Raw genomic sequence first — 41,302 nt, 5'->3', positions numbered from 1 at the left:
GCAGCGCGGGCGCCGAGCCCTTGTAGGGCACATGCAGCAGGTTGCTGCCGGTGCGCTGCTTGAACAGCTCCAGCGCCACATGCAGCGGCGAGCCCGGGCCCGACGAGCCCGACGTCACTTCACCCGGATGACTGCGCACATGGGCCAGGAACTCGCGCATGTTCTTCGCCGGGAAATCGGGGTGCACGGCCAGCACCAGCGGCATGCGGCCCAGGCCGCCGATGAAGCTGAAGTCCTTTTGCGCGTCGTAGCTCAGGCTGCGGTACATCGCCGGGTTGAACGCCAGCGTGCCCGAATCGGCCGTGCCCACGGTGTAGCCGTCGGCGGGCGAGCGCACGATCTGCGTGGCGCCGATGATGGTCGCCGCGCCGGGTTTGTTCTCGACCACCACGGTCTGGCCCAGCTCCTTGGACATGCCGATCGCGAGGTTGCGCGCGATCACGTCCGTCGTGCCTCCGGGTGCGTAGGGCACGACCCATTTCACCGCCTGCTGCGCGGGAAATGCCGTCTGGGCCTGTGCCAGACCCGCGCCGCACAGCGCTGCGCCCAGCAGCGCAATCAATTGCCGCTTTTTCATGTCTTTGTCTCCTGGTTTTTTGATTTTTTTGCCCCGTTCCGGGGCGCTTTCACACTTGCGGCGACTCAGGTCGTTGCGAGCATCCATTCATGCGCCGGATCGTTGCGGAAAGCCCAGCGGCGCTCCGGTCCGGCCATGGTGTTGAGGTAGTACAGGTCGTAGCCATGCGGCGCGACGCAGGGGTGGTAGCCACGCGGCACCATCACCGTGTCGCGGTGCTCGACGGCCATGGTTTCGTCGAGCGAGCGGTCGTCGGTGTAGACGCGCTGGAAGGCGAAACCCTGCTGCGGATCGATCTGGTGGTAATAGGTTTCCTCGAGCACGGTCTCGGCATTCGGCTGGGCCGGATCGCTGCTGTCGTGCTTGTGCGGCGGATAGCTCGACGAGTTGCCCGCGGGCGTGATCACTTCGACCACCAGCAGGCTTTCGGCGGGCTCCGATTCGGGCAGGATGTCGCAGACAAAGCGCGTGTTGCTGCCCTTGCCGCGCACGCTGCGCTTCATCTGTTCCGGCGCGATCACGCGCTCGGGCAGCAGGCCCTTGGCGGGTGCCAGGCTGAGCGCGACTTCGGCTTCGGCCGAGGCGCTGATATGCACGCCGCGGCCCGGCGGCACATACAGCGCCGCGGGCGCGCGTTCCTCGAACACCGACGCGCGGTTGCCCAGCGCGCTGTAAAGCACGCCGCCCACGCGCACGTCGACGCTGCCCGCGAGCACCGTGAGGCACAGCTCGAGACCGCCGGTCTGCAGCGCCTCTTCCTCACCCGCACGCAGGCGCAGCACCTTGAAGCTGATGTGGCGCCAGCCCGCCGACGCGGGCGTGATGTCGGTGACGATGCGGCCCGGCTGGGCCTTGACGAGAAGACTCATACGTTAGCTCCTGCGCGCAGCGCGCTGTGTTGTTCCACGCCGGCCGCAGCGCGGCTCGCGCGCCAGCCCGCGATCAGCTGGCGGAAATTGGCCGCGACCTGGGCCTGCAGGCCCGCGTCGTCGATCTCGCCGCGCAGCCAGGCCAGGGCCGGCGCCGACCAGACGCTGCGGCCTATCATGAAGCCCTTGACCAGCGAGGCCGGTGCCTGGGCGAAGGCCGCGATCAGCTGGTCCACGGGCTGCGACAGCCCCAGGATCACCGCGCCGCGGCAGTAGGGGTCGCGTGCCTGCACCAGCGCCTCGAGCGCCAGCCACTGGGCGCGCGACATCGCGCCGACCTTCCACCACTCGGGCTTGAAGCCCAGGTCGTAGAAGCGTTCAATCGTCTGCACCACGCATTCGCCGCTGTCGTCGGCGGCGATCTGCTCCTTGGGCGGAATCACTTCGAGCAGCAGTTCGTGGCCGCTGGCGCGCGTCGCTTCCCACACCTGCTGCAGCCACTCTTCCTGCTCGGCGCGCAGCGCGGCCGCGTCCTGCGGGTGGTAGAACACCAGGCATTTGACGGTCTGCTCGCGCGGCCAGTGCTGCAGCTGCGAGGCCAGCGAATGCGTGCCGTCGAAACGCAGCGGGCGCGAGCCCGGGCGCTCAATTGGGCGGCCCACCCACCAGCCGCGGCCGGTGGCGTCGTGCAGCGCGGCTTCGCCTATGCGGCCGTCGATCAGCACGCCCATGCGGCCCTTGCAGCCGGGGTCGTTCTCCACATCCTCGACCACGCGGTTGATCAGGCGCTTGAGGCCGGGCAGGCGCGCACGGTCGGCGCCGGCCTGGTCGGCCAGTTCCTCGAACTGCGAGCGATGGTCATAGGCCAGCACGCACAGCTCGGGCCAGGCCGGGCGCGCGGCCGTCACGCGGTGCAGATGAGCGAGCTGCGGGTCCTGATCGGGCCGCACCTGGCGCCGGCCCGAGAACCAGTGCGCGAGTTCGGCCGGCGTGGGCATGGCGGGCGCGCAGCCGTGGCGCGAGACCACGATGGCGCCGCAGGCGTTGGCCATGGCCGCAGCCTCGGCGAACGACTTGCCGCGCAGCAGACCGGCGAGCAGGCCCGACGCGAACGCGTCGCCCGCGCCCAGCACGTTGAGCACTTCTATGCGTTCGCCCAGCACCGTCAGTGCGTCGTCCATGGCCGCGGGAATCGCGCCGTCGATGATCGAGCAGCCCAGCGGGCCGCGCTTGACGACGAACACCGCGGCCGTGCATTCGCGTGCACGCCGCAGGCTGGCCATCAGGTCGCCCTCGGCGCCGCCCGCGATCATCCATTCCTCTTCGGTGCCTATGATCAGCTCGAACAGTCCCAGCTGCTGCTGCAGATGCGCGCTGACCTGGTCGTTGCCTATGTAGCGGGTCTCGCCGTCGCCCTTGCCCGTGAGGCCCCACAGCACGGGGCGGTAGTCGATGTCGAGCACGCGCACCAGGCCGTGGCGGCCGCCGATTTCGAGTGCCTTGCGGCTCGCGCCGAGCACGCCGGGCGTGCTCAGGTGGGTGCCGGTGATCACCAGGCTGCGACAGCGCGCCAGGAATTCCTCATTGATATCGTCCTCGCACAAGGCCATGTCGGCGCAGTTCTCGCGCGCAAACAGCAGCGGGAACGTATCCTGGTCCTTGATGCCCAGCAGCACCATGGCCGTGAGGCGCTCGGCGTCGACCTTCACCTGGCTCACATCGCAGCCTTCGCGCTGCAGCGTGCGGCACAGAAAGCGGCCGTTCTGCTCGTTGCCAACGCGCGAGATCATCGCCGAGCGCATGCCCAGTCGGGCCGTGCCGAAAGCGATGTTCGCGGACGAGCCGCCGAGGTACTTGGAAAAACTGCTGGCCTCCTCGAGACTGCAGCCGATCTGCTGGGCATAGAGATCGACGGCCAGGCGCCCGAGGCAGGCGACGTCATAGGGGCGGTCGGCGGGAAAAGGCAGCGTGCTCATGGTTTCCTTGTTGGTCACATCGGCAGCGCGCAGGCCCCGCCGGATAATCTTCGCCAACGGATGATAATCCGATATAGAAAATATTTTCTAAATTTATGAAAAATAGAACAACACCCGAGGAAACGCCGCAGCCATCCCAATCCCCTGCGGGGTTTGCGGATACCGCGGCCTTTCTGGCGGTCGTGCAGGCGCAGTTCGACAGCCTGAGCCGCCAGCTCAAGGCCATTGCGCGCCATGTGGAAATGCACCGCGACCGGCTGGTGCTCGACGGCGTGCAGGCCACGGCCGAGGCCTGCGGCGTGCAGCCGTCGGCCGTGGTGCGCTTCGCCAAGCACTTCGGCTTCAGCGGCTACTCAGAGCTGCAGGCACTGTTCCGCGCCGACGCCGAGCGCCAGCTCGCGCCCAACCGCGGCTACCAGGAGCGCATACGCGGACTGATCGTTCCGGGCGCGCAGACGCTGGCCGTGGGCCAGCTCGCGCGCGAAGTCATAGAGCGCAGCGTCGACAGCCTGCAGGCCTTGCAGCGCCAGCTGCCCGACGACCGCTTCGAGGCCGGCGTCGATCTGATGGTGCAGGCGCCCGCGATCTGGCTCGCGGCGTCCCGGCGCGCGTTCCCGGTCGGCGCCTACCTCGCCTATGCGCTGCAGCACACGGGCAAGGCCGTGCACTGGCTCAACGGCCTGGGCGCGATGCAGCAGCTCGAATTGCGCGCGCTGCGCCCCGGCGATGTGATGCTCGCGGTGTCATTTGCGCCCTATGCGCAGGAAACGCTGGAGATGGCGCAGGCGGCCGTGGCCCGGGGGGCGCAGCTGATCGCGATCACCGACAGCCAGCTGAGCCCGCTGGCCGCGCAGGCCAAGGTGGTGCTGATCGCCCAGGACGGCGCGACTTTCGGTTTCCGTTCGCTCACGAGCACGCTGGCGCTGGCGCAGTCGTTGTTCCTGGGATTGGCCTACAAGCTGGAGCTGGCTTACGAAGCCCCGGTGGCCACAGATTGAGGCAAGGCCTGGCCCTGCGCCGACGCCGGCAGACCGAACACGCGGTCGAACGCCCAGTTGAACGCGAAGGTGTAGACCAGGAAGAACAGCAGCAGGCCGAGGTCCATCAGGAAGGCCTGCCACAGGCTCACCTTGAACCACCAGGCGAACAGCGGCACCAGCATCACGACCAGGCCGCCTTCCATGCCCAGCGCATGCGCGACGCGGCGCGCGAAGCCGCGGCCGCGCCGCGCCTGGCGCGCTTCCCAGCGCTCGAACAGGCCGTTCCAGACCACGTTCCAGGCGACCGCAATCGCCGAGGTCATGACCGCGACGATGCTCGAGTGCGCGGCGCTTTCGCCGGTCAGGGCGGCGAGGCCGTAAGAGGTCGCGGCAATGGCAAACACTTCAAACAGGGTGACATACACGACGCGCCGCCAGGGGCCCTGCAGCTGGCGTTTCGGAGAAGAGATATTCAAAGACATGGGCTGAATTTAAAGGGTTTTCACTGATAACAAAAGTCAGGATCTTTCAGTTTTACTGATAGATTGCGGCCATGGCTTTCTCTTCCGACAACGTTCTGGTGTTTCTGGCCGTGCTCGACCACGGCTCGTTTTCGGCCGCGGCGCGCGCGCTGTCGCGCGTGCCTTCGGCCGTGAGCATGGCCATCGCCCACCTCGAAGCCGAGCTGCAGCTCAACCTGTTCGACCGCAGCGGCCGCGAGCCCCGGCCCACCGAAAGCGCACGCGCGCTCGAGCCGCAGGCGCGGCTGCTGGCCGCGCAGCTGCAGCAGCTCAACGGCCAGGCGCTGGCGCTGACCCAGGGGCTGGAGCAGCGGCTGAGCATTGCGATTGCGCCCGAACTGCTGGCTTCGCGCTGGACCACCGCGCTGGCCGCGCTGGCCCAGGCCCATCCGCTGCTCGAAGTCGAAGTGCTGGCCGCGCCGCAGGAAGACGCGCTGGCGCTGCTGCACACCGGCCGCGCCCAGCTCGCGCTGGTCTTCGAGCGCCCCAGCCTCGACGGGCGCGAAGGTTTCCAGGAAGTGGGCAGCGACACGCTGATCGCCGTCATGGCGCCCGACCACCCGGTGCTCGAAGCCGCGCGCCGCGAGGCCGCGGGGCGCGAAGGCATGCCCGCGGCGTCCCTGAGCGAAGAGCATCTGAAGACCACGCGCCAGATCGTGGTCGCGAGCCGCGACCTGGGCCAGACCGATGCGCGCTTCGTCTACGCGCGCCACATCTGGCGCACCGACAACCACCTCGCCGCGCTGGGCCTGATCGAAGCCGGCCTGGGCTGGGGCTGGCAGCCGCGCTCGCTGGTCGCGCCGCGCATCGAAGCCGGCCGGCTGGTCGAAATGCCGTTTTCCAATCTCAGCAACGGCCTGCGCCTGTGGGTCGACGTGGTCTGGTCCAAGCGGCGGCCCATGGGCCTGGGCGCGCAGCTGTTCGTGCAGGAGATGGGCAAGCAGATGGCTGCGGCCTGAGCTCGCCGCCCGCTCCTTACCGGACGCGGATCAAAGCTGCAGCCAGGCCTCGCCCACGCCATCGAACTGCACATGCACGCGGTCTCCGGCCTGGGCACGCGCCAGACCCACCCAGCTGCCCGTGGTGACCACCGTGCCCGCGCTGAGCGTGCCGTACTCCATGGTTGCATGGCGCAGCCAGTCGGCCAGCAGCCAGGCGGGATCGCCCAGCGAATGGGTGCCGGTGTGCACGCTGGTCTCGCCGTCGCCCAGGCGCAGCCGGCAGACCTGGCGCGACCAGTCGGGCGCGGCGCCCACCAGATCGCAAGCCTGCCACTCGCCTATGACCAGCGCGCCATGGCACAGTTGGTCGGCCATGAGCAGCAGCGGCGGCGCGGCGAACTGCTGCTGCCAGCGCGACTCGACGACTTCGATGCTCACGGCCATCGCATCTATCAGGCCCGCGCATTCGCCGGCCACCAGTTGCCAGGCCTGGGCGACCGAGACGTCCTGGCCCAGGCGCAGCGCGATTTCGGCTTCTATGCCGCGTGTATGCAAGGGCCAGTCTCCGGCCGTCGCCGGGCTGGGCCAGACGCCGGCCGGGGGCAGCGGCGCATGCGTCAGCTGCGCGCCGCGCGTGGGGCCGCCCGACTTCCAGGCATGCGGCGTGCCCTGGTCAAACCAGCCCAGCTCACGGGCCACGGCGCGCTGCACGGCATAGGCCTCTTCCTGGCTGGCCAGGTGGCCGGCCAAGGGCAGGGCATCGGCCAGGTGGGCATGCGCACGCGCCTGCAGCAAGGTGGAGCAAACGGCATCAACGGACATGGAACTCCCGGGCAAAGACAGTGACAGAACTAGGGTCGGAAATACCGCCCGCCAAAGCCTGCATTCTTGCGCAAAAACGCCGCGCCATGACGGCCTTTTCAGAGGACAAATCCATGGTTATGCATGAAATGCATAACAACCAAAACAAGCGGCGTTGGACAAGCCGCAGTCACAGGAATAAGCTGAAAAACAGGTCATCCATTTTTGTGACCGCCGCTTCAAACGCTTTGGAATATTCCATGCAAAACACCCCTGCCTCCCCGTCGACCAGCATCCTGCCGGCCCACCCCCTGCCCTCCTACCTGCAAGCCGACAAGCTCGGCCCCTGGGGCATCTACCTGCAGCAGATCGACCGTGTCACGCCCTATCTCGGCCATCTGGCACGCTGGGTCGAAACGCTCAAGCGCCCCAAGCGCGCGCTGATCGTCGACGTACCGATCGAACTCGACAACGGCACCATCGCCCACTTCGAGGGCTATCGCGTGCAGCACAACACCAGCCGCGGCCCGGGCAAGGGCGGCGTGCGCTTCCACCAGGACGTGACGCTGTCCGAAGTGATGGCCCTGTCGGCCTGGATGTCGATCAAGAACGCGGCCGTCAACGTTCCCTACGGCGGTGCCAAGGGCGGCATACGCGTCGATCCCAAGAAGCTGTCGAAGGGCGAACTCGAGCGCCTCACACGCCGCTACACCAGCGAAATCGGCATCATCATCGGCCCGAACAAGGACATCCCCGCGCCCGACGTCAACACCAATGAGCAAATCATGGCGTGGATGATGGACACCTACTCGATGAACACCGGCTCCACGGCCACGGGCGTGGTCACGGGCAAGCCTGTCGACCTGGGCGGTTCGCTGGGCCGGCGTGAAGCCACGGGCCGCGGCGTGTTCACCGTCGGCGTCGAGGCCATGCGCCGCACCGACATGCGCATCGAAGGCGCACGCGTCGCCGTGCAGGGCTTCGGCAATGTCGGCGGTACGGCCGCCAAGCTGTTCGTCGAAGCCGGCGCCAAGCTGGTCGCGGTGCAGGACCACAGCGGCAGCATCTACAACGACCTGGGCATCGACGTGCCCGCGCTGCTGAGCCATGTGCAGCAGACCGGCGGCGTGGGCGGTTTCCACGGCGCCGATGTGCTGGCCAAGGAAGAGTTCTGGGGCGTCAACTGCGACATCCTGATTCCCGCCGCGCTCGAAGGCCAGATCCACCTGGCCAACGCGGGCCAGATCAAGGCCAAGCTGGTGATCGAAGGCGCGAACGGCCCGACCACACCCGAAGCCGACGACATCCTGCACGAAAAGGGCGTGCTGGTACTGCCCGACGTGATCGCCAACGCCGGCGGCGTCACCGTGAGCTACTTCGAGTGGGTGCAGGATTTCTCGAGCTTCTTCTGGAGCGAGGACGAAATCAATGCCCGCCTGGTGCGCATCATGCAGGACGCCTTTGCGGGCGTCTGGCAGGTGGCCCAGGACCACAAGGTCAGCCTGCGCACCGCGACCTTCATCATCGCCTGCCAGCGCATCCTGCATGCGCGCGAAATGCGCGGCCTGTACCCCTGACGCCCGGGCCGGTGCGACCTGTCAGAAACGATAGGTCGCGGCCAGCCAGATACGCGGGTTCTTGTAGCCCAGGCGGGAACCGGGCCGGTGACCGCCCGTGCGCCAGGCCACCGCGGCCTGCGCGCTCCAGGACTTCTCCGTCCAGCGCAGGCCCGCCCCCGCGCCCGACAGCGAGCGCCAGTTGTCGGCGCGCCGCCACGGCCGGCGCCGCAGTTTCACCTGCCCCGCATCGACAAACACAAAGGGCTCGGCGCGGCCCATGCGGTGGCGCAGTTCCACCTGCAGCAGCCAGCCTTCATCGCCCTGGGCTTCGGCACTGGTCCAGGCGCGTATGCGTTGCGGCCCTGAAGCCGCAAACCACTTTTCGCTGTCGAGGTTGCGGCTGGCTTTCTGGCCGGAAAAACGGCCCCAAAGCGTCCAGTCCTTGTGCAAGGTCTGTTCATGGCGCAGGTCTGCGCTGAGCAGGCGGTAGCGACCTTCGGTGCGGGCACTGCTGCGGTCCTCGTCGCGCAGTCCATGGTCGAGCTTGAGCCGCCCCAGGCCCAGCATCAGTTCGCCCGACGTCTTGCTCTTTTCACCCCTGTACTCGCCATTGAGTTTCAACGGCAGCATGTTCAGCGTGCGGTGCTCTGCGACCGGCGCCTTGCCGCGCGGCATGGCATTGTCATCCGAATGCGTGCGCTCCACTCCCACGCTCGCCTGGAGGCTGCCGGCTTCGCCCAGCCACAGCGGATAGGACAGCTCCACCAGCAGGATGTCCGAAGTCCCCTGCGCATTCAATCCACGACGTTCGCGGTGCAGCTGGTAGTAGTTATGGTCCAGCTCCGCATGCAGGCTCCAGCCGTTGACGCCCAGCGGCACGGTATAGCCGAGGAAGAGGTTCCAGGTGCCATGCCAGCGGCGGTGGCCTTGCAGGCTCAGCGAGTCGCCCAGCGTCCACAGGCTGGGAATATCGAGGCCGAAGCGCGCGCGCTGGTCGCCGGTGAAACGGCTGCCGTGGTTGTCCAGGGCCACGAAACCGCTGTAGCGCGGCTTGCGCTGCAGCGTCACGGTGAGATCGCGCAAGCCGCCCTCCTCCCCCGGGCCGAGCATGGCATTGCTGTTCACGCCCGGCAGTTCCTTGAGCAGATGCAGCCGGCGCTGCAGCAGCTCTTCGTCTATCGGTTCGCCTGGACGCAGATCGCGTATCCAGCGCGCCGCCGCGGGCTGCAGCGCCGGATCGTCGATTTCCATGCGCACCGCGCCATAACGCCCGCCGCGCAGACCGTCTATCGCCGTCGCATCCGCCGGCAATGGCATGGCCTGGACCGAAGACGAATCGTCGGGCGGCTCTTGCGTCTGCGCCAATGCGGCTTCAAGGCACAGCAGAAAAGGGCACAGGGTCAGCCAAGCCCTGCGTGCAGCGTTGGGAAAGGTGTGCATGGCGGTTCTCCTTGGCAAGGCAGGCGCCGGACTATCCGACGAGGCCTTGACACAAACCGTAACCAGCAGTCGCACCAATGGATAGGATGGAACTATCGCTCTGGATCAAAGAAATGCAGGCGCCCGTATTGCATGCGCTGCTGTCTGGCTCCGCAAGCCGGCGCACGCGCGCATGGCCGCCGGCTCAGGTCCGCGTCGGTCCTATGCGCACGGACGCCCAGACGCGGTTCATTTCGGCGCAGAACGGCTGGGCACAGCTGGCCTTGCCGCGGTAGGGGCAGCCCAGCTCGGTGCACAGGCCCGTGCGGCGCTCCTGCAGCCGCTGGTCGTCGCGTGGCTGCTGTCCGCTGGCCTGCAGCGCGGCCATCTGCAGCCAGGGATCGTTCTTTGCCTGCAGCGCCACCATGGCCTGCTGGGCGGCCTGCGTGGACGGCAGCAGGCCGGCGAGCGCCGTCGCTGCCGACTGCGCGTTCTGCGCCGTGGCCTGCAATGGCTGGAAATCGAGCCACAGCAGCGCGCTGGTACGCAGCTTGTCTCCCCCGGGGGCCGCGCCCTGCAAAACCAGGGCCAGCGCGCCCGATTCGAGCTGCTGCGCGGGCGCAGCGAACGGCAGCTTCAGCGGCACCGGGCCCGCAGTCGGCAGCGGCGCCATGGCCGGAGGGCTGGCAGCGGCCGCGGGCAGCGCTGCCGAGGCCGCCGCCTGCATCTGCGCCCATGCCTGCGGCACCTGCAAAGTAAGCGCGAAGCCGCGCTCGCCTTCGGGCGTCTGCACCACGCCTTGCTGCACCAGCCAGGTCAGCATGGGCGGCAGGCGCGCAGGCGCGTCAGGCGTGGCCGTGCCGACAAGCGTTGGGGCCGCCGTGGCCACGGCGGTGGAAAGCGGGGCCGCGGGTGCGGCAGCGATAGTTGCTGTCGGTGGGGCAGCTGCGGTGGTGGCGGTCGATGGAACCGCCGCAGCCGCGGGAGCCGATGCGGTCAGCAGCGCTGGCGCAACCGTAGTGGCCGCGACCGTGGTGGCCAAGGCAACCGCTGCCTTGCCTGCCACCATGTCAGCTGCGGCGCCGGCGACTGCCGCATTGCCGGTCGCAGCCGCATTGCCTGGCATTGCGGCGCTGCCAGCGCTTGCCGGCGCCGGTGTCGATGCGGATGCAGGCGCCGCGGGCGCGAGCACCGTATTGAGCCAGGCCTGGGGCCAGGGCTGGGCCGCGACCAGTTGCTGGGGCTGGGGCAGACCCGCCGTGGCCTGGGCGACCAAGGCCGTGAGCAGCTCACGCAGCGCGGGAGAAGCACCCGCCGACGGCCAACTGGTTTGCGAACCCGACTGCACCTGGGTCACGAGCTGGGCGATCAGCGTCTGGAACACCTGCAGGCGCAGTGCCTGCTGCGCCTGGGCCGAAAGACTCAGCGCGGGCTGGACCGGCGCTGCAGGGGCCACCGGCTGGGCAGGCGCCACCGGCGCCGCTCCCGCCACGGCCGTGACGGCCGGCACCGCGACCACGGGCGACACGGAAGTCGGCGTGGACGGTCCGGTGGCGGGCGGCAGCGGCAGGTTCATCGTGGGAACCGTGCGCCGTTATCAGGCCTGGGCCGGGTAGAACAGCGGGCGCGTGGCCGTGGCGCGCACGGCCTGGGCGATCGCGCCGATGTGCTCGGGCGTCGTGCCGCAGCAGCCGCCCACGATGTTCACCAGGCCTTCGGCCGCGAACTCGTGCACCAGCCGGCTCGTGACTTCGGGCGTCTCGTCGAAGCCGGTGTCGCTCATCGGGTTGGGCAGGCCGGCGTTCGGATAGCAACTGATGAAGGTGTCGGGCGCGGCCTTGTGCAGCTCCTGCACATAGGGGCGCATCAGCGCCGCGCCGAGCGCGCAGTTCAGGCCGATGGCCAGCGGATTCGCATGGCGCACGCTGTGCCAGAACGCGGTCACGGTCTGGCCGCTGAGAATGCGGCCCGAGGCGTCGGTCACGGTGCCGCTGATCAGGATGGGCAGGCATTCGCCGGTCTGCTCGAAAGCTTCGTCCACGGCGAACAGCGCGGCCTTGGCGTTGAGCGTGTCGAAAATCGTCTCGACCAGGATCACGTCGGAGCCGCCTGCGATCAGCGCCAGCGTCTGTTCGAGGTAGGCCTTGCGCAATGTCTCGAAGTCGACATTGCGCGCGCCCGGGTCGTTGACGTCGGGGCTGATGCTCGCGGTCTTGGGCGTGGGGCCCAGGGCGCCGGCCACATAGCGCGGGTGATCGGGCGTGCTGTACTTGTCGCAGGCCGCGCGCGCGAGCTGGGCCGAGCGCAGGTTCATTTCATCGGCGAGATGGCCCAGCAGGTAATCGTCCTGGGCGACCGTGGTCGCGCCGAAGGTGTTGGTCTCGATCAGGTCGGCACCCGCGGCCAGGTAGCGTTCGTGGATGTCGCGGATCACGTCGGGGCGCGTGAGGCTCAGCAGCTCGTTGTTGCCCTTGACGTCGCGCGGCAGGTCCTTGAAGCGGTCGCCGACGGCGTCGGGGCCGGTATAGCCTGCGCCGCGGTACTGCTCCTCACCCAGCTTGAAGCGCTGGATCATGGTGCCCATCGCGCCATCGAGAATGGCAATGCGGCGGGCAAGGGTGGCGGGCAGTTCTTTGGCGCGGGTGTATTGGGGCAGGCTCATCCCCCGATTGTAGGAAGTTGGGCGTGGCCCCGTGGTCGGTCAGCCATCTTGTGTAGCGGCCGCCATTCTTGGCGGCCCTTTGACCACCTCTCAAGAAACAGCTTTTTTGTCAACTAAACCTGCTCAGGGCGAACAGCCGTATGGTGCCTTTGCCATGCGAAACGTCAGGTTCCAACGCTCGGAGCCCAGCAACGGGTGCACTGCGTCCTTGAGCGGGCTGATGCCGTGGTACGCCAGGCGCGTCGCACCGCCCCAGACCAGCACATCGCCATGTTCGAGCTGCATGCGGCGCACGCGGTCGGAGCGCTCCAGGCCGCCCCACAGGAAGGTCGCGGCCAGGCCCAGCGAGATCGAGACAATCGGCGCGCGCGTGTCGCTTTCGTCGGCATCGCGGTGCAGCGACATCTTCGCGCCCGCGACGTAACGGTTGATCAGGCAGGAGTCGGGCGCGAAGTGCGGGTAGCCGGCCACGGTCGCCGCCGCACGCGCCTGCTCCCACAGCCATTCGGGCATGGCGGGCCAGGGCCGGCCGCTGTGCGGATCGGTCGCGCTGTAGGCGTAGCCGCTCGCATCCGACACCCAGCCCCAGCGGCCGCAATGGCTCATAGCCACCGACATGGGCAGGCCGCCGGGCGTGCGCATCGTGCGCCATGGCGCCTGGGCCAGCACTTCCTGCACGCAGCCCACCCAGCGCTGCGCCTGGCCCGCGGCCCAGCCGGGCAGCAGCCAGGCGCCGGCGTCGAGCGCGATCGGGACATCGTCGGCCGGCCCGAACAGCCGGTCGCTGTCGGCCAGGGCCATGGAGCCGGATACAGGGGAACGGGACATGGAAATTCCAGCGGAAACAAGGCGTTGACTGCATTGTAGGAAGGCCTGGCCGGCCCTTGCGCGGCGCAGGTCTGTGCCGCCCGAGGACCACGGAATTGCGCCCCGGGCGCACAATAGGCGTCTTTCCAATCCCTGCGATCGCCGCCAGCGCGCCTGCGCAGGCCGCCTCGCAGGCTCGTTGCTTTGCCGCTTTTTTTCGAGAGAATCCGCTTGTCCACCGCGCAGTCCGTATTGCAAGAAGTTTTTGGCTACGACCAGTTCCGTGGCCCGCAGGCGGCGATCGTCAGCCATGTGATTGCCGGCGGCGACGCGCTGGTGCTGATGCCCACGGGCGGTGGCAAGAGCCTGTGCTACCAGGTGCCAGCCATCGTGCGCCAGCAGCAGGGGCTGGGCGTGACCATCGTGGTCTCGCCGCTGATCGCGCTGATGCACGACCAGGTGGGCGCGCTGCACGAAGCCGGCGTCGATGCCGCGTTTCTGAACTCCACGCTGTCATACGAGCAGACGCAGGAAGTCGAACTGCGGCTGCAGACCGGCGACATCACGCTGCTCTACGCCGCGCCCGAGCGGCTCAACACGCCGCGCTTCCTGGGCCTGCTCGACGCGCTCTATGAAGCCGGTCAGCTGTCGCTGTTCGCGATCGACGAAGCGCATTGCGTGAGCCAATGGGGCCACGATTTCCGGCCCGAATACCGCGCGCTCACGGTGCTGCACGAGCGCTATGCGGGCGTGCCGCGCATCGCGCTCACGGCCACGGCCGACTCGCTCACGCGCGCCGACATCGTCGAGCGCCTGCAGCTCGAGCAGGCGGGCCAGTTCGTCAGCAGCTTCGACCGGCCCAACATCCGCTACACCATCGTCGAGAAGAAGGACGCGACGGCCCAGCTGCAGCGCTTCATACAGACCGAGCACCAGGGCGATGCGGGCGTGGTCTATTGCCAGTCGCGCAAGCGCGTCGAGGAACTCGCCCAGACGCTGCAGAACGCCGGCCTCTCGGCCCTGCCGTATCACGCCGGCCTGCCGGTCGAAATGCGCCAGCGCCATCAGGACCGCTTCCTGCGCGAGGAAGGCATCGTCATGTGCGCGACCATCGCTTTCGGCATGGGCATAGACAAACCCGATGTGCGCTTCGTCGCCCATGTCGACATGCCCAAGAACATCGAAGGCTATTACCAGGAAACCGGCCGCGCGGGCCGCGACGGCCTGCCGGCGCACGCCTGGATGGCCTACGGCCTCAACGACGTCGTCAACCAGCGGCGCATGATCGACGAAAGCCCGGCCGAGGAAACCTTCAAGCAGGTGATGCGCGGCAAGCTCGACGCGCTGCTCGCGCTGGCCGAAGCCACCGACTGCCGGCGCCAGCGCCTGCTGGGCTATTTCGGCGAAGACTCCACGCCTTGCGGCAACTGCGACAACTGCCTGAACCCGCCCGCGGTCTGGGACGGCACCGACGCCGCGCGCAAGCTGCTGTCGACCATCTACCGCGTGCACGAAGCCTGCCAGCTGACGTTCGGCACGGGCCACATCATGGACGTGCTGCGCGGCAAGGACACCGAAAAAGTGCGCCAGTACGGCCACCAGAGCCTGTCGACGTTCGGCCTGGGCGCGCAGTACTCCGAAGCCCAGTTGCGCGGCGTGCTGCGCCAGTTGCTGGCCACGGGCGCGCTGGGTCTGCACAAGGTCACCAGCGACAGCGGCCACAGCTTCGACACGCTGGCGCTGACGCCGGGCTCGCGCGCCGTGCTGCGCGGCGACGCCCAGGTGATGCTGCGCGAAGCCACGGCCAGCGCCGCCAAGCGTACGCGCCGGGCACCGCAGGCCAACGTCGCGGCACTCAACCTGGGCCCCGATGCGCAGGTGCGCTTCATCAACCTCAAGGCCTGGCGCGCCGAAGTCGCGCGCGAGCACAACCTGCCGGCCTATGTGATCTTCCACGACGCGACGCTGGCGGCGATCGCCGAGCGCGACCCCGCGAGCCTCGACGACCTCAACGGCATTCCCGGCATGGGCGCCAAGAAATTCGATGCCTACGGCGCCGAAGTGCTGCGCGTGTGCCAGATGGCGCAGTAGGGATTTTCCCCGGCGCGCCACGCGCGCAAGACCCCACTACAGGCGAACCTCTCCGACAGCGCGCGCCGCGCGAGTTGTCGATACTGCGCATCTGCGGGCAGACGATTCCGTACTGCCCGCGCCCTACAAGCGCACAGGAGACCGCCATGTCCACCGCCCCGCCACCAGCGCCGTCGTCGATCGCCCACGACGCTCCCCTGGATGAAGCACTGCAACGCGCCGACGTGGGGGCTGCGCGGGCCGGGCTCGACGCCTATGCCCTCCAGTTGATGCGCTCGGAACAAGCGTCCGATGCGCTGCAGAACAACCCCGCCTGGCACGCCCAACGCGCGCTGGGCCGGCGCCAGGGGCTGGTCGCGCAGGCGCTGACGCAGCACACGCCCGGGCGCTGGAGCGTATGGGCCGCGGGCCTCTATCTGCATGGCCAGTTCGCCCCCGACAGCCTGGACCCGTTGCTGCTGACCTCGGCCTCGCTGGCCGTGCTGCGCAAGGAGCCCGCGCTCTGGGCGCGACTCGGGCCCCTGCTGCGCAATCTCGATGACGATGCACGCGATCTGCCGATCGCGCGCAAGACCGCACTCTGGATGGGCCTCGGAGCGAATGCCGTCCAGTCGATCCAACCCCTTTACGCCACGCCGACATTGCTCCAGGCCACGCCCGTGGGCATGGGGCTCTGGGGCCGGCAGTACCTGCTCAGCGGCAGCAGCCCGGGACTGGCTGCGCCCGACAGCGACGCCCATCTGCTCAGCGCCCAGACGCCTCAGGGACAAAGCTGCTTTTTCGTGCCCCGCTGGCGCGAGGATGGCGAACGCAACAATCTGGTCGTGCGCCCGCTGCACGGCGCCTTCGGTCCCCAGTCGGTTGCCGAACTCCAGCTCAATGCGGCCAGCGGCTATCTGCTGGGCGAGGAAGGCCAGGGCCCGGTGACCTTCCGCGCCGCCGTGAGCGTGCTGCGGCTGGGCCGTACGCTGGCCAGCTGCGCGCTGCTGCGCCAGGCGCTGGTGCAGTCGCTAACACAGGCGCGTGGTCTGAACGACCTGAATGACCAGGCGCTGCTGGGCAGCGTACTGGTCGACATGGCGCTGGAAAGCGAAGCCGCGCTGGTGCTGGCCATGCGGCTGGCCCAGGCGTTCGAGCGCTGCGATGACGCCGCTGCCGACAGCATTCCGCCGCTCGATCGCGCCTGGAAGCATGTGATGGCGCCCGCCGCCCAGTTCTGGGTGGGCCGCCGCGCGATGGAAGTCACTGCCGAAACCATGGAGTGGGCCGGCGCCCAGGGCGCGCTCGACAGCCCCCAGGGCCAGACCCTGGCCCGGCTGTTTCTCGCCGCACCCGCGCAAGGCCGTGGCGAAGGCATGGGCAATGCACTGTGCCTGCAGGTGCTGAACGCACTGGACAGGCAAAAGCCTGCGGCCCGCGTGCTGTTCGAGGCCATGGAAGAGATTGCCGGCGGGGACGCGCGCATCCTGGCCCAGCTGCATGCGCTGCGCGCCATGCTCGCCCAGCCGCAGGCCGAACAGCAAGGCATGGCGCGCATGCTGGTGCAGCGCCTGGTGCTCACGGCCCAGGCCTGCCTGCTGCACCGCGACGCGCCGCCGGCCGTGGCCCAGGCCTTCATCACCACGCGCCTGGGCCACAGCGGCGCGGGCCGCGTGCTCGGCGCGCTCGATACCCGGCAGATGGACTTGCAGCGCCTGCTGCAGCGCGCCTTGCCGCACTGAAGCACGGCGCACAGAACCTGTATGCCCCGCCGCGGTTATTCCCGGTGCCGCGCGCTGCGCCCTCTCAGTGGAGACAATGGCCCATGATCAGCCTTCAAGACATCGAGCTCGCGGCCCAGCGCCTGCACGGCCATATCCTCGAAACCCCTTGCGTGGAATCACGCACGCTGTCGCAAATCGTCGGCGCCCAGGTGTTCCTCAAGTTCGAGAACCTGCAGTTCACCGCGTCGTTCAAGGAGCGCGGTGCCTGCAACAAGCTCGCCCAACTCACGCCCGAAGAGAGCGCGCGCGGCGTGATCGCCATGAGCGCCGGCAACCATGCCCAGGGCGTGGCCTACCATGCGCAGCGCCTGGGCCTGCGCGCGGTGATCGTCATGCCGCGCTTCACGCCCGACGTGAAAGTCGAGCGCACGCGCGGCTTCGGCGCCGAAGTGGTGCTGCACGGCGACACGCTCGACGAAGCACGTGCCCATGCACGTGAACTGGCACAGGAACAGGGCCTGGTGTTCGTCCACCCCTATGACGACGCCGCCGTGGCCGCGGGCCAGGGCACGCTGGCGCTCGAAATGCTCAAGGCCCAACCCGACCTCGAAATGCTGATCGTGGCGATTGGCGGCGGCGGCCTGATCGCCGGCGTGGCCACGGCCGCCAAGGCGATCAAGCCCGACATCGAGATCATCGGCGTGCAGACCCAGCGCTTTCCGTCGATGGTCAATGCCATACAGGGCAGCGATCTGCCCATGGGCCAGTCGACCATCGCCGAAGGCATTGCCGTCGCCTCGCCCGGCCAGTTGACCCAGGGCGTGGTGCGCGCATTGGTCGACGATCTGCTGCTGGTCGATGAAGGCGATATCGAGCAGGCGGTGCTGATGCTGCTCGAAATCGAGAAAACGCTGGTCGAAGGCGCGGGCGCCGCGGGCCTGGCCGCCATGCTGCGCCACGGCGCGCGCTTCGCGGGCAAGAAAGTCGGGCTGGTGCTGTCGGGCGGCAACATCGACCCGCTGCTGCTCGCGGCCATCATCGAGCGTGGCATGGTGCGCTCGGGCCGGCTGGCGCGCATTCGCGTCAGCGCGCGCGACGTTCCGGGCGTGCTGGCGCGCATCACCGCCACGGTGGCCGACGCCGGCGCCAACATCGAGGAAATCCACCACCAGCGCGCGTTCACGCTGCTGGCCGCGCAGAACGTCGAAATCGAATGCGTGCTGCAGACGCGCAATCGGCCGCATGTCGAACAGGTGCTCGCCAGCCTGCGCGCCCAGGGCATGGAAGCGCAGGCCGCCTGAGCGCGGGCCGCCGGCGCACCCTGTCAGCCTCATGGCTTACCCCAGGCCCGGCAGCGCCCGGGTCTGCTTAAAATAACGGCAATTGCCTCTTTTTTCACCAACCGACGGGAGCCCCAGTCTCATGACCCATCCCCACGCTACGGCCGCGGCCGATGCGCATCCCGAAGACTCGACCGAAGCGATTGTTCGCTACATCCCGGTGGTGCTGCCGCTGGTCGGTGCGGTGCTGATGTTCCTGCTGGCCTTCATCGCCGTATACCTGGCCTGAAGCCGTTTTCTCGCCCCCGCAAGCCCCGGTCACGGGGCTTTTTTTCGCCTTTTTTTTACGCAGATCAAGCGCACTTCACGCATAGATTGATACTTATATTGCATAGTTTTTTGCCTTATGGATGACACAAAAATGCGCTACCTCCCTAAAATTGCGGCTTCTTCCTGATTTGGCTGCCGGGTTCGCCTCCGGTCGAGTGGCCTACGGACGCTGAAAAAAACCTGTTTTCTCAAAGGCTGACGCCGTGCTGCGCTGCCTTCGAAAAAACGTTTTTTCAATTAGAAAGCTCCCGTGATGAACGCACCTGCACTGCAAGCCCTGACCATTCAGGCGCCCTCCTATGTCAAGAATGCCCGGCTGATCGCCTGGGTCGCCGAAATGGCCGCGCTGTGCAAGCCGGCCAACATCCACTGGTGCGACGGCTCGCAGGAAGAGTACGACGCGCTGTGCCAGCAACTCGTCGCCGCCGGCACCTTCAAGCCGCTCAACGCTGCCAAGCGCCCCGGCAGCTACCTCGCCTGGTCCGACCCGTCGGACGTGGCGCGTGTCGAAGACCGCACCTACATCTGCAGCCAGAACGAAGCCGACGCCGGCCCGACCAACAACTGGATGGCGCCCAATGAAATGCGCGCCACGCTGCAACCGCTGTTCGACGGCTGCATGGCCGGCCGCACGATGTATGTCGTGCCGTTCTCCATGGGCCCGCTGGGTTCGCCCATCGCCCACGTCGGCGTCGAACTGTCCGACAGCGCCTATGTCGCCGTGAACATGAAGATCATGACGCGCATGGGCAAGGACGTGTACGACGTCATCGGCACCGATGGCGACTTCGTGCCCTGCATGCACACCGTGGGCGCACCCCTGGCCGAAGGCGAGAAGGACACCACGAGCTGGCCTTGCAACAAGACCAAGTACATCGTCCACTACCCGGAAACGCGCGAAATCTGGTCGTACGGTTCGGGCTACGGCGGCAATGCGCTGCTGGGCAAGAAGTGCTTCGCGCTGCGCATCGCTTCCACCATGGGCCGCGACCAGGGCTGGCTCGCCGAACACATGCTGATTCTTGGCGTGGCCAAGCCCGACGGCACCAAGTACCACGTCGCTGCCGCTTTCCCTTCGGCCTGCGGCAAGACCAACTTCTCCATGCTCGTGCCGCCCGCCGCATTCGACGGCTGGAAAGTCACGACCATCGGCGACGACATCGCCTGGATCAAGCCCCAGGCCGACGGCTCGCTGCGTGCGATCAACCCCGAAGCCGGCTACTTCGGCGTGGCCCCGGGCACGAACTACCACACCAACCCGAACTGCATGGCCAGCCTCGACAAGAACGTGATCTTCACGAACGTCGCGCTGACCGATGACGGCGACGTCTGGTGGGAAGGCATGGAGAAAGACACCGGCAAGCTGCCCGATCACCTGATCGATTGGCAAGGCAAGGACTGGACACCGCAGATCGCGCGTGAAACCGGCGCCAAGGCCGCCCACCCCAACGCCCGCTTCACCGTGGCCGCGACCAACAACCCCGCGCTCGACCCCGCCTGGGACGACCCGGCTGGCGTGAAGATCGACGCTTTCCTGTTCGGCGGCCGCCGCTCGACCACCGTGCCCCTCGTCACCGAAGCGCGCACCTGGACCGAAGGCGTCTACATGGCCGCGACCATGGGCTCGGAGACCACCGCCGCGGCCTTCGGTGCCCAGGGCGTGGTGCGCCGCGATCCGTTCGCCATGCTGCCTTTCATGGGCTACAACATGAGCCAGTACTTCCAGCACTGGCTCGACATCGGCGCCAAGCTCGAAGCCACGGGCGCGACGCTGCCCCACCTGTACACGACCAACTGGTTCCGCAAGGACGAAGCCGGCAAGTTCGTCTGGCCCGGCTACGGCGAGAACATGCGCGTGCTGAAGTGGATGATCGACCGCATCGAAGGCCAGGTGCAAGGTGTGGACAACATGCTGGGCGTGAGCCCGGCCTACGCCGAAATCAACTGGAACGGCCTGGACTTCAACGCCGCCCAGTTCGACACCGTGACGCGCATCGACAAGGACGCCTGGAAGGCCGAGCTGCAACTGCACGACGCGCTGTTCACCCAGCTCGCCGACAAGCTGCCCCAGGAACTGCTGGCCACCCGCGCCAACCTGGAAAAGCGTCTGGCTGACTAAGCCTCACTCCGAGGAGCGGGCTGGCCCGCTTGCCGAAAAAGCCCTGCTCCGCAGGGCTTTTTTCATTGCCGGGCCGCCCCAAGATGAAAACACCCGCTTGGGGGGCAGCGGCTACGCGAAGCGAGCAAGCGTGGGGGCTTTTTCATCGCCGGGCCGCCCCAAGATGAAAAACACCCCCTTGGGGGGCAGCGGCTACGCGAAGCGAGCAAGCGTGGGGGCTATTTTCATGCAAAAAAAGCCGCGGCCTTGTGGGCAGCGGCTTGATTCGGCGGGACAGCAGCCCCGCCAGGGGAAGATCAGCGGCTCAGCGCGACTCGCCTTGCATCGCACGGCTCAGATCGGCCATGATGCGAGCATCCTTGAGCGCGGCGTTCCAGGTGTGCTCGTCTTCGGCGGCCTGCTTGCGGCTTTGCACCCAGTCGCGGTGACCGGCGCGCACAGTAACGGCAGTGCGACGAACCACCGAAGCCAGCATGCGCAGTCCCGCCCGGAGAGTTGCAAGCAGCGGCAGGCGCTGCGAACCCGTGAGGTCGGCGGCGGTGGCTTGCAGGAACACCGCAGCGCGCTGGACGCGCACGATGCCGGTGTGTTCAAAAGAGGGGCTGGAATTTACGGTGCTGGTCATGATGGAAACCCTTTTTACAGACGCTTGTGGCGAAATTGCCGGGCAATGCAGTAATCATAGGGTTTACCCCATGCAACCTCAAATTTATCTTTTGAATTAATATCATTCATACCAGTGATGTATTGCCACCATGACGCCGCACAGCTTCCACCACCTCGACCTGAATCTGCTGCGCGTCTTCGACGAAGTCATGGCGGAACGCAGCCTCACACGGGCCGCGCACAAGCTCGCCATCACCCAGCCCGCCGTGAGCAATGCGATGCGGCGCCTGCGCGAAGCGCTGGACGATGAGTTGCTTGTACGCCACGGTCAGGGCGTGCAGCCCACGCCGCGCGCGCTTGCGCTGTGGCCTGCGGTGCGCGGCGCGCTGGCTCAACTGCAGCAGACGCTGGCCCCCAACCCCTTCGATCCCGCCACGGCCACCACCACCTTCGTGCTCGCAATGGCCGACGCCACGGCCTCGACGCTGGTGCCGGCGCTGTACACCATCCTCGAGCGCGAGGCGCCCGGTGTCTCCGTGCGGGTGGTTCCGCTGACCACACGCGACCCGCGCCAGCTGCTCGAGGACGGCACGGCCGACATCGCCGTGGGCTACTTTCCAGCCGTGCTCGCCGACCTGACGGCGCGCGAGCAGTCGGGCGACGTAGTAGGCTTTGAAAGCCGCAGACTGTATGCGAGTGCTTACATCTGCGTGATGCGCGAAGGCCATCCGCTGGCCCATGAGCCGCTGACGCTCGACAACTATTGCGAAGCGCGCCACATGCTGGTGAGCTTTTCCGGGCGCTCCTTCGGCTTCATCGATGAAGCCCTGGCCGCCCTCGGGCGCAAGCGCCAGGTCGTGTTGACCGTCAACCAGTTCTTCACCGCGGGCCGCGTAGTGGTCCAATCCGACCTGCTGACCATCCTGCCGCGCCACTTCGTTCCCGTCACCGGCATGTCGGGATCGCTGGCGCTGCGCGAGCTGCCGTTCAGCGTGCCGCCCGTGCATGTCGAGGCGCTGTGGCGCCACCGCGGCCCGCAGGCCAGCGCCGGCAACTGGCTGCTGCAGGCCTTGTTCCGTTCCGCACAAACCACTTTTCCGCGCTCCCCATGAAGATCCAGCTGCTTTCCGACCTGCACCTCGAAGCCCATCCCCATTTCAAACCCGAACCGGCCGCCGGCGCCGATGTGCTGGTGCTTGCCGGCGACATAGGCTCCTACCAGGAAGGCGGGCTGCTGAGCGACGACGACTTCGGCCTGGCGCGTTTCTCGCCCTTGCCGCAGTACGCAGGCTGGCCCTGCCCGGTGATCTTCGTTCCCGGCAACCATGAATACGACAACCAGGACTTCGACGCCGCCCATGCGCGCTTGCGCGCCACCTGCGAGCGCCTGGGCATGATCTGGCTGGAGCGCGAAACCGCGGTGCTCGATGGCGTGCGCTTTGTCGGCACCACGCTCTGGACCGACTACGACGCCATCGCGCTGCAGGACACCAAAGTGCAGTCGGGCGACCTGGGCGCGCTGCTGCGGCTGCGCGACAAGGCGTTTCGCGCCGCCAACTTCTATTTGCGCAAGACGGGTGGCACGCGCCATGGCGAAGCGTTTCTGGCCGAACCGATGCGCGAACAGGCGCTGCTGTGCCAGCAATGGCTGCAGGCCGCGCTGGCCCAGCCTTTCGACGGCCCGACAGTGGCCGTGACCCATTTCGCGCCCAGCCTGCGCAGCGCCGATCCGCGCTATGGGCTGGTGCCGGGCACAGCCGGCTTTTGCAATGCGCTCGATGAGTGGTTCGCCCATGTGCCGCTGTGGCTTCACGGCCACCTGCACGCGCCCAGCGACTACACGGTGCGCGGCGAGCGCGCCGACGGCACGCCCTGGCAATGCCGGGTCGTGGCCAATCCGCTGGGCTATGCGCGCAAGGGCGAGCAGGACTTTTTCCGGCCGCGCGCATGCATGGAACTATGATGGGTCACCGCTTGCATTACAGCCCTGCGGTTCTCCGGCAGCGGCCTGCAAAAACATGACTTAAATCAAGGCGCACAATTTCTGCTGGGATTAATCTGGTTTCTGAACATCAGGAGGACACCATGAAAATATTGCTTGCTGTCGACGGCAGCGAATACACCCAGAAAATGTTGAACTACATCGCCTCGCACGCCGAGTTGCTGGCGCGTACCCATGAGTACACGGCGGTGACGGTGCAGGCCACCTTGCCGCCGCGCGCGCGCAGCGCATTGAGCAAGGACGTGATCGAAGAGTACTACCAGGAAGAGTTCAACAAGGTGCTGGCACCCGTGACCGAATTTCTGGCCAAGCACGGCGTGAACGTCAACGGCGTGGGCAAGATCGGTCCTGCGGGCGAAAGCATCGCCAAGCTGGCCGACGAAGGCCAGTTCGATCTGTTGGTGATGGGCACCCACGGCCATGGCGCGCTGGGCAAGCTGGTCATGGGCTCGGTCAGCACCCAGGTGCTGGCGCACAGCGCGGTCCCCGTGCTGCTGGTGCGATAAGCCCGCCGGCCTGCATGCAGGCCAGGACACAGAAACCGCAGACTCGTCTGCGGTTTTTTTTCGCGCTGACAGGTCTGCGCCCTGCGCCAGCGCGTGCATTGACGGCCATGGGACAATCCCCTCATGTCTTCTGCCATTGCCGTCATCGACTTTGAAACCACCGGAATGACGCCCGGACAGGGCGCGCGTGCCACCGAGGTGGCCATCGTGCTGCTCGAAGCGGGCCAGGTCGTCGACCGGTTCCAGAGCCTGATGCGCACCGGCGTCTACATTCCCTCGTTCATCACCCAGCTCACGGGCATCACCAATGCGATGGTGGCCACGGCCCCGGCGGCCGAAGAAGTGATGCGCGACGCCGCACGCTTTGTCGGTACGGCGCCCATGGTCGCGCACAACGCGGCGTTCGACCGCAAGTTCTGGGAGGCTGAACTCGCGCATGCGGGCCTGCCCGCGCCGCATGCCTTTGCCTGCACGGTGCTGCTGTCGCGGCGCCTGTACCCCGAAGCCACGAGCCACAAGCTGGGAAGCATCGTCGACCACCTGGGCCTGCCGCGCGCCGGCCGCGCCCACCGGGCGCTGGCCGATGCGGAGATGGCGGCCAGCCTGCTGGCGCGCATGCAGCAGGACCTGCGCCAGCGCTGGGGCATTGCCCAGACCGGCCATGGCCTGCTGTCGACGCTGCAGCGCTGCCCCAAGGGCCAGATCGCGCGCCTGCTCGCGCAACAGGCCGCGCAGCTCCCGCTCACCCGTGACCTCTTCAGCCGCGATGGCGGCCTTCTTCCCCAGGACACGGCGGTGCATCAGGCTCAGCCCATAATAGCCCCATCCTTTCCGTGATCGCTGCCCGTGAACTCGCCACTACCCCACTCTGCCGTAGCCCAGCCACCGCACTTTTCCTCGCATGACTTCCGCAAGGCGCTGGGCCAGTTCGCGACCGGCGTGACCATCGTGACCGCGCTCAATGCCCAGGCCCAGCCCGTGGGCGTGACGGTGAGTTCGTTCAATTCGGTATCGTTGCATCCACCGCTGGTGCTGTGGAGCATGGCCAACAGCGCGGCGTCCCTGTCGGTCTTCATGGCCTGCTCGCACTATGCGGTGCATGTGCTGGGCGCCGAGCAAAAGGAGCTGGCCATGCAGTTCGCGACCAAGGGCATAGACCGCTGGGCCGGCGTCGTCCACCAACCCGGACATACAGGCGTTCCGCTGCTCGACGGCGCCGCGGCAACGTTCGAATGCTTCAACCGCAGCCGCTACCAGGAAGGCGACCACGTGATCTTCATCGGCGAAGTCGAGCATTGCAGCCACCGCAACGATGCGGCGCCGCTGATCTATCACGATGGGCGCATGAAGTAGGCTGCGTAAACAGCGGCTGCGAGAAAATCAATACCGTTCGCCCTGAGCTTGCCTCGCCGGCCGCGTCGAAGGGCGAACGGTTGGGGGTCAGATCGCCCGAAGGCGAAATGGGATGCGGGCCCCCACTTTATTTAGCTTCCGGCAGCTCGATCTTGACTTCGAGCACTTCGAGGTTGTCCTGGCGTTCGAGGTGCACCTTGATGTCGTTCGGGTGGATGGTCACGTACTTGGAGATCACCGCCATCAACTCGCGCTGCAGCTCGGGCAGGTAATCGTGCTGGCTGCGGCCGCCGCCCACGCGCTCATGCGCCAGGATGATCTGCAGACGCTCCTTCGCGACCGAAGCCGATTTCTTTTTTTCGCCCAGCAGAAAAGACAGCATCGACATAGATTACTTCCCTCCGAAGATGCGTTTGAAGAAGCCCGGTTTCTGTGCCGAGATGAAGCGCATAGGCTTTTCTTCGCCCAGGAAACGGTCGATCACATCCTTGTAGGCTTCGGACACGTCGGTGTTCGCCATGTGCACCGCCGGAATGCCCTGGTTGGACGCCTGCAGCACGGTTTCGGACTCGGGAATCACGCCGATCAGCTCGATGCGCAGGATGTCCTGAATGTCTTCGAGCGACAGCATCTGGCCGTCTTCGACGCGGTTCGGGTTGTAGCGCGTGATCAGCAGGTGTTCCTTGATCGCTTCGACGCCCTCGATCGCGCGCTTGGTCTTGGAGCTGAGCATGCCCAGGATGCGGTCGGAATCGCGCACCGAAGACACTTCGGGATTGGTCACGACCAGCGCTTCGTCGGCGAAGTGCATGGCCATCAGCGCACCGCTCTCGATGCCCGCGGGCGAGTCGCAGACGATGTACTCGAAGCCCATTTCGCCGAGGTCCTTGAGGATCTTCTCGACGCCGTCCTGGCTCAAGGCGTCCTTGTCACGCGTCTGCGACGCGGCGAGCACGAACAGGTTGTCGCACTGCTTGTCCTTGATCAGCGCCTGGTTCAGGTTGGCTTCGCCCTGGATCACATTGATCAGGTCGTACACCACGCGGCGTTCGCAGCCCATGATCAGATCGAGGTTGCGCAGACCCACGTCGAAGTCAATGACGGCGGTCTTGTGGCCCCGCAGGGCGAGGCCGGAGGCAAAGCTGGCGCTGGTGGTGGTCTTGCCCACTCCACCTTTGCCTGAAGTCACGACGACGATTTTGGCCATGTTTGCACTATTCCTTAAAAGACGGGCTCGATTGCTGGGAGATAACGCTCCGACAACGCTGACACATTACAAAGGCTCGACGATGATCTTCTCGCCGTCGAGCCGGACTTGGGCCGGCTTGCCGACCACTTCGGGCGGCAGCTCGGTATCGGTGGTGCGGTACATGCCCGCGATCGACAACAGCTGGGGTTCCATGCAGGTGCTGAAGATGCGCGCCGCGGTGTTGCCGCGCGCTCCCGCGATGGCACGCCCGCGCAGCGGCGCATAGACATGCACGTTTCCGTCGGCGATCACTTCGGCACCATAGCTGACCACGGCCAGAACCACCAGATCGGTTCCCCGTGCATAGACCTGCTGGCCCGAGCGCAAAGGCTTGTCGATCACCATCGCATCGGCCATGGGTGCGGGCACTTCACGAATCACTTCGACTTCGCGAATCACTTCCTGCACTTCGACCGGCGCCGGGCGCGCGGTCTGCGCGTCGGGCACCAGGCTCAGGCCCGCGGCGACGGCGTCGCGCGTCTGCGCTTCGCTGCCGCCGCGCACCGCGACGGGCTGGGTATGGTGGCTGCGCAGCAGCGCGATCAGCGCCGGGAAATCGATCGATTCCTCGGACTCCCTGACCTGGGCCAGATCGATCAGGACCGGGTCGTTGTCGAAGAAGTCGGGGTCGTCGGCCAGACGCTGCGCGAGATCGGCCGCGACCAGCTGGACGTCGGTGTCCTTGAGCGCAACGGCCACGACATGCAGCTGTGCGCTCTTGAGGTCAAAACTGGATCGGGCAATGCCCGTCGGATCAGCGGCCATGGAGGGGAGTGCGAAAGGAAAGGTCGGAGACGCATCTCAAAAGATGACAAAGTGTACCCCGGCCCCATGTAATGCAGTCTGCGTGTGACCGCGGAGATACATGTCATGACATATGCACCGTCTCCGCCGCCGCCTGGCGCTTGCGCGCCAGCGCCTCGTACCAGGCGAGAGACGCGGGATTGGCCATGGTGTCCTTGTTGACCACCTGCGCCAGCGGCTTGCCCAGCAGCAGTTGCTTGATCGGCAGCTCCTGCTTCTTGCCGCTGAGCGTGCGCGGCACTTCGGCCACCTGGAAGATCTCGTCGGGCACGAAGCGCGGCGAGACCGCGGCGCGGATCGCGCCGTTGAGGCGCGCGCGCAGCCCGGCGTCGAGTTCCACGCCCGGGCGCAGCACCACGAACAGCGGCATATAGCTTTCGCGCCCCAGGTGTTCGAGATCGACCACGAGGCTGTCGAGCACTTCGGGCAGGGCTTCGACGGCGCGGTAGATTTCGCTGGTGCCCATGCGCAGGCCGTGGCGGTTGATGGTCGCGTCGCTGCGGCCGTAGATCACGCAGCCGCCGCCCGGCGTGATGCGTATCCAGTCGCCGTGGCGCCAGACCGCGCCGGTTTCGGGCGCGGCGTCGCCGCCGCCGGGCCGCCGGCCCTGGCCCGCCGCGAAATGCTCGAAGTAGCTGGAGCGGTAGCGCTTGCCGCTCTCGTCGCCCCAGAAATACAGCGGCATCGACGGAATCGGCTGCGTGCAGACCAGCTCGCCCACTTCATCGATGACCGGCTGTCCCTGGTCGTTCCAGGCCTCGACGGCCGCGCCCAGCTGGCGGCACTGCATCACGCCCGGAATCTGCGGCAGCTCGCGGTGGCCGCCCAGGAACGCGCCGCAGAAGTCGGTGCCGCCCGAAATGTTGTTCCACCAGATGTCTTCATCGGCGCGCAGGCCCGGGTGCCCTTGTTCCTGCGCCTTGGCGCGCAGCGCGCGGAACTGGTCCGTACCCCATTGCTGCACATCGGCCGACAGCGGCGAGCCGGTCGAGCCCAGCGTGCGCACGCGCGACAGATCGCCGCACTCAGACAGATCCACGCCGGCCTTCATGCAGTTCGCATAGAACGCCGCACCCGAGCCGAAACAGGTCACGCCGGTCTCGGCCGCGAAGCGCCACAGCACGCCCCAGTCGGGCTGCTCCTTGCTGCCGCCGGGGCTGCCGTCGAAGATCACGATGGTCGTGCCGCCCAGCAGGCCCGAGACCTGGGCGTTCCACATCACCCAGCCCGTGGAGCTGTACCAATGAAAGCGCTCGCCCCAGCTGTTGGCATCCCAGCTGCAGCCCACGTCGTTGTGCAGGCCCTTGAGTTGCAGCGCGACCAGCACCATGCCGCCGTGGCCATGGACGATGGGCTTGGGCAGGCCCGTGGTACCGCTCGAATAGACGATCCACAGCGGGTGGTCGAACGGCAGCCACAGCGGCTCGAACGCCGCCGTGGCGGCGTCGTCGCGCGCCGTGATGCGTCCCCAGTGCGCGCAGTCGGCGCGGTCCAGCGCCAGATCGAGGTTGTTGATCAGCACCACCTGCTGCAGGCTGGGCAGCCCCTCGCGCAGTTCGGCCAGCACCGGCTGGCGGTCGATGTCGCGGCCCGCGTAGCGCACGCCGTCGACGGCGATCAGCACCTTGGGCTCGATCTGGCGGAAGCGGTCGAGCACGGCCTGCGTTCCCATGTCGGGCGCGCAGATGCTCCAGACCGCGCCAATGCTCGCGCAGGCCAGCAGCGCCACCACGGCTTCGGGAATGTTGGGCAGATAGGCCGCGACGCGGTCGCCGGGCGCGACGCCCTGGGCCTGCAGATGCAGCGCCAGCGCCGCGACCTGGCGGCGCAGTTCGGGCCAGGACAGCTCGCGGTGCAGGCCCTGCTCGTTGCGACTGACGACGGCCGGCATGCCCGCGGCTTGCGCCGCCGTGGTGTGGCGCAGCACCTGCTGCGCGTAATTCACCTGGGCGCCCGGAAACCACTGGGCGCCGGGCATCACATTGCGCGCCAGCACGGCCGTGTGCGGCGTGGGCGACTGCAGCTCGCAGTAGTCCCAGATGCTTTGCCAGAATGCATCGAGCTCGGTGACCGACCAGCACCACAGCGCGTCGTAGTCGGCAAACACCAGTCCGTGGCGCTGCGCGAGCCAGTCCTGGTAACGGCGAATCTGGGGGATGTAGGCAGGAAGTGTGGACATAGTCCCCTGACGTTAAAGCGCGGCGCGCGCAGGCGTTTGCGGGTTAGCCCGCAGACTGCCGCCTGGGCGACACCCGCGCGGGCGTCATGCGCCTACAACGTTTGGTGAATCTGTCCCCCATCGGGCGCGGAATGTCTCTAACATCGCGCCAGTTTTCACAGGAGAGAAGCGATGGGAATATTCCAATGGACAGAAAAGTCCTCCGATGTGCTGCATTCCGGGGGCGTGATCGGCCCCGATGAGCGCCTGCCCTGGCCGCAGACCGGCCTGATGGGCATACAGCACGTGATTGCGATGTTCGGCTCGACCGTGCTCGCTCCCATCCTCATGGGCTTCGACCCGAACCTCGCGGTGCTGATGAGCGGCATAGGCACGCTGATCTTCTTCCTGATCACCGGCGGCAAGGTGCCCAGCTATCTGGGCTCTTCGTTCGCCTTCATCGGCGTGGTGATCGCCGCCACGGGCTATGCGGGCCAGGGAGCGAACGCCAACATCGGCGTGGCGCTGGGCGGCATCATCGCCTGCGGCGCGGTCTACACGCTGATCGGCGTGCTGGTGCAATGGCTGGGAACGGGCTGGATCGAACGCTTCATGCCGCCGGTCGTGACCGGCGCCGTGGTGGCCGTCATCGGCCTGAACCTCGCGGGCATTCCCATCAAGAACATGGCGGCGAGCAACTTCGACAGCTGGATGCAGGCACTGACCTTCACCACCGTCGGCCTGGTCGCGGTGCTCACGCGCGGCATGGTGCAGCGCCTGCTGATCCTGGTCGGCCTGATCGTCTCCAGCATCTTCTACGCGCTGCTGACCAATGTCGCCGGCCTGGGCAAGCCGCTGGACCTGTCGGGCGTGATCAACGCCGCCTGGTTCGGTCTGCCGCAATTGCACACGCCGGTGTTCAGCGCGCCCGCGATGCTGCTGATCGTTCCCGTGGTCATCATCCTGGTCGCCGAGAACCTGGGCCACATCAAGGCGGTCACGGCCATGACCGGCAAGGACATCGACCAGTACATGGGCAAGGCCTTCATCGGTGACGGCGTCGCGACCATGGTCAGCGGCGCGGGCGGCGGCACGGGCGTGACCACCTATGCCGAGAACATCGGCGTGATGGCGGCGACGCGCATCTACTCGACAGCCGTGTTCCTGTGCGCCGCCGTGCTGGCCGTGCTGCTGGGCTTCAGCCCCAAGTTCGGCGCGCTGATCCAGGCGATTCCGCTGCCGGTGATGGGCGGCGTGTCCATCGTCGTGTTCGGCCTGATCGCCGTCGCCGGCGCCAACATCTGGGTGCGCAACAAGGTCGACTTCTCGCAGAACAAGAACCTGATCGTCGCCGCGATCACGCTGATCCTGGGCACGGGCGAGTTCACGCTCAAGTTCGGCGACTTCGCGCTGGGCGGCATCGGGACCGCTACGTTTGGCGCGATCATTCTCTACGCCTTGCTCGACCGCAAGCCGCGATAGCGTTAAACACCCCCTGAGCCGCTTACGCGTCTTCCCCCTCTCATCCTTCGGTGGAGGGGGACGGCACCCTCGCTGCGGGGCGGCCCTTGCTCGGTGCCCCCACGCTGGGGCAAGCCAGTGTCTAGAGCCGCGCAACCCAATCCTAAGCTGGTACCTACATCGCTCCCGCAGTGAGCATGACGACAAACTGGATACCTCGGGTAAACCAGAGGTCAGAGGATCATCGCTGCTAATATGCGCCCCGCAAGCCACCGCGCCCGATTTTCTGGAGACAGGCGGTGGCGCTTTTTTGCGGAGTTTGCAGATGTCCTTGATTGACCGCGTACGGTATAGCGATTTCCATCCCCTGATCATGAGCGCGCAGGCGGCGGCGGAGTTGGTGCCCGCGGGCGCCAATGTCGGCATGAGCGGGTTCACCGGCGCGGGTTACCCCAAGCTTCTTCCCCAGGCACTGGCCGCGCGCGCGCGCGCCGAGCACGATGCGGGTCGGCCGTACAAGATCAGCGTCTGGACCGGAGCGTCCACGGCCCCCGAAATGGACGGCACGCTGGCCGCGGCCGACGCGTTCGAGAAGCGCCTGCCATTCCAGACCGACCCCATCTGCCGCGCCAAGATCAATGCGGGCGAAATGCACTTCGTCGACATGCATCTGTCGCACGTGGCCCAGCATGCATGGTTCGGTTTCCTCGGCGAAATGAAGGTCGCGGTGATCGAGGTGCTGGGCGTGCTGCCCGACGGCCGCCTGATCCCGTCGACGGCCGTGGGCAACAACAAGACCTGGCTCGAGATCGCCGACAAGGTGATCCTCGAAGTCAACACCAAGCCCCCGCTGGCCATCGAGGGCATGCACGACATCTACTACGGCACGGCGATCCCGCCGCGGCGCACGCCGATCAACATGACGCACGCCGCCGAGCGCATAGGCGAAGCCTATCTGCGCGTCGATCCGGCCAAGGTCATCGCCGTGGTCGAAACCCACCAGAGCGACCGCAATTCGGGCTTTGCCCAGCCCGACGCGGTGTCGAGCCAGATCGCGGGCCACATCATCGACTTCCTGTCGCATGAAATGAAGCAGGGCCGCCTGCCCAAGGAAATGCTGCCCATCCAGTCGGGCGTGGGCAACGTCGCCAACGCCGTGCTCGCGGGCCTGCTGACCGGGCCGTTCGAGAACCTGCTGGGCTTCACCGAAGTGCTGCAGGACGGCATGCTCGACCTGCTGCGCGCGGGCAAGATGCGCCAGGCCTCGGCGACCTCGATCTCGCTGAGCAACAGCGCCTACGAGGACTTCGAGCGCAACATCGACTTCTACCGCGAACGCATCATCCTGCGCCCGCAGGAGATCAGCAACCACCCCGAGCTGGTGCGCCGCCTGGGCATCATCGCGATGAACTCGATGATCGAGTCCGACATCTACGGCAACATCAACTCGACCCACATCATGGGTTCGGCAATGATGAACGGCATCGGCGGCTCGGGCGACTTCGCGCGCAACGGCTACCTGTCGTTCTTCGTCACGCCGTCGGTCGCCAAGGACGGCAAGATCAGCTGCATCGTGCCCATGTGCTCGCACATCGACCACACCGAGCACGACACCCAGATCATCGTCACCGAGCAGGGCCTGGCCGATCTGCGCGGCCTGTCGCCGCGCGAGCGCGCCCAGGTCATCATCGACAACTGCGCCCACCCCGACTTCCGCCCCATGCTGCAGGACTACTTCGACCGCGCGCGCCAAAAGGGAGCGCAGCACACGCCGCACATCCTGCGCGAGGCGCTGAGCTGGCACGAGCGCTTCCTCGACACCGGCACGATGCACGTCTGACCGCAGCGCATCGCCCGCCCTGCAAGCCCGGCAGCCGCCGGGCTTTTTTTCCGCCCCTGTCGCCGCGGTCTTTGCCCCGCAGGTCCACTGGGGGCATGATCAGACATTGCGTTCACATCTATGAGTTGCCTTATGTCGATCTGGAAAAAGCCCGCCTCCGTGCACGCCCTGAACCGGGACAGCGCCAACACGGCCGTCAGCCATCTGGGCATAGAAATCACAGAAATCGGCGACGATTTCATCGTCGGCCGCGTACCCGTCGACGCACGCACGGTGCAGCCGTTCGGCCTGCTGCACGGCGGCGTCAGCGTGGTGCTGGCCGAGACCCTGGGGTCGCTGGGCGCGTTCTACGCCAGCCCCGAAGGCCACAAAGCGGTCGGCCTGGACATCAACGCCAACCACCTGCGCTCCGCGCGCAGCGGCTGGGTCACGGCCACGGCCAAGCCCGTGCATATCGGCCGCACCACCCATGTGTGGCAGATCGACATGGTCAACGACGAAGGCCAGCCGACCTGCACCTCGCGCATCACCATGGCGATCCTGGCGCCGCGCTGACGCGCTCAGTAATACATCGTCGCTGAAACTGGCGCGGCCCAGCGCGGGGGCAGCGAGGAAGGGCCGCCCCGCACCGAGGCTGCCGTCCCCCTCCACCAAAGGATGAGAGGGGGAAGCGGCGTAAGCCGCTCAGGGGGTGCTTTCGTTCAGGCGCTCGCTTTTCCAATACACATCGTCGCCGCCATCCATGCGGTTGAGCACGCGCGCCAGCACGAACAGCAGGTCGGACAGCCGGTTCAGATACTGGCGCGGCGCGGGCCGCATGGCTTCGCCGTGCTCCAGCGCCACGACCATGCGCTCGGCGCGGCGCGCCACGGTGCGGCACACATGGGCCTGCGCGGCAGCGCGCGTGCCCGCGGGCAGGATGAATTCCTGCAGCCGCGGCAGCTGGGCGTTGTAGTGCGCCAGCGCGTTGTCGAGCTGCAGCAGGCCTTCGTCCTTGAGCAGCTCGAAGCCCGGAATCGACAGCTCGCCGCCCAGGTTGAACAGCTGGTGCTGGACATCGACCAGCAGCTCGCGCACGTCCTGCGGCAGCGGCTCGCACAGCAGCAGGCCGATGTGCGAATTGAGTTCGTCGACATCGCCCATAGCGTGCGGACGGCCGCTGTTCTTGGACACGCGGCTGTTGTCGCCCAGGCCGGTGGTGCCGTCGTCACCCGTACGGGTGGCGATCTGTGTCAAACGATTGCCCATGGGGGTTCCTGCGAGGAAAAACGCCATTCTCCGTTACAGCGCGCAGGAAAGTGTAGGGCCAGGCAACAGCAAGCAAAAACGCTAGCAACCAAGCCCGATGTGCAGTGGAATGCAGTCGTGTTTATTGTTCCGGAGTTTTTGTCCATGAAGTCCAGCCACCCGCGCGCCATCGGCGCTTTCGAAGTGCGCAGCATGGTCCTGTTTGCCAGCCTGGCGTTCGGCGGTGTCGCCGGCGCGCAGACCGCCCCCCAGCCCACGGCGCGCAGCGTCGCGGCGCCCGCCTCGCCCGCACCGGCGTCGCGACCCCGGCCCTCGGCCGAGCAGGCGGCTTTCGAGCGCGCCGACACCAACCATGACGGCCAGCTCAGCGCCGCCGAAGCCCAGGCCCTGCCCGTGATCGCCAGCCGCCTGCGCGAACTCGATACCGACCGCAATGGCAGCCTGTCGCTGGAAGAGTTCCAGCGCGGCGCGCGCCAGTAGTCCCGCGCGCTGCTGCGACATGCGCCACAGCGCGCATTGACGCCGATCACGGGTGGTATTCTTTTGGATCCCTTGAAGAGGTCCCCCATGAATTCACCCGTCGCTGCCCACCACCTGCTGCCCGCCACACCCCGCGCGGTGCCCGCTGCCTTTCTCGAAGCCCTGGTTGCCCGTTTCGGTGCCCAGTGCTCGCAATCCCTGGCCGTGCGCGAGCAGCACGGCCGCGATGAAGGCGCGCTGCAGGCGCCGCCACCGAGCGCCGTGGTGTTCGCCGAGAGCACCCAGGATGTGTCCGATGCCGTGAAGCTGGCCAGCGACTACGAAGTGCCCATCATTGCCTACGGCGCGGGCTCGTCGATCGAAGGCCATCTGCTGGCCGTGCAGGGCGGCATCAGCCTCGATGTGAGCCGCATGAACCGCGTGCTCAGCGTGAATGCCGACGACCTCACGGTGACCGTGCAGCCCGGCCTGTCGCGCAAGCAGCTCAACGAAGCGATTCGCGACACCGGCCTGTTCTTCCCCATCGATCCCGGCGCCGACGCGAGCCTGGGCGGCATGACCGCGACGCGCGCCAGCGGCACCAACGCCGTGCGCTACGGCACCATGCGCGAGAACGTGCTGGCGCTCGAAGTCGTCACCGCCAGCGGTGAAGTCATCCACACCGGCACGCGCGCCAAGAAAAGCAGCGCGGGCTACGACCTCACGCGGCTGATGGTCGGCAGCGAAGGCACGCTGGGCATAGTCACCGAAGTCACGGTGCGCCTGTTCCCGCTGCCCGAAGCCGTCTCGGCCGCGATCTGCTCCTTCCCCAGCATCGAAGCCGCGGTGCGCACCGTGATCCAGACCATCCAGCTGGGCGTGCCTATCGCGCGCGTCGAGCTGCTCGATGCGAATTCGGTGCGCATGGTCAACAACTACAGCAAGACCACGCTGCGCGAAGAGCCGATGCTGCTGATGGAATTCCACGGCACGCCGGCGAGCGTCAAGGAGCAGGCCGAGACCGTGCAGGACATCGCCAGCGAGTTCGGCGGCCAAGCCTTCGAATGGGCCAGCACGCCCGAGGACCGCACGCGCCTGTGGACCGCGCGCCACAACGCCTATTTCGCGGCCGTGAGCTCCGTGCCCGGCTGCCGCGCGATCAGCACCGACACCTGCGTGCCCATCAGCCGCCTGGCCGACTGCCTGCTCGACTCGATCACCGAAGCCGATGCCAGCGGCCTGCCCTACTTCCTCGTGGGCCATGTGGGCGACGGCAACTTCCACTTCGGCTACCTGCTCGACCCCAACCAACCCGCGCAGTTCGAGAAAGCCGAGGAACTGAACCACCAGTTGGTCGCGCGCGCGCTGCGCCTGGGCGGCACCTGCACCGGCGAACACGGCGTGGGCATCCACAAGATGGGCTTTCTGGTCGACGAGACCGGCGCCGGCGCGGTCGACATGATGCGCGCCATCAAGCGCGCGCTGGACCCGAAGAACATCCTCAACCCGGGCAAGATCTTCACCCTGTAAAAAAGCGCCCCGCGGGGCGCTTTTTTTTTACGCCGCGGCGTAGCGCTGCGCCACCTTCTGGCCCACGAACGCCGCCGACACCACGCTCAGCGCCAGCGCCGTCGCCGAGCCGAAGAACACGCCGCCGTAGAAGTGGGCATCGAGCATCGCGCCGAACACCGGGGCGGCCAGGCAGAAGCCCAGATCGAGGCCCGAATACACAGTGCCGTAGACGCGGCCGGTCGCGCCTGGAGGCGCGGCCTTCTTGATCAGCATGTCGCGCGACGGGCCCGCGATGCCCGTGCCCAGGCCGGCCACGGCCGCGACGGCCAGCGCCACATAGCCGGGCAGCAGACCCGAACCCACGACCGCCAGCAGCACGGCCGACGCCAGCAGGCTGATCGCGATCAGCTTTTCGAGCCGCTGCACGCGGCCCACCAGGAAACCGCCGATCAGCATGCCGGCCGCGCCGCACAGCATGTAGCCCGTCGCCACCAGCGCCGTGAGGCTCAGCGGCAGGCCGTACATGGATTGCAGCGCCGGACTGGCGAAGCTCTGGATGGCGCTGAGCGCGCAGGTGCTCCAGAAGAAGAACGAGAAGCACAGCCAGACCGAAGGCAGGCGCAGGAAGGCCATTGGATGCTCCACAGGCGCGTTGCCGGCCACCGGCCGGGCCGCGGCAGCCACCAGGGGCTTGCGGTCGTCCAGCGCGTCGCGGTTGAGCACCATGATCAGCAGCACCAGCGCCGCCAGGCCCGCGCCGCACAGGCAGGCGGTGCGCCACGAACCAGTGGCCGTGGTGATGCCGGCCATGAACACCGGCGCCAGCGCCCAGCCCAGATTGCCCGAAATGCCGTGCACCGAGAACGCATGGCCTATGCGTGGCGCCGAGACGCGCTTGTTGAGAATGGTGAAGTCCACCGGATGGAACGGCGCATTGCCCAGGCCCGCGAAGACCGAGGCCAGCAGCAGCGTCGCATAGCCCTGGGCGGTGCTGGCGATCACGCCGGCGACGATGAAGCTGGTGAGCGCGGCGAACAGGATGGGCCGTGCACCCACGCGGTCGACCAGAAAGCCCGCGAGCGCCTGGCCCACGCCCGAGACCACGAAGAACACCGACAGCAGCACGCTCAGCTCGGAGTAGCTGTAGCCGAAATCGGCGATCAGCCAGGGAAACAGCGGCGGCAGCAGCAGATGGAAAAAGTGCGAGGAACCATGGGCCAGGCCGATCAGGCCTATGGTGCGCGCGTCCTGGCGCAGCGGAACGGCGGCGGGCGCGTTCGCGGAAGTTGACGGTGAAGCGTTCATGCGGCCATCTTAGGCAAGGCCGGCGCGGCATGTATGCGATAGACTGCCAAAAACTATCGCGCAAATGCCAAAACCGCCCGCCGCCCTGCTTTCGTCGCCCGCCGTGCGCAAGCTGGCGCGGCCGCTGTCCTATGTGGCCACGCTGGACCCGCACCTGTACGAACCCAGCGCGCGGCGGCCGGTGCGCTCCAAGATGCGCGAGCTGCGCCGCGACACCCAGGTCATGCCCCACAGCCACCCCTGGGCGCAGATGGCGATCTCCATGGGCGGCGTGATCCGCCTGTCGATGGACCATGCGACCTATATCGTTCCGCCCAACCGCGCGGTCTGGGTGCCGCCCGGCCTGCCGCACGCGGTGACCATGGTCGAGACCGCGCGGCTCTACACGCTGTACTTTCTGCCGGCGCGCGACGGCGCGGGCGCGCCGGCCGAATGGATGGAGCAGCCGGCCTGGCAGCAGTGCCGCGTGCTGCAGGTCTCGGAGTTGCTGCGCGCGCTGGTGCAGGAGTTGTCGACCGACAGCGACGCCGGCCCGCCGCTGTCGCCCCAGGCCCTGCAACGCGAACACCATCTGAGCGCCCTGGTCTGCGACGAATTGCGCCGCGCGCACGACATGCGCCTGGGCATCGTCATGCCGCGCGACAAGCGGCTGCAGCACCTGTGCGAGGCCGTGCTGGAACAACCCACGCGCCATGCGAGCCTGCAGGAATGGGCGCTCGACACCGGCGCCAGCCTGCGCACCGTGGCCCGGCTGTTCCACAGCGAACTGGGCTGCACCTTCACTCAATGGCGCCAGCAGGTGGTGCTGGCGCATGCCGTGGCGCTGGCCGCGCGCCAGATGCCCATTGCGCACATTGCGGCCGAGCTCAACTACACGCCCAGCGCGTTCAGCGCCATGGTGCGGCGCAGCGTGGGCATGACGGCCGCGGCATTTCTGGGCCAGCACCAGCTTCAGCCTTCCAGCAGCTGATGCGCCAGCGGCGCCGCGGGGCGCCGCAAAAAATGCGAATGATTCGCAAACAGTGTCGAAACGAAAATTAGTGTGCATTCACGGCTTGAATTCACAAGAATCGTCCCTTTGAAAAATAACCAATAGGGACCGCCGTCCATGCACAGGGCTTTCTTGCTATGTTCCGCCGCCATCGCCCTGCTGGGCTGTGCGGCGCAGACACCTGCCGAGCAGTTGGGGCGCGTGAACGACACCGTGCGAGTCTGCGAAGGCAACCGCTGCGTGGACCAGCACCGCAACACCACGCACTTTCAGCCGCCCGCCACCGATGCGGCGGCCGAGCGCCGACTCGAAGCGCTGAGCCGCCTGGCCGAGCAGGACCCCAAGGCGGCCTACGACCTGGGCCTGCGCCTGCTGCGCGGCGACGGCGTGGAGCGCAACAGCTTCCAGGCGATCGAATGGATGCGCAAGGCCGGCGACCGGGGCCTGGTGGCCGCGCAGTTCGCGCTGGGCCGCATCTACCTGCAGGGCTTCGAGGAAATGGGTTCCGACCCGGCCGAAGCCGAGGCCTGGCTCAGCCGCGCCGCCGCCAAGGGCCACAAGGAAGCGCAGCGCATGCTGCCCGACGCCCAGGCCGCCAAGCGCGATGCCCAGGCCGATTACCAGGTCCGCGAGGCCTACCGCACCTCATGGGGCAGCTGGTACGCCGGCGCGCCTTATTACTGGTACTGGGGCGGCGCGGGCTGGATCCTGCGCTGACCCCATTGCCGCGCCGCAAGTTGCGGCGGTCCTCACCACAACAGTTTTACAACCAGAGAGTACCTATGTCCAAGTTTTCCCTGAGCCTTGCCACGCTGGCGTCCGCCCTGATCCTGTCGGGCTGCGTCACACCGGGCGGCGGCATGCTCACCGCGGGCAATTCGCCCACGGCCGCGAGCGGCGCCGCCGGCGGCGCGACCAGCGTCAACGCCAACGAATCGCTGGAACGCTGCGACGCGCCGCTGGGCACCATCGCTGTCGACGACGGCCGCGGCAAGGAATGGTTCGCGAGCTTCGGCCAGGCGACCCAGGTGACCAACATCGAGCCGCTGATCCGCCTGGCCGTGCAGCAGTCGAACTGCTTCGTGATCACCTCGATCGGCAACAGCCGCACCGACAGCCGCATGAGCGCCATCACCGACAAGCAGCGCAACTCCGGCGAATTCCGCGCCGGCTCCAAGCAGCAAAAGGGCCAGCGCGTGGCCGCCGATTACTACCTCGAGCCGGCGATCATCATCAACAACGACTCGGTGGGCGGCATCGCGGCCGGCCTGGGCGGCCTGTTCGGCGGCGCCGCGGGCGCGATCGCCGGCTCGCTGCAAAGCAAGGTCTCGGTGGTCACCATGACCATGTTCGACATCCGTTCCGGCGTGCAGCTGTCGATCTCCGAAGGCAATGCCACGGCGACCAACTACGGCGCGGCGCTGGGCGCATTCGGCGGCGGCGCGGCCGCGGGCCTGGGCGGTTTCTCGCGCACGCCCGAAGGCAAGGCCACGGTGGCGGCGTTCATGGACGCGTACAACAAGATGGTCGTTTCGCTGCGCAATTACAAGGCACAGGAAGTCAAGGGCGGCCTGGGCCGCGGCGGCCAGCTCAAGGTCGGTCAATAAGCCCTTGCGGCATTGAAGAAAGGGCTTCCTCGGAGGCCCTTTTTTTTCGCCCCCCCGCCGCAGTTGTGCCGTCGCTGCAAGCCTGACACACTCCAACGCGGACACCGCATTGCAAAACATAAAAGCACTGGAGACAAACTTGAAAAGCACACCACGCCGTTCCCCCCTGCTGCCCCGCAGCGCCTTGCGCGCGGTCTGCGCGCTGGGCCTGGTCACGCTGTCGCACCTGGCGCTGGCACAGGAGACCAAACGCGACGACTTCTACTGGCTGGGCCAGATCAACAAGGCCTCTGCGGTGATCAACACCGATGAAGGCCTGCTCGACAAAGCCGCGGCACCGCGCATTGCCAAGGGCCTTCAGACCGTTCTGACAGCAGGCGATGCGCCGGGCGGCAAGCGGCCCAACACGGTCATCACGTTCGAGCCGCTGCTGATCGACGCCGCGGGCGTCGAGGCCACCTTGCTGCACGCCGGGCGCTCTAGCCAGGACATGCTGGCCACCGTGCGCTCGGCCGTCCAGCGCGACCAGATGCTGCGCCTCGCACACCAGCTGCGCCAGACGCGCGCCCAGCTGCTGCAGCTCGCGCAGACCCATTCCGCCACCATCGTGCCGAACTACACCAACGGCGTGGCCGCCCAGCCCAACAGCTACGGCCATGCCCTGCTGGGCCACCTGGCGGGCTTTGACCGCGACGCCCAGCGCCTGCAGCAGGCGTTCGCGCGCCTGGACCAGTCGGCCATGGGCACCACGGTGCTCAACGGCACGAGCTGGCCGCTGAACCGCGATCGCATGGCGAAGTACCTGGGCTATCCCGCGACGGTCGACAACGCCTACGACGCCGCGCAGATCCTGGCGGCCGAAATGCCCGCGGAAATCGGCGCCGTGGCGTCGAGCATCGCGCTGCATGTGGGCGCCTTCATCGAGGATGTGATGGTGCAGTACGCCCAGCCCCGACCCTGGATACTGCTGCGCGAAGGCGGCGGCAACACCTATGTCTCGAGCGCCATGCCGCAAAAGCGCAATCCAGGCCTGCTCAATGAAACGCGCGTGCACGCCTCGCGCGTGCTGACGCTGGGCGTTGGCCGCCTGATCATGCAGCACAACATTGCTCCGGGCATGAGCGACAGCAAGCCCACGCGCGACTCCATGGCCGTGGTGGACGCCACCGTGGCGACGCTGCAGTCGTTTGACCGCGTGCTGACCGGCCTGGTGGTGAATCCCGAACGCGCGCTCGAGGAACTGAACCTCGACTGGACCGCCTCGCAGGAAGTGGCCGATGCGCTGATGCGCGACCACCGCCTGCCGTTCCGCGTGGGCCACCACTTCGCCTCCGAAGTCGTGGGCTTTGCCAAGGAACGCAACATCAAGCCCAGCGACTTCCCCTACGCCGATGCGCAGCGCATCTACGCGGCGACCGTCAAGCATGAGATGGGCGTGGAGAACGCCAGCTTCCCGATGTCGGAAAGCGCGTTCCGCGCGGCGCTGGACCCGGTGGCGATCGTGCGCAACCGCATGACCGCGGGTGGCCCGCAGCCCAAGGAAATGGCGCGCATGATCGCCCAGTC

At 67.2% G+C, this 41,302-nt stretch carries 38 protein-coding genes; 22 read left to right on the top strand and 16 right to left on the bottom strand.

The window, feature by feature from the left end:
• The 3 genes from KHY18_RS17850 to KHY18_RS17840 all read right to left on the bottom strand — a co-directional run.
• Positions 1 to 577, bottom strand: a 577-nt coding sequence (locus tag KHY18_RS17850) for a Bug family tripartite tricarboxylate transporter substrate binding protein (protein ID WP_213302838.1), incomplete at its 3' end; no start/stop codon positions are given.
• 65 nt (positions 578 to 642) lie between these two features.
• On the bottom strand, positions 643 to 1,446 hold the full coding sequence (gene iolB / locus KHY18_RS17845) for a 5-deoxy-glucuronate isomerase (RefSeq protein ID WP_213302835.1): 804 nt from the start codon (positions 1,444 to 1,446) through the stop codon (positions 643 to 645).
• Positions 1,443 to 3,422, bottom strand: coding sequence for a bifunctional 5-dehydro-2-deoxygluconokinase/5-dehydro-2-deoxyphosphogluconate aldolase (locus KHY18_RS17840; protein WP_213302833.1), 1,980 nt, complete (start codon positions 3,420 to 3,422; stop codon positions 1,443 to 1,445). The genes iolB and KHY18_RS17840 overlap by 4 nt, the downstream gene beginning before the upstream one ends.
• A 95-nt stretch (positions 3,423 to 3,517) precedes the next feature.
• Here KHY18_RS17840 and KHY18_RS17835 point away from each other — a divergent pair, with 95 nt between their 5' ends.
• Positions 3,518 to 4,420, top strand: coding sequence for a MurR/RpiR family transcriptional regulator (locus KHY18_RS17835; RefSeq protein WP_213302831.1), 903 nt, complete (start codon positions 3,518 to 3,520; stop codon positions 4,418 to 4,420).
• Here KHY18_RS17835 and KHY18_RS17830 read toward each other — a convergent pair.
• Positions 4,393 to 4,851, bottom strand: a complete 459-nt coding sequence (locus KHY18_RS17830; RefSeq protein WP_213302847.1) for a PACE efflux transporter — start codon at positions 4,849 to 4,851, stop codon at positions 4,393 to 4,395. The genes KHY18_RS17835 and KHY18_RS17830 overlap by 28 nt on opposite strands.
• Positions 4,852 to 4,955: 104 nt before the next feature.
• Between KHY18_RS17830 and KHY18_RS17825 the strand changes: the two genes are divergently transcribed.
• The gene (locus KHY18_RS17825) at positions 4,956 to 5,882 is read left to right on the top strand and encodes a LysR family transcriptional regulator (protein WP_213302828.1); all 927 of its coding nucleotides are present in this window, start codon (positions 4,956 to 4,958) and stop codon (positions 5,880 to 5,882) included.
• Positions 5,883 to 5,912: 30 nt separating this feature from the next.
• Here the strand turns inward: KHY18_RS17825 and KHY18_RS17820 are convergent, their stop codons facing one another.
• Positions 5,913 to 6,686 carry a fumarylacetoacetate hydrolase family protein gene (locus KHY18_RS17820; RefSeq protein WP_213302825.1) on the bottom strand — a complete coding sequence of 258 codons (774 nt, stop codon included), beginning with the start codon at positions 6,684 to 6,686 and terminating at the stop codon, positions 5,913 to 5,915.
• Between the two features lie 239 nt (positions 6,687 to 6,925).
• Between KHY18_RS17820 and KHY18_RS17815 the strand changes: the two genes are divergently transcribed.
• Positions 6,926 to 8,242, top strand: coding sequence for a Glu/Leu/Phe/Val family dehydrogenase (locus KHY18_RS17815; protein WP_213302822.1), 1,317 nt, complete (start codon positions 6,926 to 6,928; stop codon positions 8,240 to 8,242).
• Between the two features lie 21 nt (positions 8,243 to 8,263).
• On the opposite strand, the gene KHY18_RS17810 is transcribed toward KHY18_RS17815, so the two are convergent.
• The 4 genes from KHY18_RS17810 to alkB all read right to left on the bottom strand — a co-directional run bounded on the left by KHY18_RS17810 (position 8,264) and on the right by alkB (position 13,133).
• Entirely contained in the window at positions 8,264 to 9,664 is a 1,401-nt protein-coding gene (locus tag KHY18_RS17810) for a ShlB/FhaC/HecB family hemolysin secretion/activation protein (RefSeq protein ID WP_213302819.1), read from the bottom strand.
• Between the two features lie 184 nt (positions 9,665 to 9,848).
• The gene (locus KHY18_RS17805) at positions 9,849 to 11,219 is read right to left on the bottom strand and encodes a Fe-S oxidoreductase (protein ID WP_213302816.1); all 1,371 of its coding nucleotides are present in this window, start codon (positions 11,217 to 11,219) and stop codon (positions 9,849 to 9,851) included.
• A 21-nt stretch (positions 11,220 to 11,240) separates the two neighbouring features.
• Entirely contained in the window at positions 11,241 to 12,305 is a 1,065-nt protein-coding gene (locus KHY18_RS17800) for a homocysteine S-methyltransferase family protein (protein ID WP_213302813.1), read from the bottom strand.
• 123 nt (positions 12,306 to 12,428) lie between these two features.
• The gene (gene alkB, locus KHY18_RS17795) at positions 12,429 to 13,133 is read right to left on the bottom strand and encodes a DNA oxidative demethylase AlkB (protein ID WP_502769146.1); all 705 of its coding nucleotides are present in this window, start codon (positions 13,131 to 13,133) and stop codon (positions 12,429 to 12,431) included.
• 210 nt (positions 13,134 to 13,343) lie between these two features.
• On the opposite strand from alkB, the gene recQ reads away from it, so the two are divergent.
• The 5 genes from recQ (at position 13,344) to KHY18_RS17770 (ending at position 20,635) form a co-directional block, all read left to right on the top strand.
• Entirely contained in the window at positions 13,344 to 15,203 is a 1,860-nt protein-coding gene (recQ, locus tag KHY18_RS17790; protein WP_213302810.1) for a DNA helicase RecQ, read from the top strand.
• 146 nt (positions 15,204 to 15,349) lie between these two features.
• Positions 15,350 to 16,924 (top strand): acyl-CoA dehydrogenase family protein, encoded by a 1,575-nt coding sequence (locus KHY18_RS17785; RefSeq protein WP_213302807.1) that lies wholly within the window; start codon positions 15,350 to 15,352, stop codon positions 16,922 to 16,924.
• An 83-nt stretch (positions 16,925 to 17,007) separates the two neighbouring features.
• Positions 17,008 to 18,207 carry a threonine ammonia-lyase gene (locus KHY18_RS17780; protein WP_213302804.1) on the top strand — a complete coding sequence of 400 codons (1,200 nt, stop codon included), beginning with the start codon at positions 17,008 to 17,010 and terminating at the stop codon, positions 18,205 to 18,207.
• A gap of 121 nt (positions 18,208 to 18,328) precedes the next feature.
• Positions 18,329 to 18,475, top strand: coding sequence for a hypothetical protein (locus KHY18_RS17775; RefSeq protein WP_213302801.1), 147 nt, complete (start codon positions 18,329 to 18,331; stop codon positions 18,473 to 18,475).
• 294 nt (positions 18,476 to 18,769) lie between these two features.
• Complete coding sequence (locus KHY18_RS17770; RefSeq protein ID WP_213302798.1) at positions 18,770 to 20,635, top strand: phosphoenolpyruvate carboxykinase (GTP); 1,866 nt, start codon at positions 18,770 to 18,772, stop codon at positions 20,633 to 20,635.
• 304 nt (positions 20,636 to 20,939) lie between these two features.
• Here the strand turns inward: KHY18_RS17770 and KHY18_RS17765 are convergent, their stop codons facing one another.
• Positions 20,940 to 21,260, bottom strand: a complete 321-nt coding sequence (locus KHY18_RS17765) for a hypothetical protein (RefSeq protein ID WP_213302795.1) — start codon at positions 21,258 to 21,260, stop codon at positions 20,940 to 20,942.
• A gap of 130 nt (positions 21,261 to 21,390) precedes the next feature.
• Here KHY18_RS17765 and KHY18_RS17760 point away from each other — a divergent pair, with 130 nt between their 5' ends.
• From KHY18_RS17760 to KHY18_RS17740, 5 genes are all read left to right on the top strand, one after another.
• Positions 21,391 to 22,353 (top strand): LysR family transcriptional regulator, encoded by a 963-nt coding sequence (locus KHY18_RS17760; RefSeq protein ID WP_213302792.1) that lies wholly within the window; start codon positions 21,391 to 21,393, stop codon positions 22,351 to 22,353.
• Positions 22,350 to 23,204: a metallophosphoesterase gene (locus KHY18_RS17755; protein ID WP_213302790.1), complete on the top strand. Its 855-nt coding sequence runs from the start codon at positions 22,350 to 22,352 to the stop codon at positions 23,202 to 23,204. The genes KHY18_RS17760 and KHY18_RS17755 overlap by 4 nt, the downstream gene beginning before the upstream one ends.
• A gap of 122 nt (positions 23,205 to 23,326) precedes the next feature.
• Positions 23,327 to 23,749: a universal stress protein gene (locus KHY18_RS17750; RefSeq protein WP_213302787.1), complete on the top strand. Its 423-nt coding sequence runs from the start codon at positions 23,327 to 23,329 to the stop codon at positions 23,747 to 23,749.
• Positions 23,750 to 23,872: 123 nt separating this feature from the next.
• Positions 23,873 to 24,586 carry a 3'-5' exonuclease gene (locus tag KHY18_RS17745; RefSeq protein ID WP_213302785.1) on the top strand — a complete coding sequence of 238 codons (714 nt, stop codon included), beginning with the start codon at positions 23,873 to 23,875 and terminating at the stop codon, positions 24,584 to 24,586.
• A gap of 9 nt (positions 24,587 to 24,595) precedes the next feature.
• Positions 24,596 to 25,102, top strand: a complete 507-nt coding sequence (locus KHY18_RS17740; RefSeq protein WP_213302783.1) for a flavin reductase family protein — start codon at positions 24,596 to 24,598, stop codon at positions 25,100 to 25,102.
• Positions 25,103 to 25,229: 127 nt separating this feature from the next.
• On the opposite strand, the gene minE is transcribed toward KHY18_RS17740, so the two are convergent.
• From minE to KHY18_RS17720, 4 genes are all read right to left on the bottom strand, one after another.
• On the bottom strand, positions 25,230 to 25,490 hold the full coding sequence (gene minE / locus KHY18_RS17735; RefSeq protein ID WP_159911359.1) for a cell division topological specificity factor MinE: 261 nt from the start codon (positions 25,488 to 25,490) through the stop codon (positions 25,230 to 25,232).
• Between the two features lie 3 nt (positions 25,491 to 25,493).
• Positions 25,494 to 26,309: a septum site-determining protein MinD gene (gene minD / locus KHY18_RS17730; protein WP_213302781.1), complete on the bottom strand. Its 816-nt coding sequence runs from the start codon at positions 26,307 to 26,309 to the stop codon at positions 25,494 to 25,496.
• 66 nt (positions 26,310 to 26,375) lie between these two features.
• Positions 26,376 to 27,116 (bottom strand): septum site-determining protein MinC, encoded by a 741-nt coding sequence (gene minC / locus KHY18_RS17725; RefSeq protein ID WP_213302779.1) that lies wholly within the window; start codon positions 27,114 to 27,116, stop codon positions 26,376 to 26,378.
• A 103-nt stretch (positions 27,117 to 27,219) separates the two neighbouring features.
• Positions 27,220 to 29,334: an acetoacetate--CoA ligase gene (locus KHY18_RS17720; protein WP_213302776.1), complete on the bottom strand. Its 2,115-nt coding sequence runs from the start codon at positions 29,332 to 29,334 to the stop codon at positions 27,220 to 27,222.
• Positions 29,335 to 29,505: 171 nt separating this feature from the next.
• Between KHY18_RS17720 and KHY18_RS17715 the strand changes: the two genes are divergently transcribed.
• The 3 genes from KHY18_RS17715 (at position 29,506) to KHY18_RS17705 (ending at position 33,169) form a co-directional block, all read left to right on the top strand.
• Positions 29,506 to 30,795: a solute carrier family 23 protein gene (locus KHY18_RS17715; protein ID WP_213302773.1), complete on the top strand. Its 1,290-nt coding sequence runs from the start codon at positions 29,506 to 29,508 to the stop codon at positions 30,793 to 30,795.
• A gap of 304 nt (positions 30,796 to 31,099) precedes the next feature.
• Complete coding sequence (gene scpC / locus KHY18_RS17710; RefSeq protein ID WP_213302771.1) at positions 31,100 to 32,614, top strand: succinyl-CoA:acetate CoA-transferase ScpC; 1,515 nt, start codon at positions 31,100 to 31,102, stop codon at positions 32,612 to 32,614.
• A 132-nt stretch (positions 32,615 to 32,746) separates the two neighbouring features.
• Positions 32,747 to 33,169, top strand: a complete 423-nt coding sequence (locus KHY18_RS17705; RefSeq protein ID WP_213302769.1) for a hotdog fold thioesterase — start codon at positions 32,747 to 32,749, stop codon at positions 33,167 to 33,169.
• A 129-nt stretch (positions 33,170 to 33,298) separates the two neighbouring features.
• Here the strand turns inward: KHY18_RS17705 and KHY18_RS17700 are convergent, their stop codons facing one another.
• On the bottom strand, positions 33,299 to 33,862 hold the full coding sequence (locus tag KHY18_RS17700; protein ID WP_213302767.1) for a cob(I)yrinic acid a,c-diamide adenosyltransferase: 564 nt from the start codon (positions 33,860 to 33,862) through the stop codon (positions 33,299 to 33,301).
• Between the two features lie 144 nt (positions 33,863 to 34,006).
• Between KHY18_RS17700 and KHY18_RS17695 the strand changes: the two genes are divergently transcribed.
• Positions 34,007 to 34,342 carry an EF-hand domain-containing protein gene (locus KHY18_RS17695; RefSeq protein ID WP_213302766.1) on the top strand — a complete coding sequence of 112 codons (336 nt, stop codon included), beginning with the start codon at positions 34,007 to 34,009 and terminating at the stop codon, positions 34,340 to 34,342.
• An 87-nt stretch (positions 34,343 to 34,429) separates the two neighbouring features.
• Entirely contained in the window at positions 34,430 to 35,851 is a 1,422-nt protein-coding gene (locus tag KHY18_RS17690) for an FAD-binding oxidoreductase (RefSeq protein WP_213302765.1), read from the top strand.
• A 27-nt stretch (positions 35,852 to 35,878) separates the two neighbouring features.
• Here KHY18_RS17690 and KHY18_RS17685 read toward each other — a convergent pair whose 3' ends face one another.
• Positions 35,879 to 37,138, bottom strand: a complete 1,260-nt coding sequence (locus tag KHY18_RS17685) for an MFS transporter (protein ID WP_213302764.1) — start codon at positions 37,136 to 37,138, stop codon at positions 35,879 to 35,881.
• 64 nt (positions 37,139 to 37,202) lie between these two features.
• Here KHY18_RS17685 and KHY18_RS17680 point away from each other — a divergent pair, with 64 nt between their 5' ends.
• The 4 genes from KHY18_RS17680 to KHY18_RS17665 form a co-directional block, all read left to right on the top strand.
• On the top strand, positions 37,203 to 38,108 hold the full coding sequence (locus KHY18_RS17680; protein ID WP_213302762.1) for an AraC family transcriptional regulator: 906 nt from the start codon (positions 37,203 to 37,205) through the stop codon (positions 38,106 to 38,108).
• Positions 38,109 to 38,246: 138 nt separating this feature from the next.
• Positions 38,247 to 38,846, top strand: coding sequence for a tetratricopeptide repeat protein (locus KHY18_RS17675; RefSeq protein WP_213302761.1), 600 nt, complete (start codon positions 38,247 to 38,249; stop codon positions 38,844 to 38,846).
• A gap of 65 nt (positions 38,847 to 38,911) precedes the next feature.
• Complete coding sequence (locus tag KHY18_RS17670) at positions 38,912 to 39,736, top strand: hypothetical protein (protein WP_213302759.1); 825 nt, start codon at positions 38,912 to 38,914, stop codon at positions 39,734 to 39,736.
• A 139-nt stretch (positions 39,737 to 39,875) separates the two neighbouring features.
• A partial coding sequence (locus KHY18_RS17665) for a lyase family protein (RefSeq protein WP_502769137.1) occupies positions 39,876 to 41,302 on the top strand: 1,427 nt, incomplete at its 3' end.

Source organism: Acidovorax sp. CCYZU-2555 (genome assembly GCF_018413525.1).
GTDB lineage: Bacteria > Pseudomonadota > Gammaproteobacteria > Burkholderiales > Burkholderiaceae_C > Comamonas.
This window is presented reverse-complemented; position numbering and strand designations above follow the sequence as displayed.

Coding starts and splice junctions, on each gene's coding strand:
- iolB (WP_213302835.1), bottom strand. CDS start 1,446: ATGAGTCTTCTCGTCAAGGCCCAGCCGGGCCGCATCGTCACCGACATC.
- KHY18_RS17840 (WP_213302833.1), bottom strand. CDS start 3,422: ATGAGCACGCTGCCTTTTCCCGCCGACCGCCCCTATGACGTCGCCTGC.
- KHY18_RS17835 (WP_213302831.1), top strand. CDS start 3,518: ATGAAAAATAGAACAACACCCGAGGAAACGCCGCAGCCATCCCAATCC.
- KHY18_RS17825 (WP_213302828.1), top strand. CDS start 4,956: ATGGCTTTCTCTTCCGACAACGTTCTGGTGTTTCTGGCCGTGCTCGAC.
- KHY18_RS17820 (WP_213302825.1), bottom strand. CDS start 6,686: ATGTCCGTTGATGCCGTTTGCTCCACCTTGCTGCAGGCGCGTGCGCAT.
- KHY18_RS17815 (WP_213302822.1), top strand. CDS start 6,926: ATGCAAAACACCCCTGCCTCCCCGTCGACCAGCATCCTGCCGGCCCAC.
- KHY18_RS17810 (WP_213302819.1), bottom strand. CDS start 9,664: ATGCACACCTTTCCCAACGCTGCACGCAGGGCTTGGCTGACCCTGTGC.
- KHY18_RS17805 (WP_213302816.1), bottom strand. CDS start 11,219: ATGAACCTGCCGCTGCCGCCCGCCACCGGACCGTCCACGCCGACTTCC.
- KHY18_RS17800 (WP_213302813.1), bottom strand. CDS start 12,305: ATGAGCCTGCCCCAATACACCCGCGCCAAAGAACTGCCCGCCACCCTT.
- alkB (WP_502769146.1), bottom strand. CDS start 13,133: ATGTCCCGTTCCCCTGTATCCGGCTCCATGGCCCTGGCCGACAGCGAC.
- KHY18_RS17785 (WP_213302807.1), top strand. CDS start 15,350: ATGTCCACCGCCCCGCCACCAGCGCCGTCGTCGATCGCCCACGACGCT.
- KHY18_RS17780 (WP_213302804.1), top strand. CDS start 17,008: ATGATCAGCCTTCAAGACATCGAGCTCGCGGCCCAGCGCCTGCACGGC.
- KHY18_RS17775 (WP_213302801.1), top strand. CDS start 18,329: ATGACCCATCCCCACGCTACGGCCGCGGCCGATGCGCATCCCGAAGAC.
- KHY18_RS17770 (WP_213302798.1), top strand. CDS start 18,770: ATGAACGCACCTGCACTGCAAGCCCTGACCATTCAGGCGCCCTCCTAT.
- KHY18_RS17765 (WP_213302795.1), bottom strand. CDS start 21,260: ATGACCAGCACCGTAAATTCCAGCCCCTCTTTTGAACACACCGGCATC.
- KHY18_RS17760 (WP_213302792.1), top strand. CDS start 21,391: ATGACGCCGCACAGCTTCCACCACCTCGACCTGAATCTGCTGCGCGTC.
- KHY18_RS17755 (WP_213302790.1), top strand. CDS start 22,350: ATGAAGATCCAGCTGCTTTCCGACCTGCACCTCGAAGCCCATCCCCAT.
- KHY18_RS17750 (WP_213302787.1), top strand. CDS start 23,327: ATGAAAATATTGCTTGCTGTCGACGGCAGCGAATACACCCAGAAAATG.
- KHY18_RS17745 (WP_213302785.1), top strand. CDS start 23,873: ATGTCTTCTGCCATTGCCGTCATCGACTTTGAAACCACCGGAATGACG.
- minE (WP_159911359.1), bottom strand. CDS start 25,490: ATGTCGATGCTGTCTTTTCTGCTGGGCGAAAAAAAGAAATCGGCTTCG.
- minD (WP_213302781.1), bottom strand. CDS start 26,309: ATGGCCAAAATCGTCGTCGTGACTTCAGGCAAAGGTGGAGTGGGCAAG.
- minC (WP_213302779.1), bottom strand. CDS start 27,116: ATGGCCGCTGATCCGACGGGCATTGCCCGATCCAGTTTTGACCTCAAG.
- KHY18_RS17720 (WP_213302776.1), bottom strand. CDS start 29,334: ATGTCCACACTTCCTGCCTACATCCCCCAGATTCGCCGTTACCAGGAC.
- KHY18_RS17715 (WP_213302773.1), top strand. CDS start 29,506: ATGGGAATATTCCAATGGACAGAAAAGTCCTCCGATGTGCTGCATTCC.
- scpC (WP_213302771.1), top strand. CDS start 31,100: ATGTCCTTGATTGACCGCGTACGGTATAGCGATTTCCATCCCCTGATC.
- KHY18_RS17705 (WP_213302769.1), top strand. CDS start 32,747: ATGTCGATCTGGAAAAAGCCCGCCTCCGTGCACGCCCTGAACCGGGAC.
- KHY18_RS17700 (WP_213302767.1), bottom strand. CDS start 33,862: ATGGGCAATCGTTTGACACAGATCGCCACCCGTACGGGTGACGACGGC.
- KHY18_RS17695 (WP_213302766.1), top strand. CDS start 34,007: ATGAAGTCCAGCCACCCGCGCGCCATCGGCGCTTTCGAAGTGCGCAGC.
- KHY18_RS17690 (WP_213302765.1), top strand. CDS start 34,430: ATGAATTCACCCGTCGCTGCCCACCACCTGCTGCCCGCCACACCCCGC.
- KHY18_RS17685 (WP_213302764.1), bottom strand. CDS start 37,138: ATGAACGCTTCACCGTCAACTTCCGCGAACGCGCCCGCCGCCGTTCCG.
- KHY18_RS17680 (WP_213302762.1), top strand. CDS start 37,203: ATGCCAAAACCGCCCGCCGCCCTGCTTTCGTCGCCCGCCGTGCGCAAG.
- KHY18_RS17675 (WP_213302761.1), top strand. CDS start 38,247: ATGCACAGGGCTTTCTTGCTATGTTCCGCCGCCATCGCCCTGCTGGGC.
- KHY18_RS17670 (WP_213302759.1), top strand. CDS start 38,912: ATGTCCAAGTTTTCCCTGAGCCTTGCCACGCTGGCGTCCGCCCTGATC.